We start from the raw sequence: 57,671 nt of genomic DNA, 5'->3' as shown, positions 1-57,671 counted from the left end.
CTGGGAGCTTGCGGATAAGTGCGTTGCGTCGTGCCATTCGTTGTACACCTGCGGCGAGGACAATGGTTATCACTGCTGGCAAGCCTTCGGGAATAAACGACACGGCTACTGCAACGCCAGTAAATAATATGTCATAGAGGCTAAATGCTTGAAGCAATCCGGCGGCAATGATAATTACAGCGATGACGATGCCCAAAATTCCGAGGTGTGTCCCGAGAACTGCAAGGTGCTTTTGAACTGGCGTCAATTCCCTCGGCTCGGCTGCTATGTTTAAAGCAATTTGGCCGATTTCGGTATTTACGCCAGTGGCGGTAATAATTGCTTTGCCTCGACCATAGACGACTGTTGTTCCTAAATAAACCATATTCCTTCGGTCTGCTAAAGGTGTATCTGGAGGAAGTGGTTCAACACTTTTGTCAACCACAAATGATTCGCCGGTTAGGTTTGACTCGTCCACCTTAAAGTTCATTGCTTCGAAAAGCCGGGCGTCGGCTGGCACGCGCTCACCCGTAGTGAGAAGTATCACATCACCAGGCACAAGTTCACTAGTGGGAATGTTCATCTCTTCTTCATCGCGCAGTACGGTTGCTTGAGGTGCACCCAACTTTTTTAAAGCTTCAAGTGCACGTTCAGCCCTGTATTCCTGAAAAAAGCCAATAAATGCGTTTAGAAGTAGGACTGCCATTATCACTCCGCCATCAATAGGATGGTTTGTGATAAATGAGAACGAGGCTGCGATAAGCAAAATGTAAATTAGAGGGCTTCGAAATTGGCCTAAAAAGATTGTAAAATGTGAAGGCCGGGGAGCTTCAGGGAGCTCATTTTGACCAAATTCTGCTAACCTTGCCTGTGCCTCAGCAGTTGATAGACCGTCTGGAGAGCTGTTTAGGTGTTCGAATACCTCACTAACGGTCATTGCGTGCCAGTTTTTTATTCCTATTCCCCCAGTTCTATCCTCTGTTTTGCTCATTAGACATCCTATGTAGAACTTGCAGGCGATGTTTAACCTGCTAGGCAGTCTCTAGTTCTCAAATAAGCGCTTTTGACCCACGAAGCGTTCGGCTATTTTGAGGATTAACTTCCTCTTCTTCTCTGAGATGACTCTTCCTGAGAGAATTATAGAGAATTATATTGTTACCGTCAACTGGGATTTCGATGTTTCCGCCGCCAAGCTTTGGCTCAGTTATCAAATAGTCTCTTATGGTTAATGTAGTTGACTCTTACTCGGCAGTTATAGTAATGGGTCGCTTGATTTCGGGTTCATGGGCGCTTGGTACCACAATTGAGGTAACCTTTGGTGGCTTTGAATCATCTTTTTGCACTATTTAATCCTCCCAGGCTTGATGTCATCGATATTTATATTCCCTGTTTAGTTTGTGTGCAGTCGCAGAAATGAACTTGAGCACCAAAAATAAAGCTTTTTTGCTAATCGGCTGTCTGACTAAAGGTTCACGAAATCTTCACTTTTTGTTCTTTTATTCTCCCATATGCTGAGGTCTTGTAATAATGGGAAGGCTTTGGCGAACGTTCCAATTTGCGAATGCTGAGAAAATTAGTGAACATTCATTCCTAAACCCTGTTATTTAGAGGTAATTATATGCTTACTGCAATTCAGCGCAGGGCTATCCCCCTGCTTTTTAGGTTGACGGATGAGGAGATTGCCGAGAAGTTGAGAATAAGCAAAAGGATGCTTGATGAGTGGAAAAGGAGCCCTGATTTTGCCAACGCCATATGCGATTATGTCAAAGAAAATCGCCGTACGGCACTTCGGTTACTTTCTGAGCGTTATGTAGAGGCTGCCCGTGAACTCGAAAGCCTCATCAAGTCGGAAGATGAAAAAATAAAATACAAAGCAATTATCGACCTCCTCAAGGCAAGCAATCTTTTAAAGGACGCGGATGTCCATGAGAATGATTCAATCGAACAAATTCTCCGGCAGATTGAGGCTAAAGAATCAGGTGAGGATGATGACTCCGGCGAAGAGGATTAAACTTGCGGATTTGCTTTGGGGTTGGAAGCCCCATCCCACGCAAAAGGAGTGGTTATTGGACAATCATCAAGTAAAGGTGGCGGCATGTGGGAGACGTTGGGGAAAGACCGAAGCTGCAGCAATTGATGTCGCAACATATGCTATTTCGAACAACGGCTCAATCCAAATGATAGTTGCTCCCACTTATGACCAGAGCAAGCTGATTTCGCGGACGGTCGAGCGGCTTCTCCTTTCCCATTCTGAAACCCGAAAGTATACCAAGATTACTCGAACACCTTATACTGAAATTTGTCTACGAAACAGCAGAATCATGGCTCGGACAGCTGATGAGGATGGAAGGAATCTCCGAGGCCATTCAGCCGACCGCGTTGTGGTGGATGAAGCTGCGTTTGTGCGTGATGAAGTAGTCGAAGAGGTTATTAGGCCAATGCTAGCCGATCGAAATGGCCAATTATCGCTGATATCAACGCCTTTCGGTAAAAATCATTTTTATCGTGCTTTCATCCGAGGAAATAATCACCAGTCAACAATAGCAGAGTCTGACTGCAAACATCCGATTTCCAATGCCAGATATTCGTATCGTTCGTTCCGTTTCCCATCGTGGGCAAACCCATACATCAGCAGACAGTATATAGAAAACCAGCGAGAAATATTGACTGAGCGGCAGTTTAAAGTTGAATATGAAGCAGAGTTTATTGACGACCAAAATTCAGTATTCGCCTGGGAGGACATTCAAAAGGCTGTTTGCACTGAGCAAATCAACTTTGAAACGACGGCCTTTGTGGCAGGTATTGATTGGGCACGTTACTCAGACTACACCGCGGTGGTTGTGTTGGCTGTAGGCTACCAATCGCCAGTAGATGGCGTTGGGCATGGCGACCACCGATTCCACGTAGTTGCCCTAGACCATTTCAACCGCATGGAATGGAAGTTGCAGGTTAAGCGAATTGCAAACATACTTTGCCGGTTTGGAGTTCGAGGAATTGCTGTGGACCAGTCTTCTATTGGCGACCCGCTTTTGGAAAACCTCGGGCATGTGCTTTGGGAAGAACATGGGCTAGACGCAGAGCTTGAGGGCGTAATCTTTACGAATAAGACCAAGCGTGAATTGATTGATAACTTAGCTGTCCGCCTTGCCCATAATGAGCTTCGGTTTCCGTATATTAAACATCTCGTCCAAGAGCTCCAGTTTTATGAATATGAGCTAAAGGAATCGGGGAACGTGAGAACTAGCGCACGGAGGGGATATACTGACGACTGCGTCTGCGCCCTAGCGCTTGCACTGCGCATTGCACCGAGATATTTGTTTGGTGGTAACTTTTTAACCACAGGTCGGATAAGAGATTCAGTGAAAGGGTGGTATTAGGTAGTCTGATGGTTTTCCCTATGGACGTATACCCTTGGGACGCGCTTGCTGACAGAGCATATGACTTCGTCTGCAATCGTGCCCTGAAGGTCGGCAATTTCTTCGATGGAAATAAACTCGTTTCCCTGCCGTCCATAGAGGACAACTTCGTCGCCCGTCGAAACTCCGGGGACGTCGGTTACGTCAAGCATCACTTGGTCCATGCAAACTCTTCCGATGACTGGTACTCTTATTCCATGAACCAGGGCTGGTGCTCGGTTTGAAAGCAACCGGTTGTATCCATCTGCATAGCCAATGGGAATTGTGGCAACCAGAGTGCGCCTCTTAGCAATAAAAGTTCGGCCATAGCCCACCGATTTACCAGGGGGGAGCTCCTTTAGGAAAACAATTTTGGTCTTTAGGGTCATCGCTTGCCGAAGCTCAACGTCGCGGACAAGGTGCTTTGTGTCGTGAAGCCCATATAGCATTATTCCTGGCCGCACCATGTCGAGGTATGACTCGGGTAAGTTTAAAATTGCTGCGCTGTTTGCCATATGTCGAAGAGGGATATGGATGCCTGCTTTGCGAATTTCGTCTGTGAGCCGTCGGAATTCCTCAATCTGGATATGAGAAAAACTTAAATCTGGGTCGCCAGAAGACGGAAAGTGTGTAAAAATTCCTTCGATTTCCAAGCCGGGCATTCCTGAGAGTTGGATTGAGAACTCCACTGCTTCAGCTAGACTAATGCCCAGGCGCCCCATGCCTGTGTCAACTTTGATATGGACCTTCATCCGTTTGCCTGCTTCTACAGCGCATTTTGAGAGCTCAGTGGCAAATGCAAGATCGCACACCATTGTGCTCACATTGTGTGCAATAATCTCCGGAATTCCGTCTGGGAGAACGCACTGAAGGATTAGTATTGGTGTATTAATACCCGCGTTCCGAAGTTCAAGTGCTTCCTCAAGTGTGGCTACTCCTAGCATTTCGGCGCCAGCGTTGAGGACTGCTTGGCTTACGGGGATTGCACCGTGCCCATAGCCGTCAGCCTTCACAGCTGGACATATCTTTACTTCTGGTCCAACTAGATTTCGAACTTGTCGAAAATTAAACGCAATTGCTTCTAAATCAATTTCGGCAACTGTAGGTCGAAACATTATAAAATCCTTATGAAAAGTAACTTTTCATAGTCATTTTGCTAATAATGTGGCTGTGACATCTGCGTATATGCGCGCTGCAAGGCATACCTGCTCCAGATCAACATATTCGTTTGCCGAATGTGCTTGTTCAAGCTCGCCTGGCCCAAATACAACCGCATCAACCCCGATGCCTGTTTGGAATGATTCTGCGTCTGTCCATCCGCGCCAGCCGACAATCTCGGGTGCACGCCCGAGAATCTTCTCACCCGCAGAAGCAAGTGCACGCACAAGGTTTGAATCATGCGGTGTGTTAAGCGGTTCGCCCTGTTTTGCAATATTATAGACTGCCTTCCCTTCCCAATCGTCGAAGTACTGCCTTATGCGATTAAGAAGTTCCTTAATGGTCATTGGTGGCACTAACCGAATGTCTACTGCCGCCTCACATCGGTTGGGTACGCGGTTTGGTCGGTCGCCTCCTTTTATTATCCCTAAGTTCATTGTTCCTGGCCCAATTAGCGGATGGGATGGGTATTCTATCGCTACTTTGCGAAGTCCGGAAATAAGCTCAAACATTCGGTCAATCGCATTGACGCCCTGCATTGGGATTGAACCATGGGTGGATTTTCCATAGGTGGTGATCTCCAAAATAAGCAAGCCACAATGGGTTGGCACCATTTGGAGGTTGGTTGGCTCGCCTGTGATTACCATATCGCACTTATAACCATTCTCGATTGCCGACCGAACGCCTTGTGCATCGCCTTCTTCGTCCACGGAAATAAACAGGTCAAGTGTGCCGTTAAGTTTGACATCCGATTCGGAGATTGCCCGAATTGCGGCAACCATGGCGGCAATTGATGCTTTATCATCTGCACTACCCAGCCCATACATGCGTCCGTTCTTAATCTTTGCTTTGGGTACTGACTCCCCACTAGGAGGAACTGTGTCAGAATGAGCGTTCAGGCAAAGTATGGGGCTTCCATTTCCAATTCGTACTAGAAGGTTAAAGCGGTTTTGCTTTACCATTAAGCGGTGCGGGGTAAATCCCAAACGCTTGAGCTCATCTTCAAGAAAAAGCATGATCTCCTTTTCATTCGGAAAGACGCTTGGTATGTTCACAAGCTTAGTATGCAGGTTGATTAAGTACTTATCGTCAATGCGCATATTTTATTAATTGAGCTGAGTGCAAAAGATGGTGCGGTGGAAAATTCTCAAACTTCCGCTGCCTGATTTTTCGTGTACTACTCGCTTACTACTGGATTCCTTAAAATTCCAATCTTTTCTATCTCGACTTCCATAATATCTCCGGGAAGCACTGGCTTCATCCCTTCCGGGGTGCCTGTTGAAATAACGTCGCCAGGGAATAGCGTATGATATTGGGATATCCAGTGAATAAGGTATGGTATCTTGAACATCAAGCTGCGTGTGTTGTCTTTCTGACGAACTTCGCCATTCACACGAGTCTCAATGTCGAGCTCGACGGGCTCGTGAATCTCGTCTGGAAGCACAATCCAAGGTCCGAGAGGGCAGAAGGTATCAATCCCTTTCGACCTAAGCCATGGGCTTGAAATGCTTAAATCATGCTTTTGTAAATCACGAGCTGTTACGTCGTTCATCATCGTGTAGCCAGCAATATACGATTCTGCCTCGCTTTCGGGAATGCTTGAGCCTTCCTTGCCGATGATTACCGCAAGCTCGCCTTCGGGGTCGACACGAGTAAGGAATTTTTTATAAATAACCGGCTCATCTGGACCAATTACCGCAGAGTTTGCCTTCGCGAATATAATTGGTTCGGTCGGTATCGCCATGCCGCTTTCGAGAGCATGCGCCATATAATTTCGTCCCAGGGCGATAATCTTCGAAGGTCTTTTGATTGGCGCAAGAAGCTTGTATTGCTTCACGGTGAAGCGCTCCATCATTCCGTGTTTTTTGGAGAAATCAAGAACGTTTTGGAATGTCTCGACGGAAAATAATCCTTTTTCCATTAGCTCCATTGGTGAATGAACGGGGCATTCGCACACTTGCTTTTCGAAAAGCTGATATGCCTGGAAGGCACCAGTGAAATTGAATACTTCGCCGTTGAGTACAATTCCAATATTTTCTGGTCCAAGGTCTGGTGCAGCAAAGCGAGCGATTTTCATATCTATTACTCCTAATAAGTTGGTTGCAGAGGTATGTTACCACTGCCTTCGAATATGGGTCAAGAGGATGAAAAAATTGGAGATGGGACTATATGAAAGTAGGTCAAAGTATTTATTTTGCAAGCGATGATTCTTCATCTCCTCCTAAAGGATTGCCATCTCTGGTTGTCGAACACATAGGCCAGATATCCATAGGATTGCACTCGAACTAGAAGTCAAGGATTCTGCCAATGCACATTTCTTCAGACATTGTAGGCTCTCGTGTTGACATTGCGCCTTTTGGCATAATTAGCTATTGGACTGGCTCAGATAGGTTTACAATTGAAAGACATGACGCTCCGAGTGATGGAACGGCATGGCTTCCAGTTGATGTACCAGAGCATGGTGGACCGCATATTGGGTTGGAATGGGAATGCCCTCGCCGTTTTTCAATGGTTGAAGTCAGATATGCCAAACAGCGAGCTCCTTCGCCAGGCATGGTCAAGCTCCAATATTGGAATCATACCTGGCCTGAACAATGGGCGGGAGGCTGGACTGCTGTCGAAGATGCATATAATGGCAAATGGGCAACAGCCCACGATAATGTTGAAGTAGAAGGAAATGTTTGGAGACATACCTTCGACCCACTTGACATTGTTGAGCTTCCGCATGCGGAGGACTTTTCAGTAAAGTTCCGCCAATCGCTCAAGCTCCGTCTGCTTTTTCATGATACTAGTCCACGTATTGAGCATATCAGCGTCTTTTCAGATTCAATCTGGCGGAAGGCGACACTACGTGTGGAATTTGGGATAAACAACGGGGGTATTACCTTTGCAGACCATGTGGAGGTTTACAATGGCTATCTGCTTTCGGTGGATGAGTCGAATCCGAAGGCAATTGTCATTGAGGTTTTGTTTGCCGATGTGGGTGCTGGTTTTATTGAGAAGGCAGCTCCTCTGCATCCCGATGCGACAGTGGTAACCGTTAAGTGTAGGGAACGGAGTTTCTCATTCCAAGTAACCGATGCACTCAGCACCGGCGTATATATCACCGATTTTGGGGTATTTGTTGGTGAGGAGGGCTCAGGAGGATTTAAGCAATGGCGTCGAGAAGGGGTGGTCTCAATCTACGACCGGGTCGCTACTGAGCCGGAGCAAACATACGAGCGTGCCAGCGCAGAGATACCTCAGCTTTGGAAAACTCGCCAGGGCCCATATGGCCGTTACTGTCCAATTGGATGCGATGCTAACCGTCAGGAGTTCGCAGTTCGATATAATGGTGACATCTTTGCGGACAAGAGTTTGTTGAAACTGGTCGGTAGGGACGCTGCAAGGCTCCTTTGGCCAGGAAAAGCAATTTGGTTCAGATTCCCTTCTGGTGAACCACCTGACTTCCGTGAGCGCGAAGATGCAACCAGCCAGTCGCCGCTGAGGGGCTATCTGCCAATTTACTTGAGCCAATGGGGGAGCGGAGACATCCAGTATAAGCAAACAACATTTGCCGCTCTTTTGTACGAAAGCCCTTGGCAGGAGGAAAGGAAACGAGGAGACGAGCCGGTTGTTGCATTGTCTAGAGTTGCCATTCGCAATGTGGGAACTCGGCGCCAGGCTAGTCGTTTATGGCTAGTGATAGAGAACCCAGAGTTGCTTGTTTTCGATAAAGGTTTTGTTTATGCCATGGGCCGGGCAAGGGATGCTAATTCGCATGACCCAAGTAAACCAAAAAAGTGGATTGTTGAGCCATACGATTTGCCTCGGATGAGGGCTTTTATAGATACAAGGTGCAAAGGGGCGGTGGCTCCATCGTGTTGTTCATATTCTCCATGGGATGTTGTTGGCATCAACAATGCAATTGCCTATGACATTGAGCTCGAACCAAACCAGGAACATGAGATTGAATTTCGTATCCCATTTATAACGTTTACTGGCAATGAAGGCGTGGAGGCAGTCGGGGCTCTTGATTATGAACTTAAACTCGCAGAGACAATCGAGTACTGGGAGGCTCAGATAAACTCGGGCGCCGCTTTCTGTGTGCCAGAGCAGTTACTAAATGATTTCAACCGCGCCAATCTATGCCATATTGCTATCACAGCAGATAAGGATGTTGATACAGGACTTTATATGTTGGGCGCAGGAACTTGGGACTATCAGGTATTTGGCACTGAGACGGTTGACCAAGTTAGATCCCTTGACTTAAGGGGTTACCATGAACGTGCGCGCAAATATATCATGCCTTTTGTTGAGCTGCAAGGTAGCCGCCGAATGGACGGACGGTTTAAATCGCAAGAAGGCGCACTTCATGGATTGCGAGTAAGTGAGGATTATGACTACCAGGTAGGTGATTACAGCCTTGACCACGGGACGATTCTTTGGATGCTGGGCGAACATTATCGCCTTACTAGAGATAAGGTATGGGTGTCAAAGATTGCGCAAAATATGGTTGATGCTTGCGATTATGTGGTCAGAGAACGACAAGCTTCAATGCGCACAGCACCTGACGGTTCGAAAGTGTGGGAATATGGACTTCTGCCGCCATGCCACCTAGATGACAACCCTGAGTGGAAGTATTGGTACATAGTGAATGCCCTCTGCTACAAAGGGATGAAAAGTACAGCAGATGTGCTAAAAGAAATTGGCCACCATGAGGCTGAGCGAATTTCCTGCGAAGCGATGGCATATGGCGAGGATATCCGGCGGGCTATAGCGGTTTCGATAGAGCGTTCTCCCGTCGTGAAGCTTTTGGACGGCAGTTGGATTCCACATTTGCCGGTGCGTGCCTACCTGCGGGGGCGTGATGTCGGCTGGATTCGAGATTCGCTCTATGGCCCGATTTTCAATATCGACTGCGGCTTGATTGAGCCAGATTCCATTGAGGCAACTTGGATTCTCAAGGATTACGAAGATAATGTCTTTGTCTCACGGTCGTTAGGTAGGGATGTCGACCTTGAACGTTTCTGGTTCAGCCATGGAGGAATTACCATCCAGTCAAACTTACTACCGAATCCGCTTGTTTACCTTGTTCGCGGGCAAGTCGAGCATGCGCTTCGGGCCTTCTATAATAGTTTTGCGGCTAATCTCTATGCTGATGTGCGTTGTTTTACCGAGCATCCTGTCGTAGCTTATGGCTGGGGAGCAGGGCCATTTTATAAGACGCCTGACGAGTCAGCGTTCCTTACCTGGTTTAGGTACCTTTTGCTAATGGAGAGTGTGGATGCGCTTTTGCTGTGTCCTGGAACCCCTAGGAAATGGTTGGACGACGGGAAAGAGATTGAAATTACTGAAGCTCCTACATACTTTGGACCCGTAAGCTACCGTGTGGTATCTGAAGCCTCAAAAGGCCGCATATTTGTTGAGATTACTCCGCCCCGCAGGAATCCGCCGGCAAGTCTGAAACTTAAACTGCGCCATCCAAGCAAACTGCCGATTAAATCTGTCAAAATTAATGGAATGCCATGGTCAGACTTTGATATGGCAACCGAGATAATTTCGATTCCAATGCCTCTGAAAGAGGCACTGGAGGTAATCGCTGAGTACTAAGCCGGAAAAATGCGAGACCCGAGTCTCATATAGGCGGTTTCGTTAGGCATTGATGTTAGCCGGCTATTTTCTTAACTAAGTGGTAAAAAGTGCGTACTCCCACACCGGTTGCACCTGGAGCTCGGTACGATTCTGCTTCTGCTCCTGGAACGTCTGAGGTTCCGGCAATGTCAAGATGGACCCATGGCGTATCCTCGGCAAACTCCTTCAGGAAAAGGGCGCCAGTGATTGCACCGCCAAACCTGCCGCCAGCGTTTTCAATATCAGCGATATCACTCTTGAGTTGCCGCATGTAATCCTTTTCGAGTGGAAGTTCCCACATTTTTTCGCCTGCAGACTTTGAAGCATCGAGAACACACTCAATCAGCTTGCGGTTGTTTCCAAAGAGACCCGTGATTTCAATCCCAAGGGCTATCACACATGAACCGGTCAGCGTGGCGATATCCACCAGGTAGTCTGCGCCCAGCTGTCTTGCGTAAGTAATTGCATCTGCTAGAAGCATTCGCCCTTCGGCATCGGTTGTGATAATCTCCACGGTTTTGCCACTCATGCAAGTAATCACATCGCCAGGCTTGTATGCTTTCCCGTCGGGAAGATTCTCTGATGCAGGGACAACACCCAAAACGTTGATTGCTGGCTTAAGCTGAGCAATAGCCTTCATGGCACCAAGCACTGCGGCACCGCCGGCCATGTCGAACTTCATGTCACGCATGTTTTCGCTTGGTTTTATGGAAATGCCGCCGCTGTCGAAGGTCAGCCCTTTGCCAATAAATGCGATTGTCGGCTTGTCGTCGCCAGCTCGATATCGCATGACAATTAACCTCGGCGGTTGTGTGCTACCTTGAGCGACTGCAAGGATTGCTCCCATGCCTAGATTATTCATGCGGTTCTCGTCTAGAATGTCTATCTCCAAACCATATTCTTGTGCTATCTCCTGTGCCTTCTCGGCTAGTTTAGTTGGCGTCATCTTGTTCGCTGGTTCGTTTGCCAGGTCACGTGCGTAGTTGGTTGCTTCGGCGAGAATTTGTCCCTCGGCTGCAGCTGCCTCGAACTCGGAAGCCTTCTGGGGGTCTCGTTCGACTAATGTAAAGGTCTCAATCCTTTGAGATTTTTCTTTCTTGTAAAGATCGGGTTCATACATGCCAAGGATTGTAGCCTCTATGGTGGCCCGCGCAGCTTCGGCGGGATTGAGTCCGCCAACACCTGCTCCATGGACTATTGTGGTGACGCTCTGCACGCTTTTGCCTTTCAAGAAACGGATTGCGGCGCCAGCAGCTTTGCGGACGGCATACAAGTCGAATTCATCGCTCTTCCCAAGGCCAACCACCAGAACCCGCTTCGGTGCAATCTTTCCATGCGTATGAATGAGCGTAGTCTCACAAATTTTGCCTTTTATTTCACCTGCGGCGATCAGCTCGCTGATAGCTCCATCAAGTGCACGGTCTACCGCCCCAGTCGCACCGCCGGGAGCGGTGATGCCCTCAAAAAGGTTTACTATTAATGCGTCGCTAGGTGTTTCCGTAATAGATCCTTGTACGACTCTAACTTCCACGCATCTATCCTCCTAGAGAGTCTGTTCATATTTTGGCTTAAAACTTTATTGATTTGTAGCTTTTCTTTTTGTTTTGCCATGCGTTTTTTAGTTGCTCCACGCCCTTTCCATAAGGGCTCAGCAAGCTCAGAATCCCATTTCGCCAGCAAATTACTAAGTTCCTTTACTCTCTCTTGGTTCTTTGAATTGAGATTATTCTTCTCTCCGATATCTTCTTCCAAGTTATAAAGTTCAGTGTAGCCATCCTCCAATTTCACAAGCTTCCAATTGTCTTTTCGAATTGCTAGTTGAGCACCAAATCGCCAGTATAAAACATCATGTGGATTAGCTTTTGATTTGCCTGTCAGGAACGGAAGCAGGTTAACACCGTCGAACTTAGCTCCTTTAGTGTCGGCGCCTGCTACCGCACATGCGGTTGGTGCAATATCTAGCGATATGACTGGCTTGTCGTAAACCTTACCTGCGGGAATTACGCCTTTCCACTGAACCAAATAGGGCACGCGAATTCCTCCTTCATAGACTTGGCCTTTATACCCCCTTAGCGGGTCGTTTCTCGAAGTGGTATTTAGTGTTGGCCCGCCGTTATCGCTTATGAAGAAGATCAGCGTATTTTCCTCAATCTTATTCTTTCGAAGAGCGTTGAGAACCTTTCCAACTGCATCGTCCATCGCAGAAAGCATTGCAGCAAATGTCCGACGTTTTTTATCGGTGATTGAGGAGAAACGGCTAAGGTATTTTTCGGGTGCCTGCAGAGGTGAATGTACTGCGTTGAACGCTAGATAGAGGAAAAATTTTTCTTTGCTATGTCTATTAATAAACGAAACTGCCTCGCGGGCAAACGCATCGGTTAGGTATTCTTTTTCTTCCACTGGTTCTTTTCCGCGCATGATGCGGTTCCGAGCCTCTTTGCCCTCGCCGAAGTATTGGTGAGCACCACCAAGGAATCCAAAAAACTCGTCGAATCCTCTGTTTAGCGGCCAATAAGGTTCATTGTAGCCGAGGTGCCATTTTCCGACGATTCCTGTTTTATAGCCAGCAGTCTTGAGCCGTGCAGCCAAAGTGGTTTCAGTAAGAGGAAGCCCAAATTGGGTGTCTGCTAAGTTGGCTGGACCTGGATTAAACTCATGCCCGAATCTTTGTTGATACCTTCCTGTGAGTAGCCCTGCCCTAGTGGGACTGCAGACCGGACATGAGACATATCCATTGGTGAAGCGGACTCCATTTTTCGCAATGGAGTCAATATTTGGCGTAGGGATATCTTTGCATCCCTGACATCCCAATTCAGCATAGCCCTGGTCGTCAGAGACAATTACAATTATGTTTGGTTTATTGTCTCCCAAAGCCGAGTTTGGAAGCCAGCTTGGTAGAGCTAGTGCTGCCGCGCCTATGCCTGTGATTTTCAAAAATTCGCGTCTATTCATTGCGTTTTCCGTCATAACTGTTTGTCCTCCTTGGCTTTCTAAGACCTTTCTCAGGATAGCCAAAAATGGCTACCAATGCAATAGACGCTCAAATTCTACATCAGTTCGCTTGCGCCAAATCCTTGACCGAGCTATGCGTGAAGTGGGATAATCAGGAAAAGTAAAGGAGGCTGAGCAATGAAAATTGGGGTTAGTTCATACAGCTGGGCGCGCTATCTTAGAGAGGGCAAGCTGGATATTTTTGGCGTCATTAAAGAAACTGCCGCAATGGGGTTTGATGGCATTGAGTTCTCAGGGCTTAATGCGCCGGAGGGAACTACTGACCTTGGGAATTTTGCAAGAAAAATCAAAGAAGCTTGCGCTGAGGCAGGACTTCCTATTATAAGCTACACAATTGGCGCGGATTTCTTGAACGCAGAAGGCGGTTGGGAAGCAGAGGTCGAGCGGTTAAAGGGCGAAGTAGATATTGCCGCTGTTCTTGGCGCGCCCCGCATGCGACATGATGCTACGCGAGGACCTGCGCCTGAGCGTTTAAGCACATGGGACTTTTTCCAGGTGCTTCCAATTCTTGAGAGAGGTTGCAGAGCCGTTACCGAATACGCGGCAGATAAGGGTATCAAGACAATGGTTGAGAACCATGGACGGTTTGTGCAGGATAGCGATCGGTGTGAGGCACTAATGATTGCTGTTAATCATCCTAACTTTGGTGCGCTTGTAGATATCGGCAACTTTATTTGCGCGGATGATGACCCCGTGCGTGCAGTAACTCGGATGTCTCCCTATGCATTCCATGTTCACGCCAAGGATTTTCATAGAAAGCCTGGATATGAGGACCCTGGCCGAGGATGGGGACGCTCACGAGGAGGCGATCTATATCGAGGTGCAATAATTGGCCATGGAAATATAGATGTCCGTGGGTGTATTGCTGCTCTTAAATCGGCTGGATACGATGGCTACCTTTCGATTGAATTTGAGGGGATGGAAGATAATCACCTTGCCCTAGAAATTGGCCTTGAGAACTTGCGAAGATACGTCGCCTCCGTCGAACAACCTTAATCCGGCTTGTCATTGACGTGCGCATTTTATTCGGGAGTAAAAATTTGCTTGATAAGGTTTACTTTGAGTGATATTATGGGCATATGCTCATAAAGGAGAAAGCAAATGCCTAGGCCAAGAATTTACAGATGTGTTCGAGCGCTTCCGGTTGTAGACCATTTCCATCCTTGCGGGAGACCGCCAAGTGGCCAGGTAATTCTCGGAGTGGAGGAGCTTGAGGCCCTCAGGCTTGCAGATCTTGAAGGCAAGACACACGAAGAAGCCGCTGGTGCTATGAGAGTCTCCCGCCAGACGTTCGGGCGCATTGTTGAATCGGCCAGAGCAAAAGTTGCAGATGCACTTGTGAGCGGGAAAAGTATTGTAATCCGAGGGGGCGTGTACGAAATGGCAAAGCGCGAGTTTAAATGTGTAGACTGCGGTTATGTATGGGAAGTTCCTTTTGGAACGCCAAGGCCTGATGAGTGTCCAAAGTGCAATAGTGTGAATATTCACAGAGTTGGTGCACCGCAAATGGCAAGGCGCGATCCAGCGTGGTGCTGCTGCCACATGGAGGAGTCAAATCAGCAGTAAAGCACGCCGCGGGCAAAAACTGTAAGCTTTTCTAGGGTTCTGAATAGCACGGGATTATCTTCAATACGCAGCCTGGCAAATTAAGTGGTATATAGATAATACGGTGTTTGGTAGCAAAGTATGCTGGGAAAGCTATATACCAGGAGATATTTTGCTCGCCAGGCATGACGTCATTTATCCGACCTGGCAGCGGCGATAGCTTCCCTTAGGTCAATCGCACCAGTATATAGCGCCTTGCCAACAACGACGCCCTCGATGCCAATGGATTCGAGGCTTTTAAGTTGCTTAATGTCGGCAATGTTTGAGACTCCGCCGGATGCAATGACGGGTATGCTAACCGCTCGAGCCATTTCTTCCATTGCAGTTATATTTACGCCCTCAAGCATCCCGTCGCGCTTGATGTCGGTATAAATAATCCGCCGTGCGCCCAGCGATTCCATATGCCTAGCGAATTCAACAGCTTTTAGGTTTGTGCTACCCTGCCATCCATGAGTAGCGACATAGCCATTGCGGGCATCCAAGCCTAGGATTGCACGTTCTCCAAGTTTACGAAACATTTCCTCTGCAAGGCTGCTGTCAAGCGCCGCGGTAGTGCCGATTATAATGCGGTCAAGACCGAGGTCAAGCATTTCGCGCGCAATTTCGAAAGTTCGAATACCGCCACCTAGTTGAACTGGAATTTTCAGAGTTCGAACAATGCGGGCTACAACCTCGACATTTTGCGGACTGCCGGTTCTTGCGCCGTCTAAATCAACAACATGCACGCGCTCGGCCCCAAGAGATGCCCAGTGCTCAGCCATCGCTATTGGGTCATCCGCAAAAACTGTCTCACGGTTGAAATCTCCTTGAAGAAGCCTTACGCACTTTCCATTTCGTATGTCAACGGCAGGAATAATAATCATTATAAGCTCCAAATGATGGGTACAAGTAGTGATTAGCCTTTGTCCTTCAAGTGAATCTATAACATGCCTTTTGTTGAAGGCACTCCATGGATTCGCTCGCTGATTCGTGTCGCGGCTTCAAGTGCTTTGGCAAAAGACTTAAAAACTGCCTCGGCTGTGTGGTGTGGGTCTTCACCGGAAAGCTTGCGAATGTGCAAAGTTATGCCGGCATTGCGAGCGACTGACTCAAAAAATTCGGGAATTAAGATTGAATCCATCGTGCCGATTTTTTCTTGTTCAATAACAACATCATAACATAAAAGGCCGCGCCCGCTTAGGTCAATTGATGTTAGCACTAGCGCTTCATCCATCGGCACGATTGCCCAGCCATATCTTGCTATTCCAACCTTATCGCCGAGCGCCTTGTCTATGGCTTTCCCAATAAGGATACCGACATCTTCGATTGTGTGGTGCGGGTCAATTTCTAGGTCGCCCTTTGCTTGTACTTGCAAATCAAATAAGCCATGTTTTGCCAGTGCTGTAAGCATGTGGTCAAAAAATCCTACCCCTGTGTGGATGTTTGATTCTCCATTACCATCAAGGTCTAGGCTTACTTTGATCTCGGTTTCTTTTGTCTTCCGTTCTAACTCTGCTTTTCGGCTGGGCATGTTGCACCTCCTATAGTAACATGCTTAATGCCAAGAGGGCGGCGTTCACATTATCCGCTACCATATCGGCCCTTTGGCTGATGAAAACTTTATGCAAATTTGGATCATTCAAGCCCGTCAGCACTGCACAAAATGCTATTTCATAACCCAAATCTTTATAGTTGCGAACGGTAGCCAAGTCGTCTGGGGTGTCGCCTACGTACATTGGAAGTCTGCAGCTTGTGCGTTCGACTGCAAGCCTGAGTACTTCTGGATTGGGCTTCCAAAGGTGGTCATCCTCCGTTACGAGCACTGCGGGCGGAAACAAATCAGACAAGCCCATCAGTCGAAGTCCCGTGATAGTTTCGCCAAGCGTACGCCCAGTAGCAATCCCAAGCTTTAACCCATTTGGCACTAACTGTTTATTTAGAATGCACCGGTCGCGGTGAATCAATCCCAATCCTTCGACTATAGTTGCCTTGTACCCATATACCTCTGGACAGAGATCACCAGAGTAGGTTTCCTGGAATACCTTTTCAAGCAGCTGTCTGTCAGACCAAGCCGAAAGGACATCCCATTCCTCTTGCGAGGCAAGTTTTTGTAGTGCTTTTCGAGCATTTTCCAATCCGCCGCCGAGTTTTGCCACACATTCGGTGAAATCCATAATTATTGGCGGCTTGCTTCTTAGTTCGGACCCCTTGGTGCTCGAATATCGTACGCTTTTTAGTAGGTAAAGCAATACCCACGCTGTGGCAAGATCCCAGTCGCTGTTGAAACCGCGAGCGAGTTTAAAGGCGTCCACATCTTCTGGAGTAATCATGCCTTCGCAGTCGGTCCAACCAAGCATGCCGAAGTAAATCTCAGCGACTCTTCCGTGCGCTAGCTGGATAGATTCTCTCACATCTATGAGCACTCCGTCTACGTCGAAAATAATCCCATCTATACTTGATAAATATTTCGCTGAGTCATGATGGATTAGTGTTTCTCCAGCCTCTGTTTCAATTATTTTATAATCTCCAGTCACCTTGCTTATTCTGTCGTCAACCACCAGTTTCAATAATCACCTCTGATTGAGAATCACTGTCAGTTGTTTTTAAGTCTTTGTCGAATGGCATTTGCGTGTGCATCAAGGCCCTCTGCCTCGGCAAGTTCAACAGCGGTTGGTCCTTCGGCTTCCAAGCTTTCTTTAGAATACATGATTACGCTCGAAACCTTGATAAAATCGGCTACGGTTAGCGGTGAAGAGAAGCGAGCTGTTCCGCTTGTGGGCAGTACGTGGCTTGGTCCGGCAATGTAATCTCCAATTGGCTCGGTAGAGTATTCACCAAGGAATATCGCCCCAGCGTTCTTGATTGATTTTAGGTATTGGCGGGCATCTTTAACCATAAGTTCTAGGTGTTCGGGAGCAACTCTATTTGCAATCTCGATTGCTTTTTCGATATCTGGAACTATGATTATTAAGCCGTTTTCCTCGATGCTTTTTCGTGCCGTTTCACTTCTAGAAAGCAAGTTTAGTTGTTTTTCAAGTTCGGCTTTGACTTCATTTGCAATGAGAGCCGAAGTGGTGACTAGAATAGCCCGGGCATCGGTTTGGTGCTCTGCTTGCGAAAGCATGTCCGCCGCTGCGTAGCACGGGTTGGCGGTTTCGTCTGCAATCACAAGCACTTCACTTGGTCCAGCTAGCATGTCAATGCCCACTTCGCCGAAGACAAAGCGCTTTGCCATTGTTGCATATATGTTTCCAGGCCCGACAATCACGTCCACCTTGGGAACGGTTTGTGTGCCATATGCAAGCGCTGCGACCGCTTGCGCACCGCCCATTCTGAATATGCCATCAACTCCTGCCTCGACCGCTGCCGCAGCAACGGCGGGGTGGATTGTTCCATCCTTTCTTGGTGGAGTGGCGACGTAGACCTCCCGTACGCCGGCAACTTTTGCTGGGATTGCCGACATCAAAAGCGAGCTGGGGAGAGGCGCGGCGAAGGCGGGAACGTGAATGCCAGCTCTTTCTACAGGGTTTACTATTTGCCCAAGGAGAATCCCAGGCCGCTCGCTATCGAACCAAGTGGTCTGAACTTGCTTGAGGTGAAATCGCTCTATATTTTCTTTTGCAACCCTGATTGCAGAAATAAGTTTGCTTGGAACCTGAGCAGCTAAGTTATTGACCTCACTTTGTGGAATGGCAATCGCATTTGCATTTGGCCAGTCAAACTTTCTCGTGTACTCTAGTACTGCTTCGTCGCCCCTAGCTTTTACATCGGCGATTATTGCGCGAACGGTGGCTTCAACATCAGGGTTTTCCTGAAGAAGCGGTTTATCTAGGATTGTTGATAATTCTTCCGGTTTGCATTTTTCAGTGTTTAATACTCGCATGCGCAGATTATACCAGACGCCATATAAGATAGCAACTTGGTTTGATTGCTTGACTACTGGCATTAAAGTAGATAATATGGGTGAAATCACGAGACAACTTTAGGGGTGAATAGTCATGTCCAACCAGGAATCACAATATCCTCCGCCAAGGCCGGAAAGAAAAATGAGCTGCCTGAAGATAGGCGCTATTTCGTGTTTGGTACTTGTTTTTGTAATAATAGTTGGAAGTTATTGGCTGTATAGGGTTATTGCAAGCAATCCTGCTTTCAAGAAGGGGATAGAGGAAGCAAAAGCAATGGCACAATGTACAGTACAGCTTCAAGAGCTTCACAGGGCGTTAGAGAGATATTATGCAAAGAATGGCAAATATCCTTCTTCGCTGGGCAAACTCTATCCAGACTATTTGGAGGACAAAAAGATTCTTTTCTGCCCATCGGACAAAGCGCATTCGGGCGAGAGCAGTTACATCTATTACCCGCCATCGCCAAAAACACCAGATAGCGCCGTCGTGTTGGAATGTCGCCATCATATCCTGATTGAAGGTCAGCCGCCGCAGGTGATAAGACTTCGCAAGGATGGCCGCATCGAGGGCGCGGGATATCGACCTCCTAGGGCACCAAGCCCTGCGAAGACTCGGTAACAAACTTGGCGTCAACTAATGTAAAGTTTGCTTTTGCTGGAAAAACCTGGGCTTGGCATGCTTTGCTGTTCCAACGCTAAAAACATGCACGGCATCCTTGACAAAATAGCTTGTCGGTTGGTATACTGGCTAAGCTTGGAGTTTAGGAAAGTGGATAGCAATAAGGCTATCCACTTCCTTATTTTGTGAACACCGAAGAGGGACGGGAAATGGCAAATACGGTTGTCGTGGGCGCCCAATGGGGCGACGAAGCAAAAGGCAAGGTTGTGGATGTCCTTGCTACGGATGCTGATTATGTTATTCGCTACAATGGCGGAAACAATGCCGGCCACACCGTTGTCATAGGGTCTGAGGTTTATAAATTTCACCTTATTCCTTGCGGTATACTTCGGAGTAATATTGTTTCTATCATAGGTGATGGCGAGGTTGTTGACCCAGGTGTATTGGTAAGTGAGATTGATGAGCTCGAGCGGCGAGGGATATCTACGCAAAACTTAAAAGTCAGCATGAATGCCCATGTCATTATGCCGTACCATGTTCTTCTTGATCGCCTTGAAGAAGAGCGAAAAGGCAGAAATGCACTAGGTACCACAGCTCGCGGCATAGGACCAGCATATGCGGATAAAGCGTCGAGAATAGGCATTCGCATGGCCGAATTCGTAGACCCCCGGCGTTTTCGCAGCCGATTATCTGAAAACCTCAAGCTGAAAAATGCGATTATTACCAAAATTTACGAAGCAGAGGGCTTCCCTTTGGATGCAATCCTCGAAGAGTATCTTGTTTACGCAGACCGCATTAGGCCTTACGTAACTGATACGAATTACCTTGTAGCAGAGGCGGCGCAAAAAGGAGCGAGGTTATTATTCGAGGGGGCTCAGGGTACCCTCCTGGATATAGACTATGGCACATATCCTTTCGTTACATCATCCCACACTGTCGCAGGTGCAGCGTCGCTTGGTACTGGGGTTGGGCCGCGCGCATTCGATAGGATAGTTGGTGTTGCTAAGGCGTATACAACACGTGTTGGCGCTGGCGTTTTCCCTACAGAATTGCTCGATTCAACAGGTGAATATATTCGGGAGCGGGGAAACGAATACGGCACGACCACAGGCAGACCAAGAAGGTGCGGCTGGTGTGACACCGTGGCAATCAGATACTCAGCAATGGTAAACGGCTTTACCGATCTTGCGATTACTCTTTTGGATGTGCTGACCGGCCTTGAAACTTTGAAGATTTGCCGTGCCTATCTTTGCGATGGCTCTGAGACTAATCGGCTTCCCAGCGACTGGGAATCTATACGCGAATGTGTGCCAGTCTATGATGAACTTCCCGGCTGGACAGAGGATATCTCAAGAATCACTCATTTTGATGACCTTCCGACAAACGCGAAGGGGTACATTCAACATATCGAGCGATTAGTCGGCGTTCCGGTTAGCCTCATCAGCGTTGGTCCCAGCCGAGAGCAGACAATTGAGTTGTAGACAAATTGTGCCTTGTCGCATACTGACTCCATTGGAACCAATTGCCTAAAGCCAGCCCTAGGGCATGCGGCGATCCTTCAATTCTCAGCAAGTAGGTATTTTGAAGATGTCAGATGCAAGGTGCAGTTTTAAATAGCTTGGCGCCGAATTTTCAACCAGCTATGCGAACGCCTTCATCGAGGACGGCTAGGTAGTTTTCAACCGGCATGTAGTCGGTTAAAGAATTGCCAGTGCCAAGAGCCCAGTAGCCATCATAGAAGCATTCCTCTATCATTCGCCTGGCATATGCGCGAAGGTCTTCCTCTGAGCTTCGGCAGATGACGTCTACATCTAGCCCCCCCAGGGGAGTAACCTTTCTTCCATACTTTCGCTTGAACTCCTGGACAGGCATAATGGCGTCTTCGAACGAGTGCTTGGCATCTATCCGACAATATTCAATGAGGTCTTCGTAAACTTCCGCTAAATTGCCGCAAGAATGAAGTATAAACGGCTTGCCAGCTTTATGCGCTTCTTCGACCATTTGCTTATAGATGGGAAATACAAAGCGGCGGAGATCGGCTGGGCTAAGGAACGTTGATGTTTTGAAACCAAGATCATCGCCTTGACGGAGTGCGCCTATTGCATCCAAAGTAGCAAGCTGGCGGACGGCGCTAATATGGAGTCGTCCTATCCTTTGGAAAACCATCGCGACAAGTTCAGGATTATCCGCAAGCGCATACGATAACCCGATTGTGCCCATCATCCTAGATACCCATTCATAGGGGCCTGCGCAGACCCCGCCGACAATTTTAACCCCATCTGGCAGTAAGCTGGCCACTGTTTCGAAATATTTGAACTCAATCGGGTGTGATTCTTCAGGCCATGGGTATTTCTCATAGTCTTCAAGTGTACGTATGACCACTTGTGCCTCGCTTCCATGCGACAGCCCACCGCCTGTGGAGGGTAGGGGGCAATTAAGGCTGATTTCCATTGGGATGCAGTCGAAGCCCATTCCAAGCCAGAAATCAACATAAGTGCGCCAGTACTCTGTGTCATCGATGTTCATTTTGTCGAACGGTTTTCCAGTTCGCCTGGTAATGAACCCTGGGCTAGCGATGTGCTCGTAGAATGGCAGGTGATTGGGTTTCCCTTGCCTGTGGAGGACTTTTAGGAATTGTTCAAAGTCTGGCGTCCGTTTCATAAACAATTCCGCCTTCCCATAAAAACATATCCTTATATTACTTTATTATATGCAAAATGGCGATTCAAATGAACAAATTTCCAAAATCCCCGTCTAAAGCGTTTGGAATTTGCTGAGTACATTCCAAACTACATAATCCAATGAAAGGAGGATAAAACTAATGGTTAGAAAAGTAGTTGCAGTAGCTTTGGTTCTGGTTCTGGCGTTTGCGTTGATGGCATATGCCCAGAATCAGCCGCAGGTCAAGCCGGCAAAACAGAAGCCGGTTGTAGGCGGATTTGCTGGTCCGCAGGGTCTTATAGGGCGGAGACCCATAGATAAAACTTATTGGTTCTATCGCAATGTCTATCTTCAGAGATATCTGCTACCGCCTGGAAGAGGCGAGCTTGAAAAGCTTGCTGTTACTATAGGGTTGACCGCGGAGCAGAAGCAGAAAATTCTTGAGCTCTGCAAGCAGTTTATGGAAAAGGTTAGACCCTTACTTGAACAGAAAGCAGCCGGAACGAAAGAAGTGTTAGACATACTGCAGAGTCCATCGCCGAACAAGGGCGCGCTAAATGCAGCTGCGAATAAGGTCTCTCAGGCAGAAAGCGCTATTCTAGATGCTGAGTTTGATTTCTGGTTGGCGTTTAGGGGCATACTGAATGCTCAGCAACAGCAAGGCTTCGCGCAGTTTTTACAGCAGAAAGTGCAGAGAGAGATAGGAGGTCCGCGCCCGCCAGCGCCAGGTGCGCCTCAGCCTCCTGCAAAGCCCTAGTTTGAATTAAAGCATCAATTTTTAATTTTCTAGTCCAGGACGAGGGTGAAAGTTAATCTTCGTCCTGGACTCATTTTTTATCCTAGTGTATTATTGAAGTCAACGTTAGCAATATAAGCTCAAAAGGGGGAATAACTGTGTTGCCAAAAAGGTTTGCTTTATTTGTGATTGTATTGGTCTCTATCGCGGCTCTTGTTATCATCGCTTCTTCTGTTCTTGCTCAGGTTAGAAATAAATCGGGAGTTCAGTCTGCTCCGCCTATTCTGCCTCTCGACCGTTCGGTTATCCAAGGTGGGCCGTGCCCTGTTAGGGTATTCTCACTTCCTTCTCTGCAGTCTCTCCAGAGGCTCGGTGAGGAACTCAACCTCGACGAAGACCAATTGCGAAAAGCCGAAGAGCTTTTCAGGTCTGCACAACAGAAAATCCAGCAAATCACCCAATCTGGAACTCAGATGTCTGCTTTGGTGAGTGAGTTGAAGGCTGATTCGACCGATGCGACAAGAGTAAAAACGTTAGCAGCAGCAATTGCAAAGCAAGAGGAGACAATTCTGTTAATCGAAGTTGATGCATGGGTTGCGTTCGAAAAGCTCCTCAAGCCAGAGCAGAATTCGAAGTTTTGGGAAAATTTCTCTCGAAGGCTTCCCAGTGCACGGACTCAGACTCAAATTCCTAACGAGCCGGCTTCATTGCCTCCGATTCCTGGTCAGTAAGTTCAAGCAATCTGCAATAGAATCTGATATAATTTTAACCATTGGCAAGCTTGAAAGGAGAGGGGCAATCCGTGTTCAACTTCAGCAGGGGCCAACTTGTTGCTGCGTATTTAATCGTGGGACTTGCACTTTTGGGTACAGGCATTCTTGTGGCAAGGTCGAGAACGTTTAGTTCAAACGAAGGAATTAAGTTTATCGAAGCTGGGTCGAAAACAGCAGAACCCAGCGAGAATATTAAGCCCGAACTCCCTGTTAGCGCCAAAATATGCGTTCATGTCGCTGGTAATGTAAAGAAACCAGGCGTTTATTTCCTGAAACTAGACAGCAGAGTTAATGATGCAATCAAAGCAGCAGGCGGTCCTATTGGGAAAGCGGACCTTGATAGCATAAACCTCGCCGAGAAGCTTCAGGATGGCCAGCAGTTGTATCTTGCGGCGAAAGGCGAGATTCCTGCCCCAAAGATTTCCATTGTCCGCAGTGGTAAAGTTACAAAACAAAGTACTTCAGTCGGCAGCGAGGCTGAAAGGGCTGAAAAGAAGGGTCCACAAAAACTAACAACACCTGGGGAGGGAACCGTTAATCTCAACAATGCAGGTTTTGAGGAACTTCAACGCCTCCCAGGCATCGGTCCAGCTATGGCACAGAGAATCTTAGATTATCGGGCTGAGCATGGGCGTTTCCAATCAATTGATGAACTTAATGAGGTCAGCGGAATAGGCCCTAAAAAACTTGAGAAGCTTCGGCCTTTCGTGTCTTTGTGAGGCCGCATGAGCCTACATAAACGCCCACTTTTTATTTTTACGATTACTTATATCGCAGGCATTATTTGCGCTGTCCAAGCGCATATGATTCGCTCAGCCGGTTTCTGGATTTGTGTATGCATCTTGTTGCTGGGGTTTTCTTTCATTAAAGGACCTTTCCCTCGCTATGCACTTATTCTAGGATTATTGTTATTTACTGTCGGATTCATTCGAACCTCTCTTTATCTAAGAATCCCCAATAATGATGTATCGTTGTTTGCTAATGGCAGGCTAGTTCATGTTGCGGGCAGGATAGTTTCTGACCCGGAACCACGTGGAGACAGAGTGCGCTTTATCTTGGAAGCAAGCAGGATAAAGACTTACGCAGGCGAGTTTCCAGTTCGTGGGAGAATCATGGTGACCGTTTACCATACTAAATATATGCCTAAGCCTCAACAGGTGCCCTTCTTTGGTCATATGGTTACCATATACGGTAGGTTGCGCCACCCGTTTCCGCCTTCGAATCCAGGGGCTGTTGACTACCGTAGCTATCTGGCAAGATTGCGTGTTTATTCCACCCTTTCGACTTATTACGATAACATCGCCATCAACAAACAAAATACCGGTGGTTTGGCGGTGGTTATAGCGCGGTTCAAAGATGCGTTAATGTCCAAAACAACTGAAATGTTTCCCCAAGTACAAGGACAACTGCTGCTTGGGATACTGCTTGGCAACTATTCGCTCTTGCCGCTGGATATACAGACGGTGTTTATGCGTAGCGGAACTATGCATCTTTTTGCCCCATCCGGATACAATTGCGTGGTTATTATCACAATCTTAGGTTGGATAGTGCTTCAGCTCACGATACCTAGGTTTTGGCGGCATTTAATCTTGATAGCTTCAGTTTGGGTTTTTACTCTTCTCGTGGGAGCAAGTCCATCGATTGTGAGAGCGGCGGTTATGGTAACAGCCCATTTATCATCATATTTATTTTGGAGATCAACCGACCTGCCGAATGCTGTAATGCTAGCTTGTTTAATCGTGACGGGTTTGAATCCGCTGAGCCTCTATCATGTAGATTTTCAACTTTCATTTGTTGCGGTGATTGCGATTATACTCGTTATGCCGTTACTTGAGCCGATGGGAGAGAGTGTCCTCGGTAGCCCAAAAACCCGTAATGTCAGCCGCGGGGCTTTCTTGGACAGGGTTATAGTCTTGGGTGCGAAAAGCATTGGTGGGGCGGTTTTTCTGTCTATAGCTGCCACTTTAGGAACTATGCCGATTACAGCTTATTATTTCAATTATTTTTCTCTTGTTTCTCTTATTGCGAATGCCTTTATTGCACTTTTAGTTTTAATACTAACCGCTAGTAGTATAGCAGCGCTTTTAATTGGCTTTCTAATTCCACCACTTGGTCACATTGCGGCGGTTTTTCCTAGCTGGATAGCGGCGGTCATGCTGGGGGTAGCTGGTGAATTGGGTGGACAATCATGGTCGTCGGTTTCGGTAAGTTCGCCACCTCTGTTGATAATTGTACTGTATTATGCTGTGCTGTTAGGAGTCCTCGAAAATGCACACAAGAATATTTTATGCCTACAGAAGAGCTATAACCTTACTTAGTCTGGCAATTGTTATCCTTGTAATTTGGTTACTTACACTGTCGCCGAGAGAAAAGGTGCTAGAGGTAACTTTTCTAGATGTTGGCCAGGGTGATTGTATTTTTGTTCGGACTCCCAGTGGGCATACAATGCTGGTAGATGGCGGAGGGCAAGCTGATACGCCTGAGGACGAAACTATTGGCCTTCGGGTGGTCACTCCTTTTATTCGAAGCATTGGGCTCAACCGGGTTGACATAGTAGTGCTTACACATCCCCATGATGATCATTTGCAGGGATTAATCAGGGTTCTAAAGGATTTTGAAATTGGAATGGTACTTGACCTCGCAGTACCTCATCCGTCTCAGGCATATACGGCTTTTCTAGATGTAATCAGCTCACAGAAAATTGATTATCGTAAAGCGTTGCGAGGACAAATGATAGACTTTGGCGATGATGTGCGAGCAGAAATTCTTAATCCGCCAAAACTACATTTTAAAGGAACTGGAGACGATCTAAACAATAACTCAATTGTTCTGCGTCTTACATACGGCCACCAAAGCGTCCTTCTTGCTGGTGACGCAGGCATTGAGGCTGAGAAAAGCATGATATCAGCTGGTTTGCCGCTAAGAAGTACAGTACTTAAGGTTGCACACCATGGAAGCGAGAATGCAACTAGCGAGGAATGGGTTCGGGCAGTTTCGCCAAAAGTAGCTGTGATAAGTGTAGGTCGAAACAATCCGTTCGGCCATCCATCAGGCAATGTGCTACGCCGTCTTGAGGTGGCAGGAGCTAAAGTTTACAGGACAAATCATGGCGGTGCTATACGCCTAAAAATAACGCCTAATGAATGCAAAGTTAATTCCTTCATAAAAGATCCTAGGCAATAAAAGGTATGCTTTTTGTACTAATACTGCATTAGAAATTCGTCCCAACTCGTATTTTGCGCAAAAGCAATTTGTGAATATTTTGCAGAAAAAGCTCCTGGGTCGGAAATATAAATTGAAATGCCATGTGCATTTGCTACCTGATTGCCTGCGTGTCTCTCTGCGATAATTGAATTTTCAACAGCATTTGTTACTTCTTTTGCAATCGACCGGACCTGTTCAGTAGTTGCTTGAGTGCTCAGTAGGTGAGCAAAATTATAGAGATCCTTATAATCGTTGTAATACATTCTCTCCCTATCGAAATATTGCACGGTTTGTTGCACACTCCTGACGACCGAGCGCTCATTGTTCAAGTTCTCCAGAATGGCGCTTCCAAGGCGGTCAGTTGCATTGGCCAATTCTTTAATTGCAGAAAGCTCAATAGCTGAGGCAGTAATAGGACCTGAGGTGCGATTGATATAATAGTCAACGAAATTGTTCACAATTAAAACGCTGAATTCGTAAGGCGTCATTCCAGGCTTCGATTGCAAAGCAGAGAGGAGCAAATGGTAAGGTTGACCAGCAGCTGGTATATTATCTTCTGATGCAATCATGATGTCGGCATTGTCATCGATTGCATAGGCAACCTCTAGCATACCCATAAGACATGCATCGAACAATACAATATCCAATCTAGGACCTGCAACAAGTGCCAAGTGAAGCTGTTCGAGGTTCATTTCCCTCATAGACGATTGGTCGTAATTGATGGCTTTGATTGAAGATTCTGGGGTTAACATTGTGGCGCGGGTTTGCCAGCCTCTTCCATGATTCCATAGCACTAGCACAAAATGATCTGCTGGATAGTTTTCTGAACCCCAGCGGATAAAATTTCTAAGGACGGATTCTGACGACATATCAAGCTCGCCCATGTCATCCAAAAGTATGGAACCAATGTGCGACGTGTCGGAATCTCGGGTGACATAGTATCGGCGTGTAGTTGTCCAATTGCCATCGCTTGAATCAAATCCAGATGAGCGGTCAATCTGAACGACGATGGCAACATTTTTATTCGAGCCAATTGCTTCTAGTTCATTAAGGTCTTGGAGAGCGTACTTTTCAAGGTCATTATCTGCACACATGTAAACTAGAAATGTCCATTTTTCGGTAATATTGCTGGTTCCACAGCCACTGCTTCCGCCGCAACCTGTAGCGATGATTGCAATTAAGAAGGTGAGAAAGGTTGCGGAGATTAGCTTATTTCGTGGCATAGATTCCTCACTTTCTTTTCTTTGCGCCAATTATTCTAAGTGGTGAAAATGACTTCCCATACTGATTATGTCTGGATTGTGATTGAGATGAGTCTAGCATTGCTTATAAGGGCTGTCAACCGCAAGAGATTTGCCCGTACAAATGCTTGTTTTAACCTCTAGACACTCGATTTGTAGCATTAAAATGACAATAATTTGTGATAGGAGACGATTTGACGGCCGGCTTGCAGAGGGGAAACACATGCAACTGATAAAGCTTGAAGATATCGTGGCGAATGCCAAACAACCTCGAAGGACTTTTTATGACCACAGTCTGGAGGAGCTTGCCAAGTCCATTAAGGAACGAGGTGTGCTGGAGCCAATTGTGGTTCGCCCGAAGGACGGAAAGTATGAGATAATTATGGGCGAGCGGAGATATAGAGCTAGTAAGATTGCAGGCTTAACAGAGATACCCGCCATTGTCCGCGAAGTAAGTGATGAGGATGCATCCACGGATGCTTTGCTTGAAAACTTTCAGCGTGAAGACTTAAACCCTATTGATCGTGCACATGCAATTGAATCGCTTCTTAGTTTTATGACTTGGGAGAAATGTGCTAAAACGCTTGGAGTAAGCGAGAGCACACTTCGTCGCCACCTTGAATTGCTCGAGCTACCAGAAGCTGTCCAGCGTGAATTGGTTGCTTCGTGGGATAAGAATTCTTGCAGTGGCTTTACGGAAGCGCATGCGCGGGTCTTGCGCGCTCTTAACTCCGACCCTGTTACTCAGCAGCGGCTAGTTGAAAAAATAAAAAACGAGGGCCTATCGGTCAATGAAACTCAGCGCTTGATAGATGCAATAAGCAACGTCCCTGAGAAAAAAGAGGCATTCCTTCGCGTGCCACTTAGGGTTACAGAGGAAATCTTAAAGCAAATTGGGAAAGCCCATCGGAAAGCCAAACCCTTTAAACCACAGACTGCAGAACAACATTTGGCAAGTTTAGAGAAAACAGCTAATCAGCTTTGCTCATTGCTGGATGAACGATTGTTTGAATTTCTAAAAGTGGAGACAATGAATCAGTTGCTTAGTAGCTGTGCTACATGTTTGGATGAATTAGAGAAGTTTGTGAATAGGCTAAGAATTACACTTCAAAAACGACAGGATGGCTTTAAAGAAGTTTATATTCATTGTCCACTTTGCGGCAGAATCGAATTAATAGGGAGTCTCAAATGTAGCGTTTGTTGGAGTGTTTTGCGCCGATGCATTGATTGTGGGAATTATGATAAAACCTATCAGCGGTGTTCGATAACTCAAGATTATGTTTATTTATCTGAAGCAGAGTCACCTCGGGAGGATTCAAAGTCGTATAAATGTAGCAACTACAAGCCGCGGTTTGAGGTAAAAAAGGCGGCATAATTCTGATTTAAAATTGCAAGCAATCGTTAGGGTGTTCCTATAAAAAAGGACACCCTTTTTGCTTATAAATGGCTAAGCGTTAAATACCACCCACACATATTAAGCCGAAACGTTCACTGATTGTTTGACAAATTCTTCTGAAAAAGTATGTTCCCTTTCAAGAAAGCATATGGGTGTTTAGAGGTATAAAAGCCTTTACAGTGTAAAGGTTATATAAAGCATAATCGAATTGCCCCTTGACAAAGCTTCTAACTTTATATATACTACTAAGGCAATTTATCCGAAGACCGGCGGTGTGCCGGCTTCCGCGGTAGGAGAAAGGAGGTACTAATGAGTAGCAACGAAGGCGCCCGCGACTACGTTGGCATACGACGCAGTTTGGGCGGGGGTTCGCTAGGCGAGTTGGAAGCCCAGATAATGGATATTGTTTGGAATCTTGAACCTCCTATTACTTCAAGCCAGGTCTTCAAGATAATGTATCCGCGCCGTGAGCTCTCGTATTCTACTATTATGCTTACTATGGCGAAGCTCTCCAGAAAGGGCATTTTGACTCAGACAAGAACGGGAACCAAAAAGACCGACCCATTCGTCTATAGCCCAAATATCAGCCGTGAGGAAATGGGGGTCAAGCTCATGGATGAAGTTGCGCGGAAGGTTCTGGGCAAGCCACTAAATGAGGCGCTTCAAAGCCTCTGTGGTGGTGCGGTTAGTTTCGAACGCCTAGCAAAGCTAATAGAAAATGCTGAGAGTAAAATCAGCAAGATGACCAAAGGATAACTTTAAATTACCGTCAAATGGAAAAGGCCACCGCTTAACTTGCCCGGGGTAATCTTTAATAAGACCGGGCTATTTCCATTTTAAGGGCACATTTCATTTGATTTTGCAGGTTAAAGGTCGTAGCGCGTTTAAACTTCATATAGTGGATATTGAGAAAAAATCATAAATCCAAGCACTTGATTATTTTACTATCACCGTTATTCTGTTGAAAAGGAGATGGAAAAGTCTTGAGTACTGAAAAGCTGGCGATTGAAGGCGGAACCCCTGTACGAACAACTCCACTGCCCAATGTTGGCAATAAATCGGGCCGAGATATGGGCAGGGAAGAGATCGCAAATCTTACGGAGGTGATAAATTCCGGTAGTCTCTTCCGCTATGGAGGCAAGTTTGTTGCTCAATTTGAAAAAGTATTTGCCGAGATGTTGGGAGTAAGACACGGCATTGCTTCTACTTCTGGCACGGCAGCAATCCACATCGCAGTCGCTAGTATTAATCCCAACCCTGGCGATGAAATCATAACATCCCCAATAACTGACATGGGGACGCTGATTGGAATTTTATTTCAAAACGCCATTCCTGTTTTTGCTGACCTTGATCCAGAAACATACACCCTCCTACCAGATAGCGTTGAGGCATGTATTACAAGCAAAACGAAGGCTATTATACCTGTTCATTTGTTCGGCCAAATGTGCGATATGGATCCCATTTTGGAAATAGCAAAGAAGCATGGCTTGAAGGTAATAGAAGATTGCTGCCAGGCTTACTTGGCTGAGTACAAAGGGCATCTAGCGGGAACTATGGGCGACATTGGCTGCTTCAGCCTTCAACAGTCGAAGCACATGACTGCTGGCGACGGCGGAATTACCATTACAAATGATGATAATCTTGCTAATCGTGCAAGGCTCTTTATGGATAAGGGTTGGCCACGCGAACCGGGTGCGCGAGACTACATGTTTCTTGGCATTAACTACCGCATGAATGAGCTATCTGGAGCGGTGGCTTGCGCTCAGGTGGAGAAAGTAAAAGGCATAGTTGAGCGAAGGCGCAAAGTTGCGGAAGGAATAACTCAACTTATTGCTGATGCCCCTGGCGTTAATCCTCCTGTTGTTCGCGAAGGATGCAAGCATTCGTGGTGGTTATACCCTATCACCATTAATGAGAAGATTCTTAACGTTACTCCTCAGGAGTTTTGCAAAGCTTTGACGGCAGAAGGTGTGCCAGCTGGCGTGGGGTATATCGGCAAGCTGATATACATGTCGCCGGTTTTCCAAGAACGCATGACCTATGGGACATCTGGATGCCCATTCACGTGCCCAAACGCAAACCCAAGGCAATATCGTGAGGAAGACTGCCCGAATACCGTCGAAATTCTTAGGAGGATTATCACCCTGGGTTGCAACGAGTTTTTTAGCGAGCAAGATATTCAAGATGTTGGCCACGCAATCAACAAAGTTGCCAGGTACTATGCTGGGAGGAAGTCATGAATTTCTCGGTTGTGGATATAAACACCCATTTTGGGTTCCTGCCATATCGCGATACTGATGTATCACTAGGTACACTTCTAAACTCTCTTCGAAAATTCGGTGTGTCTGCTGCCTTAACCTATTCGCTTAAAGGGGTTAGTTATGATGTAGAGGAGGGAAACGACGAAACTTATGCGGTGGCACAAGCACATCCTGAGCTTGTGCCAGTTGCAACCGTTGATCCCCGCAGGCATATTGGCGTCATTGAGGAAATCGAGAAGCGAAAGAAGCAGGGGTTTGTGGCTCTCCGAGTTTTCCCCGAAGCCCAGGGTTGGAGAATTTCGTCGGCAATGTTCCGTCCAATTCTTCGAACACTAGAAAGCCTCCAGATGCCCCTGATTGTGAGTGGCGCGGGAAGTGGAACCCCTACTGAAATTCTTCAAGCGGTCCAAGGGACGACTATCCCTGTGATAATGTGTGGCATTGGTTACTTCAACCTTGCAGAGGCGCTGGCTGTTTGTGCCGAACATCCTCAACTTTACATCGAAGCTCAGATTATAGACACACCCGATGCCCTCAAGGTCGGCGTTGAAGCTATTGGCGCAGAGCGATTTTTGTTTGGGTCGAACCATCCTTCGTGTTCGATGAGAGCTTCGCTAAACGCTGTCAACGAGGCATATCTTACAGATTTACAGAAAGCGTTAGTTTTCGCTGAAAATGCTCGGAGGCTCTTCCCTGATCTTCCTACGAGAAGTGGGATTAGCCTTAACCTTGATAAGCCATTCGAAGGCACGCCTATTATTGACGTTCACGCCCACTATGGCAAGTGGCCGTTCCCAATGAAAGGTACTGGCGTAGATTTCACCCTTGACCTAATGCGCAGGCGTGGAATTTCGAAAGTCATTCTTTCATCAAGCTATGCTATTGTCTATGACTTCGTTGAGGGTAACGCGCAGATGGAAAAGGCAATTGAGGGTCATCCAGAGCTTCTAGGCTATATTACTGTAAACCCAAACTATTTCGATGCATCATGCCGTGAATTGGAAAAATACGCTAAGAAACCCAATTTTGTCGGCGCAAAGATTCATCCTGCTTATTGCCGCATCAGTATCAACTCTCCTAAAACCAAAGCAATGGTGCGCAAAATCCAGGAATTTGGCCTGCCCCTCCTCATTCATACTTATGGGGCGGGGATGCCAAGTCAGGCAGAAGAGCTTGCACAACACTGTCCTGACCAGCCGATTATTATGGGTCATGGAGGTGCAGATGCGTGGCGCGAAGCAGCCGAGGCTGCCCGACGTACGGAAAACCTTTATATGGAGTTTTGCAGTAGCGTACTTGAGCACGACAAAGTCCGACGTTCTATAGACATTGCAGGCGTAGACAAAATCCTCTTTGGTAGCGACATCGACCTCATCCACCCGGGCTTTATTGCAGGAATCTATGAAGAAGCTGGTTTGACACTCGAGGAGAAAGAGAAGATACTTTATAAGAATGCAACCCGGGTGTTCAACATTACACTCTAATATCAAATTCTCTTTCACAATTAGTGCTAAGGCTAAGCATTTGATATGCATATCAAATGCTTAGCCTTGGCAATCTATCGTAGAGGCAGTCTGATAATCCATGGCTGAAAAAAAAGTGCTAAGTCTGCCTGTCTTGCTGCCGCCGGCATATGAAGAATGTGACCGGTGCGTGGGCAGGTTGCGCGATTCCCTTTTGCAAATAGAAGGCATTTTGTCCGTTGAGGTGGACAGGGAAAACTCAACTCTCACCCTTGCTTATGACCCTCATCTTGCAAGGATGGAAGATGTCGAGCGGAGGGCGAAGCACATAGGAGTGGAAATTGGAGAGCGATTTGAGCACCTGACGCTTACGCTTGTTGGCCTTGACTGTCCTGATTGTGCCATAAAACTGGAGAAAAATATTGGCCGCATGAATGGCGTTCTATGGGCTTCAACGAACTTTGCTGCATCCAAACTATCTGTGGAGTATGAGCCTCGGATTGTGAATGCGTCAGACGTCGCCAAAAAAATCCGTCAGCTAGGTTACGATGTTCGGGAAGCAGAGGCTGAGCTTGCTGGACAGCCTCAGCGTGAGCAACGCGAGATTATTGCACCGGAGCAAGTAATTTTCACAAAACACGTTGCAATAACATTTATTGCGGGGCTTCTGTTGGTAGTTGCAATTGCTCTTTCCACAGCTAATCAGCTCATTCTCGCTCGGATTTTATATGCAGCTTCTGTGGTGGTAGGAGGATACTATGCGGCTCGGGGTGCCTTCTACAGCCTGCGGTCCTTCGTATTGGACATGAACTTTCTAATGACACTTGCGGCAATCGGCGCAATTGTCATTGGCGAATGGTTTGATGCCGCAATGGTGATGTTTCTTTTCTCGCTTGGAAATACGCTAGAGGCTCGAACTATTGAACGAGCGCGTGATTCGATTCGTTCATTAATTAATCTTTTCCCAACCAAGGCGACTGTCAAGCGAAATGGTGGTGAGGAGCAAGTAGATATAAGCTTAGTTAAGGCGGGGGACGTTCTAATCATACGGCCTGGTGAGAGAATACCGACCGATTGCGAGGTAATCTCGGGTAGATCCACGGTAGATCAGTCGCCTATTACTGGCGAGTCTACTCCAGTGGAGAAGACTATTGGAGACTTGGTGTTTGCCGGTACAATTAACCAAAGAGGTTCATTGGAAGCTCGTGCTGTTGCCACCGCCGAAGACAATACGCTGGCAAGAATCCTGCATCTAGTTGAAGAGGCTCAGGCAGAAAAAGCGCCAACTCAGCGATTTGCAGAATTGTTTGGCAGGTATTATACACCGGTAGTTGTTGGGCTGGCGGTTGTTATTGCTCTGGTTCCACCGCTCCTTTATAACGCAATGTTTCGAGATTGGCTCTACAGAGCGTTAACTCTTCTTGTTGTGGCTTGTCCTTGTGCGCTTGTTATTTCTACTCCTGTGGCAATAGTCTCGGCGATTGGAAATGCTGCAAAAAAAGGCATCTTAATCAAAGGCGGAACGCATTTGGAGACTGCCGGTGGAATCCGAGTGGTGGCATTTGATAAAACCGGCACGCTAACTACCGGAGAGGCTAAGGTGACTGACATTATTCCAGCGGGCAACTTCACACGCGAACAAGTGTTGTCTCTTGCAGCGGGTGTAGAGTCAAGGTCGGAGCATCCGTTGGCACAGGCGATCTTGCATGAGGCTCGTAAGGAGAATATAAAGCCCCATGAGGTTACGGATTTCGAAGCGCTGACCGGAATGGGCGCTGCGGCAAAGTTAAACGGCGATGTGTGCATTGTTGGTAATACGCGATTAATGGATCAATTCGGCATAGAGTATACTGAATATACGGATAAAGTCAGGACTTTTCAACAAGATGGCAAGACTGTTGTAATGATTGCCTATAATCGAACGCTTGCGGGAATTATTGCTTTGTCGGATACTGTGCGAGAATCGGCTAGGCGAGCGTTCGAGGACTTGAGAAGCGCAGGGGTTGAGCGTATTTTGATGATTACTGGCGACAATGAGGCTACCGCGCGGGCAGTGGCGAGGGACTTGGGGGTAGACGAGTACTACGCAGAGCTTCTGCCTCAGGACAAAGTTGATATTGTTCGTTTGCTAGTTGAAAGGTTTCATAAAGTTGCAGTCGTTGGCGATGGTGTGAACGATGCACCAGCGATGGCAGTAGCAAGTCTCGGTGTCGCAATGGGTGCGGCAGGGTCGCCGATTGCTTTGGAAACCGCTGACATTGCTTTGATGTCCGACGATTTAAGTCGTCTTCCTTTTGCAATGCGCTTGAGTAGGCGAACACTTGCTACTATAAAAGAAAACATAGCATTTTCTTTGTTGATAATTGTTGTTCTCGTTTGTACGGCACTCTTAGGGTGGTTGAAACTTTCGCTCGGAGTCTTTGGCCATGAGGGAAGTGCGCTGCTAGTCATTGCAAACGGCATGCGCTTATTGAGATTTCGATAAACCAATGCATGATCAATCGTTATTAGACCCTAGTCATACAATTGCCTTGCGGGCGGTAGTTGCAATGTCTGCTGCGTCGGTAGGTGGTTTGGTAGGCATTGCCTGGAACCGAGTCAGCCATAAAGTGTTGTGTGGAATGGTTAGCCTTGCTGCTGGTGCACTTCTTGGGGTTACCGTGTTGCATATCATACCTGAGACGGTTGAAATTCTTGGCGCCTGGCCTTCGCTAGCGAGTCTTGTTGCAGGTTATCTCTTATTCGCAGCTATTGGAAAGTATATATATTTTGTATGCCCAGCTTGCGCTGCGTCGGCAAGCGAACATGAAACCGGATATTTGAGGCTGGGGATACTCCTAATGATTTCAATGAGTATCCACAGCACTGTTGATGGCCTGGCAATTAGCGCTGGTTCAAGGACATTTTCTGTAGTGGGAATAATGATTCTGCTGGCGGTCTCGTACCATAAGGTCCCCGAAGGGCTTGCACTTGTGAGTGTGGCACGGCTTTCAGGTTATGGGCGGGCAAAGGCAATTTTTATAACACTTCTTATTGAACTTACAACCGTTTTCGGGGCGTTCATCGGGCTATTACTTTTCTTTGAAGTACAGCAAACGCTCTTAGGCGTTATTCTTGGCTTCGTGGCTGGGAGCTTCCTTTATACGGTCGGGTTTGCTCTCATCAAGGAGATGTTTGCGCATGAAAAGATATCAATTTTTATATACCTTGGCTTAGGTTTTGCTTCGATGGTTGTTTTGAGCGAAGTGGTATCAAGTCTCGGCGTCCATGTTCACTGACCTAGCGGTTTGGTGATTGTATAACAACTTTGCTCAGTTTATCAAGGCGCCGTTGAGAATCTAAAGCAATCTCCCTAATTTCGGACTCGCGCTGAAAATCTCGCTTTCCACTTGCTTCTAGGATATCGCCGACTTCCTTTAACGATTTTTCAAAGCGTTCTATTCTATCTAGCGAAAGTTTGTATTCTTGAGCGGCCCTCACTAGGTTGCCTTCTTTTTCAAGTTGTTTTGCAATGGCATGATGAGCGAACACATATGCAGTTTCAACAAACTCTGGCATTGCTCTAATTTGCTCGCATGGGCTGTTTTCAATTTCTATCATTCGATGGTAGGCCTTTAAAGCTTCGTCTGGACGACCCATGCGTTCGCAAAGTTTTGCTTTGGCATAAAGAACCTGAACGGCATTTTGGTCCCATGCTAGCGCTTTATGATATGCATTCAACGCCTCTTTGTCTTTGCCGGCAAACTCATATAGCTTTCCAAGTTGATAATAACTTTTAGCTGATGTTGGTGTTCGCTTGGTAGCAAGCAATAAGAAATGTTCTGCTTTTAGAAGGTCGCTTGCATCATGCCGAATACTCGCGCGGGCGGCATATGCTTGCCCAAGTACACTCATGTGCTCACTGTCAAGGTAGTCAAGCCGCACGGCGGTTCGGTAGGCGCAAATTGCTTCGTCGAGATTGCCGTTTCTCACCAAAGAATTTCCTCTAAGCTCAAATTGATGTGCCGTGATGGCGAGTAGCGATAAAATAATGCCGCAGATAGTGAGACAAAATAAGAAAACTACTACAGCTTTGCGTGTTTTGTGTCCTGAGGAAGTATAAGAAGGTTCTGATGCCAACGAAAATCCGATGCCAAGTATCGCTGCAAATGAGAAACCAATTGCTGAGATATACCAATCAGAATCAACAAGATTCCTTGCGACTGATGCGGCAACACCGCCCAGAATGCCACAAAGCATTAATTGCTTGTGCGGTAGCCAATCATCACAGGTCGATTCATCCCTCTGCTGTTGTCTTAACCCAGCAGTCATTAGAGAGAGGTAAACAGTTCCAATAAGTAGCACTAAAACGATGGGAGCAGACATGCCAGATTCAGAGGCGAGCTGGAGATAGCTATTATGTGCCATCTTCGTAAATCCAACATGTGCATATTTGGGATATATCAGCTCAAATGTTCCAAGTCCCGTACCGGTAATTGGGTGCGCCTTTATAATTCGAATTGTGCCTTTCCATGTTTCAATGCGAAATGCGCCTGAATAGGACTCCGACCGCAGTGTAGAGACGCGGCTAGTTAGGGGTTTTGAGAAGAAAGTCAGGACCAAAAGCGACGGTAGAATGAGCGCTACGAGCTTTGCGGCTTGGGTTTTTTGGAAAGATCTGCCGGCTAGCGCGAATAATAGGCAAAAAACAACGCCGCCGATTGCGCAGAGCGTGCCGAGTCTCGAACCTGTAAGCAATATCGCTCCTAAAATGCCAAGAAACCCAACCCCTGCCGCTAGAGAGATACCTTTTTGGTTTGGTGAAAGATACCAGGTCAGTATTATTGGCAAGACCATGGACATGAAGCCAGCTAGGAAATCTGGGTTGAAAAAAGTTGCAAAAGTTCGCCAATCTGACTTTGCGGACAAAAGGTATTCTCTCACGCCGAGTGTTGACACAATAAATGCGGATGCCAAAAGAGATGCAAGTATTCCGAGCGCCATTCGCTGGTCGGGAAGGCTTGCAGTAGCTGTAAATATCAGTAAATATGCCATCAAGTTCAGGACCGAAAAAAGGGTTTTGTGAATAGATACTGTGTTTGCAAATGAAAGCAGTCCTAGAGCAAATAAGATAATAGAGAGCCAAAGCACAGAGCCTTTTCTTATTTCTGCAGAATTCTTTAACACCCTTGCCAAAAGTATCATACCTGTAAAAAGGGCAAGTATTCTCAGTATTCCTGTGCCAAATGGGTCGAGTTTGCCCCCAATTAAGGGAGCAAGAAATGCAATTATGGCAAGAATCCACACTTGGCAAATCAGCAGATAGTCTTGCTGTTCAGTCTTTGGCATTGGCTTGAGGCTCACTGCTTTGCTCCTTTTTCATAGCTTCCCTTCTACCTCTGAGAGTCAGAAGCCTTAAGAATGTCTGGATGTAGTTGTTAGCTATGAATAGAGTAGCTCGTGCGAAAATTCCAATCGGGATAATCACTCGAATTGGGAGCGACCACCTATCGGCATAGTGTTTCTTGTAGAATGCATACATGCTTTGATGAAATGTTAAGATCATCTTATTTGGCGCTTGGTCACTGCTTTTCGCTAGGAAATGGATTATTTTAGCCTCAGAAAAGTAGATTGCCTTCCATCCTTTTTGTTTTGCCCTATATGCAATATCCACATCCTCGCAATACATAAAAAAGCGCTCGTCAAGCAAGCCAATCTCGTCCAACATTTCTCGTCGAAGCATAAGCGCTGCACCCGAAAGCCAGTCAACTTCGCGCGGAGAGCTGTGGTCCCAATCTGCCATTAGGTATTGCTTAACATACTGGTTATTTGGAAATAGCCTTCCTAGGAAAGTGTTTCGGAATAACGCAGCTAGCGGGGTGGGGAAGCGCCTTGCTGAGCTTTGGAGGGACCCGTCAGCGTTTAGTATCTTTGGGCCAAGCAAGCCTGCTCTGGGATTTGAATCGGCGAATCTTACTAATGCAGAAAGTGCGCCAGGCTGGACTTCAGAATCAGGGTTAAGAAGCAAGATATATCGTCCATTGCTTGCTTTAATTCCAATATTGGCAGCGCGTGAGAAACCTAAGTTGCTGGTGTTTTTAATCAGTTTCGCTTGAGGAAATTCACGCTCCACCATTTCTTGGCTACCGTCGGCAGATGCATTATCAACTACGATAACCTCCATGGCTGAAATTCTATCGAGCTCAACAGATGCAAGACATTTCCGCAAATAAGAGCAAGTATTCCAATTTACTATGACAACTGACAAGTCAATCTGCATTCTATTTCTTCTCGCTTCCAAGGGAGCGCATCCTAGCTACAAAAAACGAGTTTACAGTGATTGCTAGCATTATGAACCAATACACAACTATAGGCAGTTTATTTCTATAATGCTTTTCATAGAAGCGTTTTAGCGCCCTATGTGATTCTACTGCCATTTGGGCTGGTGCTTGACTTGTGCTTGCACCACCGTGGTGAATAACCTCGGCTAGCGGAGTGAAATATATCTTCCACCCTTTTTCTTTCGCGCGGTAGCACCAGTCAACTTCGTTGAAAAATATCGGGAATTGATTATCAAACTCGCCTACATCCTTAATTGCCTGGCGAGAAAGAAGGAGGCAGGAGCCCATTGGCTGGTCTACTTCAGCCTCATGCGAATAGTCAAAATATCTCATTCGGTAGGAACCGAAAAGTTTGCTTCTGGGAAATAATTTGCTTATGCCGGTGTATTCAAATAACAGACCAAGAGGCTTGGGGAAAGACCTACATGAACGCTGGACTTTTCCATTTGGGTGAACTAGTCGGCACCCCACAGCTGCTGCTTCAGGGTGGGCTTGTCCGAATTCTAGAAGATTATCGAGTGCTCCGTTTTTAACTTCGACATCTGGATTAAGAAGGAGTATGAATTCACCCTGTGCCGATTCAATCGCCTGATTGTTTCCTTGAGCATAGCCTACGTTCTCCGAGTTGGCTAGCAAAGTGACTGTGGGAAACTTTTCTCTGACCATTTGTGCGCTTCCATCAGTTGAAGCATTATCTACTACCAATATCTCAAACTTAGCGTGTGGCGGGTAGGTGTAGAGCGATTTTAAACAGCGCTCTAGATAGTCTCTTGTGTTCCAATTCACAATAACAATTGACAAATCCATAGAAGATAACTATTTAAAGAAACGTTGAAAATGCGCCAAAAGTTCCGAGAGGCTTCGAACGATGAGGTCGGGTTTTTCCTTGTCAAAGAAGTCGTCAGGTCGGTCTGGGCGGAGAAAGCCAACTGTAAGCGTGCCGGCTGCTTTGCCCCCTTGGATATCCATCCAATGGTCGCCAATCATCACAGCTTCTGAGGGTTTGGCGCGGAGGGCATTGAGTGCTTGGAGCAGATGGTCCGGATGCGGTTTGGCGTTCTTGACGTCATCGCGTGTGAGCAAGACGTCCACTGATATACCAGCTTTGGCAAGGGATATCTCTACCGCTCGCCGAGAGTTTCGCGTGACAATTCCAACACCAATGCGCTCTTTCTGCAAAAATTGAATAAGTTCTCGAGCTCCAGGTATTTCCTTGGCTTCGTCTATTCGTGCAAGTTCCATCTCCTCAAGCTTTTTAAATGCTTCGGAGCGAATGGCTTCTGCTGGGGCATACGAATGGGCAATGACATAATCTACAATAGCAAGCAGGTCTAGACCAGAAACCTCATGCTCCGAGATTCCATGCCTACTGGCTAGGGCAATGAGCTCGCGACGCATGCGAGCGAAATCTATGTTTGTCTCGATAAGTGTGCCGTCTAAATCAAAAAGCGCGGCACGTATGCCATTAAACAAATTAGTCATTTGATTCATTATATGGTTTGTTTTGCGTTAAGGTCAATTCAGTGATTGGCTGGCGTTAGCAAATGCTTGATGGAGCTTTATGATTGCTGATTTAATATAATGCGTTGTTGTTCACTGGAGTAGGCTCGATGGAACAATAAAGGGAACTCTTCCCATTGAGTTCCCTTTATGTTTTTAAGTTGGACTTGGTATTGCAATAAAACTCTGTTGTAAGCTTTTGCTTTTATATTTCCTCTATTTCATAATTAGTGCTTCCCAAGCCCCGGCGCTCGCAGGCATAAACCTGAACATAGGGGTCAACGCCGTGTATCTTCTTAAACAAGTGGCCTTCGATATTGCGCAAAATCAGCCAAGGGATAATTGTATTAGGTAGCAAATTGCGATAATCAATGCTGTCCAGAGTTGCTTTCTCGACTGCCACTATGTCATTCGAGGCAAAAATTCCTATGTCAGGAACCAGACTTGGCGTTGTCATTCCTGCGCAATCGCACAATGGTGTTATATCTATTGCAAAGTTAATAAATGTAGCGTTTCCGTTAGGGAACCTATTTAGGACAATTTCGGTTGCAATTGCCATGACCTCTTGAAAATCATGGGCGATTTCTTCGCGGATGCTTAGGGCACCTTGGGGACATATTTCGTTGCATTCCAAGCAAAAGTTGCATTCATGGAATCCCACGTGTAGCTTCTTGTCGTCAGCAAAACGCATGCATTTTACTTTGCAGTTTTCTACACATAAGTTACATCCGTCGATGTAATGAGTACACTTACTAGCATCCCAGTAGGTCTCGGCATGTTGGACCATATGCATACAATGGCGTGATTTTGCCACCATTGAGCCGAGCGCAATGTTCTTAATGCTTCCGCCGTATCCGCTGTTCCCATGGCCTTTTGCGTGGGCAAGGCAAACTAAGAAATCAGAATCCCATATCTCGCCTGCAATTTGGAATTCCTCCAAATTTTTATAATTGATCTTGTGGGTGTAAACGTACTTATCATTCAAACCAGCCTCTGGAATAATCGGGCAGCCAAGCACTTCAGGTGTGTACCCTCTTTCAGCAGCAGTGAGCACCCAATGGAGGTTGTCTGTAATAAACGGCTTACCGCCTGCAGCTTTTATGAAAGAGATGACACGGCGCACAAATACCGGATGGATAGTCGAGTAGCCTACGTTTCCACCCAGGTGCATTTTTACGCAGACTTTTTTGTCTTTGAGCTTTTCGGCGAAGTCGAGACGCTCCAGGATTATATCAAGCTTACCCGGCAATGTTTGCTTCCAGGTAAGCTCGCTCATACGTGCAGAAGCAAAGAGGACCTTGCTCATAGCTCTTTAGTTATAGTACCTTGTTTGCTGCTTTCATTAGCCTCGATTTGCGGCGTGCAGCAGCGTTTTTGTGAATTATACCCTTCTCTGCGGCTTTATCGATAACGCTTGCAGCCGCTGAGATTGCTTGCTGGATCGCCTCTTTGTCGCCGGACTCAATGGAAGCTCTAGCTTTCTTTACAAAGGTTTTGATTTTTGACTTCTCTGCGACATTGCGAAGATGCCGCTCACGGGATTTCTTTACGTCTTTAATTACCGATTTGATGTTCGGCAAATGATGTCACCCCCAAATTTCAATAAAGAATCAGGTTCAAGGCATACTCACGCCGTTTGGGCGCGAAGGTTCTCGACTGAGACAATGGATTATAACAGGTTACCCAGCAGAAAGCAAGTCATAGGGTTGCACTGCTTTTCCAATTCAGGTACTATTTTGCCATACAATTTCGAAAGGAGCTATGATAGCAAACGAGATGCCCAAATCGGTTCGAGTTTTACCCTACCTGCTTTTCATAGCCTCGGGTGCTTGGGGCTTAGTGTATGAGGTTACCTGGGCAAGATACCTTTCGTTGTTTCTTGGCAACACGACGCTAGCACACATGTGCGTGTTGGCTGGATTCATGAGCGGTCTTGCACTAGGTAGCTTTGTTATTGGGGCGGCGACACGGCAGTTTCGTCGTCCGCTTGCAGTGTATGGGTGGCTTGAGATAGCAATTGGTCTCTATGCAATCATATTTCCTTTAATAATCCATCCTATTCAGTCTTTTGCGCTTGTGGCGACGGCCAGAACCGACTTTGGCAGTCCAATTGCGCTGGCAGTGAAGCTTGCAGCGTCAATTGGTGTGCTGATTTTGCCAACGTTTCTCATGGGCGGCACATTTCCTGTGTTGATGAAGCACTTTCAGCCCGAATCTGAGCAAAAGGATGATAAGGCTGAGTGGCTTTACCTAGCAAACTGTGTCGGTGCGGTCGGTGGAACGCTTCTTGCAGGCTTTATGCTGATACCGGCACTTGGCATGCGCATGACCATGACGACCATTGGAGCAGTAAATATTGCTTTGGGGTTAATTGCTGTGATGCTCGGCATGTTGCGTGACGTTACTTCGTGTTCTGCTAGAGAACTCGCAAAAAGTGGAAGTGCGGCAAGGCATCCGCTTGTTATTCCCATCTGCATTGCAGCCGCTTTGTCAGGGGCGACTGCGATGATCTACGAACTGGTTTGGATATGTATGTTTGGCATTACACTTGGCAGCTCCACCTACTCATTTACGCTTATGTTGGCGGCATTCATCACAGGTTTGGCACTAGGAAGCCTTGCAGTGGGACTTTGCCGTCCTCTTAGTTTGCAGGCACTTTTAGCATTTGCTTTTGCCGAAATAGCTATTGCTTTCTCAGTGGCTGCAAGTATTCCTTATTATGAAAGATTGCCGTACGTCTTTTGGCGATGGTCCTTCCTTTTATTCCCGACCGAACAAACTTTAGGAATGTTTAACCTGTTGAAATATTCGCTGTGTTTTATTGTAATGTTGGTGCCGACGTTCTTTTTTGGGATGACACTTCCGTTGGCAATAAAAGCGGTCGCGCGAAGGGATGAGGACATTGGTAGAGATAGCGGACTAGTTTACGGTGCGAATACAGTCGGCACTCTTGCTGGGTCATTCTTGGCAGGCATTGTCCTTATTCCTATGCTTGGCCTTCGTGAATCTCTCCAAGTTGCTGTTGCGCTTAATATGATTGTGGGCGCACTTTTACTTGTGGTTTCTAAGTTGCCTCGCAAATGGGTCTTCACTGTTGGCGCATCAGTAGCAATTACAGTGCTCCTTTTCTCGTTGCCCCAATGGCATCCAGCAAGTTTTAGCCGGGGTACATTTCGAGTGAGAATGCTTCCTCCACCCGAAACTTGGCGTGCCTTCCGCTCTTTACTGTCGGAGATAAAGGTTTTTTATGTGGGTGAAGACGGAAGCGCCAGAGTTGCGGTTATTTCTGCTGAAAATTTGAAAGGACGATATGACAAACTACTTACAATCAATGGTAAGCCTGATGGTACATCATGGGGAGATATGCCGACCCAGGTGCTGCTTGGTCAAATCCCTATGTTCTTCAAACCAGATGCAAGAAATGTTTTGGTTATCGGTCTAGGCACGGGTGCTACTGCCGGGAGCGTTCTTACACATCCGAATACCCTTGTGGATTGTGTTGAGATATCACCTGCTGTTGCGAGGGCTTTGCAGTATTTTGACGATGTAAACTGGATGGTAAGGAAAAATCCAAGGTTCAACTTAATCATCGAGGATGCAAGGACGGTAGCCGCGGTTACGCAGAAAAAATACGATGTTGTAATTAGCGAACCGAGCAATCCTTGGATGGCGGGAGTAGGCAACCTCTTCACGCTTGAGTTTTTCCAGTCACTCGATAGAATTCTTAACCCTGGAGGCGTACTAGCACAATGGTTTCATAGCTATGAGATGTCAGATGAACTTGTAGCAATAATTATTCGCACCGTGCGGCAGGTTTTTCCCTATGTGTATATCTTCGAAACCCAAGCGAACGATTACATACTTTTGGCTTCACGCGATCCGATATCACCCGACTTTGAGGCAATGGAAAAGCGGATAGCGCTTGATTCCGTCAAACGAGATCTCCAAAGGATTTCAATAACTTCTTTAATAGCCCTTCTCTCGCGGCAAACGATGTCAGCGGAGACCGCGGAAGAGGTGGCTGGCGTGGGCATGGTGAATTGTGATGACTTGCCTGTGCTAGAATACCAAGCGCCGCGCTCATATTATATTGGTGAAGTCGCCGAATGCATGAACAGCAATGACGAGCGAAAATGGGGTAATGAGAACTTGTTCAGCGTGCAGTATATGCGCTTTCGTAAACTTAGTAAAGAAGATTATCGGTCGCTAATTACGGCATGCCTTGATTCGCGCATGAAACACCCGGCTTTACTTCTTGCGCTGCTAAAACATTATTTAATGGAATGGCCGAATGATCCTGAAATACTTATTGAATATGCGAAAGCATTGAGCTCGACCGAGCCATTAGCAGCTTTACGAGCGGCACATTCTGCGGTTCAAATCAAACCAAACGTACAATCGTTGGAGTTAGAGGCAGACATCCTTTTGGCAGAGGTCATGCGTCGGCAATCGGTATTTACGCCGCAGGACTTCGCTCCTATACTTGACCTTCTCGATCGCGCAATCAACCTTGATCCAAAAAACAAACGCCTGCAGGAAAAGCGGCGGGAGGTTGTTGAGATGATGCAGTAGAGTTTATCTTAATCCAAGGACCCGCTTTAAAAACGGGGTGAAGCCTTTAGCAATAAGATAGAAGCCGAGAGAATTCGGATGAACCCCGTCCACTAGTCCAAAACTAGTTTTCTTGGAGATCATCTTCCGACCATCGAAGAAGTGTATATTCTGGTCGCCTTCGCAGTTCATTTTCTTAACGAACTCTTCGCCTGTCTTTCGTTGTTCGACGTGAAGTGAGTCGTCAATATCATCTCGACAGTAATAGAATGGTCCGGTGACAATAATTGGCACGAGTTTATGCGATTTTCGAAGTTCGCCAACGAAAAGCGGCAAATTTTCTCGATAATTCAACCCCTTATTCGCCCAATGGTCAACGACTATGCAGGCGCATTCGATCTCGCCGATAGCCCTTGCCACTTCAATATCTCCATGACCATTGCCAGAGAACCCAAGATTCACAAAATCCACATTGAGCCAGCGGGAGATAAAGTCTTGGTAAGTTGTTCCCGGGGTCGAGGCGCAACCGCCTTGTGTAATGCTAGTTCCATAGAAAATGATTGGTTTCTTGATTGCAAAGGGCTTGTGTTCTTTGATGGCAGAACCCTCGTCTAGCCCGATTTGCCTAAGCTCAACGGGTTTGTATAGCGGCATGTGGATTACTATGTCCCGAAGCTTTGGGGACTTTTGAATGTTCCACTGCGCTTCAATATTTCCGGCAGCATCAGGGGAAACGCTCCCCATGAAAAAGCCGTCTACATAAATATCGAAGCCGCTCTGCCCGATTCGGGTAATGTGGTTCATAACTGCATTATCCGAGACCTTTGCACGAAGGCCAACTTGACATGAGTCAGTCTTGAAGAGAATTCTGCCGCCTGCAGGGCATTGTGCAAGCTCCCAAACGGCCGGACGAAAAGTGTCCTTCAGTCGCTCAGGGAGGCGTCTCAAAACCGGCCGGTCTTCTTCAAACCATGGGAGCCCATGTACGTTGAAGCCGTCATTGGGGAAATCTATCCAGTCCATACCCTAAAATTAAACATATTGGCTGTTTTTCCTACCCAAGACTTCCCGAAAAGCGAAAAAGTTTGGTAATATTCGTTAGGTTCTTTAGGCAAACGGAAAGACTGCAATTTTTTAAAAAACTGGTAAATTTACTGGCTTGACGCCAAGCTCTTTCTGGGATATTATTCCAATAAGCTGGGTTATTGTATTTAATAGCGGCGTTGGCGGTTGTTATTAAAGCTGGCGTCAAACATTCCGGTTGCGCTTTAGTTAGAGGTAAAGAAAGGAGAGAGATGGGATGAAGAGGTTGCATATTTTTCTGGCGGTTTTTGCCGTTTCCCTCTGCTTTTTACTTCCTGCACAAGCCCAAACCGACGGACAGATTGTGCTTAAGCATGGCTCAGGCGGTTATTACGGCACTACTGACACATGGATTGACTATTCTAATCCAAGCACGAACTATGGTTCGTCAACTGAGATGAATGTCAAGATGTTCTCAAGTAGCCCAAGGAATAGCGGCCTCATTAAATTTGACCTTACTGGCCAGCTCCCCAATAATCCTTGGCTGCGTATAACTAGTGCTACGCTTTCGCTATATCTCGTCCGCTTGGAAGAATTCGGGTCTGGCGATTGGATGTACATTGGCCCGTATATGATAAGAGATTACAAAGATTGGGTTGAAAATCAGGCGAACTGGAATGTTTTCAAAGGGTCAACTTATTGGGCTACGGCTGGATGCGAGAATACAACTTGGGATAGGTATCCGAATCCAGACTCGCTAGTTTATTTCTATTACGGCATGGCCGCCGGTATTTACTACAACTGGAATGTTACTAACAGCGTAAAGAAGTGGGTGGAAGAAGGCAAGCCAAATAATGGTTGGTTGATGCGCGCTTACAGCCATGATGGCGGTGGCGATGTTGTAGTGTTTGCAACCAAGGAGGGTTCACTGGGCGTCCGACCAAAATTAACAATCAACTACACAATCATTCCGGAGCCAGCAAGCATTTTGGCGCTCAGCATGGGAGTATTAACCCTGATAGGCGCGGCCCGGCGAAGAAAATAGACCGAAGCAGCAACCTTCCTCGCTCCTTTATAGCGCCAATCTTAAATAGCAGGAGTTAAAAAACTCCGCCTCGTAGCGCTTTGCGAGGCGGAGTTTTACTGCAATTACTGGATTTTCACTGGCTCCTGAGTCGCATAAGTTTTGCGTTGTCTTCTCCTCCGTTTGCCAGATAAAGCAGTGGGATTGGCCGGTCTACTCCTTCGATAAACTTCGGACGAGCCGACCAATTTGCCTGCGATAATACGTTGTTCAGGTCCATCCAGTATTCAAGTCTTGCAGGCGATAATCCCTGAATCATATGGAAATGGTTTGCTGGCGGATAATGTTTATATTCATACATGCTTGCATACTTTGGCACCACGAACGTGTGCGGCCACGTTGGTGTTGTGCACTCACCTAGTGCCTTTGCAAGCTTTTCGGGCACTTCTGCTGTTGTCGCCTCATCCCAGCTCATGCTGAATATGCCTGACAGACTGCTGTACATAAGCCGTCCTGCAATGCCATCAAGCCCGCCCGGCGAGACGAACGTTACAGAATTACCCAAGCCTGGGAAATATCCTTCGTCAGCAAGCGGCATCGAAACCTTTGACATTATCTCTTCTATGCTTGCGCCAGGCTTTGCGGCCCAATCAAGCGAAGCACTACCAGAATTGTCGCCATCTACTAGGCCCTTCTGTGCCCAAAGTTCGTCTTCAGGAAGACTCACTCCTATTTTTTGTGCAAGAGCCTCAAGTTCCCATTGCTCCCAAACCTTGCGGAAGTCCATAAACAGCGGTGGATTTCCACCAGTTAATGCGCTCATGAAAAGCATGGTGAGAAGCCCCTGGACGTCGGCCTCGGTTGCGAATGGAATGGGTACCTTTCGCCCATTGTGGTCGAATGTCGAATTGAAAAACGACTCCATTGCGTCGGCAACTGGCAGAGGTATGCCTCGTTTGTCTGAGCCCCACTCAAGTTGACTCATAAATCCACCGCCAACAGCGTTCAAATCTTCCATCAAGTCACGCGTAATGAGATATAGCGCTAGGCTCTGGTTGAACCGCTCGGAGTCGGCTTCGTTTCTTATTTCCAGCCGACTGCCAAGGTGTTTGTCTATAAACGCACGGAATGCCTTGAGTTCTTCAGCGTCATAGGCTTTTTTCTGGAGCATATCTGCAAGTAGCTTCATGTCAAGCCGTGTTATCTCGATGCCAAACTGTCGGCGTGTAGGAAGAATATGCGCCAGAGCGGTTTCCATCCCCATTGAGTCGTGGCCAAAGATTACAACCCTGCTGCCTTTTAGCGCTTGCGTCGTAACAGCTGCAAACGCCCAGTCTACTAAGGCTTGAGCGGTTTCTTCCGTCATCACCGGTTCAATGCCTGTATCTGGCCATGTGCCCACATTTAGGTGTGAAAGCCTTCCATATTGCGCCAAAGCACCATTTACTGCGTGAGCGAAAACAACACCCGGCTTCGGACCGCTGTTCCCGCAGGTGAAGTTTATCGGCGTGTCAGTGGGGAACTGCTGAATAAGTGAGATTACGCTCAATTGAGGAAATGCCCAAGTATCTGGCGTGCAAACCAACACCTTCACTCCGGCGTCTTGGAACTGCTTTGCCACTATGTCCGCTTGGGCTTCACCATCAACAAGTATGGGGGCATAAACAACCTTCGCCGGGGAGCCGTTGGGCAGTTTGACCCTATCGGCTAGAATGTCCGCTGTCATTTTTACAATGTTCCTGCATCTTTGTCGGCTTTCAGCATCTATTCGAGGATCGCCAGCACAGAATACTCCAATTACTGGCGTATTTTTCTCCAATTTGCGAACGTCATCAGGCAATCCAATCGCTTTTCCCATGTTGCAGTCCTCCAAATATTATGTTTCGATTGGTATTCTAGCAGATGATAATACGTCAGACAAGCGTCATTTCGTATATTGAAATTATCAACAACCTAGCTAATGAACAGAACATATGTTAATGGAGAATCGTCAAAAGAAGAAAGGTGGCCAATCCATCACATGCTAGGGCAACAAATAGCTTAGCAGGAGGTTAAAATGAGGAATTTGCGCCAAATTGTTATTTTACTTGCAATTACCATGCTGATGTGCGTAATCCTTGCAGAGGCAGGCGCATCAATTGTCTCTGAGGGCATGGTAATTACAGTACAGGAATGGACCCTCTACATCCGAACTCCCGACAATAAGCCGCTTTCGTTTAATCCTTATTACGTTTTCAATGGGACTACCTGGGTTCCGTCCGGCCCAGCAAAGACGGTATTTCCGTGCCTCGAGTCTGGAGAAAGAGTGCGTGTTACCTGGACCATGGATGTCGAAGGCAAGAGGAGAGTCGACGCTATCCAGATAATAAGTGCTCTTGAGGGTACCACAAGTGGAGTAGTTGTATCATCATCGCGAACCCAGCTTGTAATCCGGCCAAAAGATGAGCCAGGGACGGTAACTATGAACCCGAGATTCGTATTGATTGAAGGCAAATGGGTTCCTGACCCGGTAATTTCCAACAAGCTGGCAGCATTGACGCCCAAGACTAAGGTAACAGTGCGTTGGTTCTGGGATAGAGAAGGCAGAAAGCGAATAGCTGCTTTGGATATCGGCTGGCCGCCTGAACGATAGTGCACGTTTTTCAGATTGAAATTTGAGTATTAGTAATTGCTTGCTGTTTTGAAAGCCGCACGCTTATACAAATTAAAGTGCGGCTTTTTGTTTCATTGACAGTTTGTCCTCATCATGGTAGAATTTTTTCGCCATCAGAATACGGCGGAGCGATGTCCGAGCTTGGTTGAAGGAGCACGACTGGAAATCGTGTAGCGGGACACAAATCCCGCTCGTGGGTTCGAATCCCACTCGCTCCGCCAGTTTTTTCAATTATCTCGACCCAAGCTTTATTTTAGCAAAGGCTGTTTTTTTTCTTGCTTGCTTTATTTGATAGCCCTATATTGAGAGTAGATTCAATTTTTGCAATAATCCCGAAAGCTATTTTAAGGCAGGGGATAAAGAAGAAAACCATGAATAAAAACCTAGCAAAACTTAGAAAATTTACCTGCAGGAAGTTTTAAGTCAGAAACAGATTTTATGAGTTGGCTCTTCATGAAAGAAAATCTTGATTTATTAGGCGAAGAGATTGGCGCAGATATTAAGCTTGTTCAAACCGAGGCGGTTGTACGAATAGACGATATTGTTCCAAAAGGTTTTTCCAAAATACATTAGAGAGTTTAAAAATAACCTGCCGCTGAGTTCGGCTGAACCTAGCATTTGCAAGAAGAGACTTAGAAAAACTGTCACCAAGCGAACGACATGAGGGCAAAAAAAACATCAATTTTCGGATGAGAAAACGCAACTTTAAAGTTTCGTCTGTGATTGGCGCTACGTGAGTAAGTTGAAAGTGCAATAAAGAGAAATGGCGGGCTTTTGCAAGGAAGCTCGCCATTTCTCTTTATATACTTTTTGGAGTAAGCCTATAAGCCGGGTTCTGTCGAGGATGATCATCTCTCTGGGGCGCGGGTTGCCCCGAGCCTCAAGCGGCCATTACCCGAAGGGTCAGCGGGCAGCTTCTTCCCCTTCCTATTCGGCCTTGCTCCCGATGGGGTTTACCAAGCCTCCGCATCACTGCGGAGCTGGTGGTCTCTTACACCACCGTTTCAGCTTTGCTCCACCCGAAGGTGGGGCGTTTTCTTTTCTGTGGCACTTTCCGTGGGATCGCTCCCCCTCGCTATTAGCGAGCATCGTGCCCTGCGGAGCCCGGACTTTCCTCCCCGATTACTCGAGGCGATCATCCAGCTTACTCCGAGATTATTTTACCACATTTGCGTGGATTATCAATGACTAGCGCTTGGTTTGCAGATAGTCGTTAGTCCCGGGCCGTCAATTTTACAGTTTTGTCAACCTCAGTTGCAAGCATTGGAATAACAGCGCGGAATTTCCAGTCACCCAGAGGGTCATTTAATGCCGCAGGCATCCGAAATTCAGCTGTGCCGGTTAGCAAGATTTCCCGCGTGTGTCGAAAACTTCGGCGGCCATCTGGGCGAATGGCTTCGATAAAAATGGGAATTGGACATCCACTTGGTTCAGCGAGCCTTATAATAAACTCGCCATTTGCTACTTGAACGTCGAATTCGGGTCTTCCTGGTTTTTTCGGATATAGACAAAGTATTGCGCCTTGTCGCTGGGTGAGCTGAACAGGGATTGTTATATTCTCGCCAGCTTTTTGGAATTTAAATGCTTTGCCTGTGGCTAGGTCGCATATATATCCCACTTTAAGACTTGGATTCACGCTAATTTTTGCAGTTGCGGTTTCCGGCCGGTGATTTACCACAACAACTGCCGAGGCATTCTTGCCAATCAGGAGACTAGCTTCAAATTCGTCATCCGAGCATTTTGCCCATGGGAGAATCCCATAATTAGTGAAGACTTCCCGAGCCCAAGATTCGAGCATATCCACAGTTTTCACATCATCATGTTCTACTGCTAGGCGGTAGGTATTATCCAAACCCTCAGGAACTTTTATTATATAGCCCTTTCCAACCTGAATTGTTTCCGCACGCCATGGTTCAGCAGACGGCATCTCGCCGACAAGTGCCTTTAATTGAGTGAGGGGTGCTCCTTCGGGGGTGATTGATGGACAGTGGTCGAGCATAAGGATTCCGCCGGACCTGATGAATTCAATTAGAGTCGATTCCACTTTTTGCGGTAATATATCGGTTTGAAGAAGTATGACTGCTTGGTAAGGTTCGAATCCACGGTCGAGGGCAATTTCTTCATGGAGGATGTCGCACTCGCCGAACTCGCGGCGGAATAATTCTAAGCCGAACGTTGGGTAATAAGCTCCATTTATGATCCATTGGCGATATGGAAAGTAGAGAGCTATGTGGGCTTTAGCGCGCTCAGTTGACAGCAAAAATGGTGTGGTTTTCGCAATTGCGCGAAGGTCTGCCCCGCCATCCTCCCAGCGTTCGGGTCGAGCCATATTCCCTGCGCCAAAAACGCCGTAGATAAATGTATTCAAATAGTGGCAGCCTTCACCGACAGCAGTATATGCTAGCTCGCCGGTTGCCTCCTTTGGGTTTTGTTGAAAGGGCCAGTTCCTATCGTCCAGCTCAACATAGAAGCCCATTGGCTTTCCATAAAACTGCACAACACAACGTTGGAAAGCAAATCCGTAGTGTACCTTTGCAAAGCGGCGTTTATGCGATTGTGGATACCAGTATGGGTATATGTCGAAGTCGAGATAGTCTGCCGTGCCACCCCAGCGGAAGACATCCTCAAACCTTCGCTGAGGCGATTCGCTTCCAAATCCTGGCTCCATGAAAGTATGAAGTAATCCCCAGGGCTTTTCTTGCTTTTGACAGATGTTATACGAGAGTTGGAATTGGCGGCGTGCATAATCCCCAACAAAAATCCAGTGTTTCAGCCGATTTTCGCCGCACAAAGGCGCTTCCTGTTCGGCGTCGGGCGCATTAAAACCACATTTCTCAAGATATTCTCTGCCGCTGTCGAAATCAAGATTAAGATTCGCATAGTTTGCGACAGGCTCATCAATATGCTTCACAGCGAATAATCGGGGGACAAGGTCTGCCACTTCTGTCCAAGGTTTTAGCAATTCCGCAGCTTTACTTTCGGCATTCGGGGATCGCACGTCAAAGGGCGGACGGGTTTTGTGAGCAAATATCGGTAAGTGTGAGTAGTCGTACATAACAGCCATTCCCTGCTGTTGGGCATAAAATTCAAGTAAGCCTGCCATTTCTGCAGCAAATCCCTGCGGCTCGCGCGCTATCGCATCGAGAACCGGGATGGCGATAGTGTTGATTCCATGGGAGGCGACATCCTCTACCATCCACTTCAGCGTCTTAGGCCCAAGCCAGTGGCCACCTTGCTGGACTGGGACTCGGGCAATGATAGGATAAAAGCAATTCATATCAAGAGGTGAGGCTATGGCAATCGGCACATTTGTTGATGTCTCTTTTGATTGAACGGATAAGGTATACTCGCCATCGGCAAGGTCGGGAAGTATATCTCGGATTTTCAATGAACCAGTTGCGTCAAGTGTGCCAGCCGCTCGCCATACTACTCTCGTGCGAATATCTCTAAGCGACGCCTGAACATTTGCCCCTGCAGGTCCATGAACATTAAACTCGAAGGTGCCTAGCGGCTTGAACACACGCTTGTGGTATCGGAATTCAACTCTAATAGACGGTTGAAAAATAGTCGTCTCCTTCTCATGTTCAGCCCTAAGGTTTGTCAAATGAGAAATTAAGGATGAAATAACTTTTGTATATTCTTGAGACCAATATAAAGATTTGCCTCGGTCAATGCTCGGATCGGGCCAGCAAGTAACTAGCGCAACTTTTCCATTACCAAATGGACGAACGATAATAACAGGTCTGCCTCCTGCATCCTCAAGGATCACTTGCGAGTCAGGCTTTAAAGTAACCTCTTGCAACGGCCCGGGATATCCTAGTTTATTCTCTTCAGCAGGTATTATTTTTGAAGCAATTATAGGCAATTCACTCCTATCATTTGTATGTTTCTCAGGAAGTGCTGGGAGAATGTCTTTCGCCAAGGGGCGGCCGTCGAGGCTGGCATTGACGCTGTTAGGCCCAGCGAAGATTAAGAGGGAACCACCACTGTGAACGTAGTCAGCCAAGTTGGCAAGCTCTCGGTCAGATAGGACGTAGGTATCTGTGTCTACCATCACCACTAGTGATAGTTGGCTGAGGTTGGGCGGCCAGTTGTCTAGTGGCATGTGAGGACCCCTAAATGCATGGGTTGAAAGTCTAGCAGTTGGAAAATGGATTCTGAAAATTTCCTCGGCTTGGTAATATTCACCAGCACGGTTCAAGCATAACGCAATTGTCGGCGGCTGCGTTGGCTTGAGGTTCATCTTTTTCGGCTTGTAGTTCTCGACAATGTCTTCGCCATACCGAAACGTTAAGTCGGCTAGTTGTAGCTCAAAGGTTGAATTCCCAGGGGGTTTCTCAATGCTTAGCGATAGTTGTGATAGTCGGCGCAGTCCATAGAAACGCCAAACATTCACGAGCGAGTCTGGCTGATTGATGTCCGCCTCGAATTCGGTCCACTCATTGGAAGTTTGCTTGACCTTCGGAAAGAAGGAAAACGGAGCATCGGGGGATTTGAGGCATAACCGGAGTTTTAGATTTTCAGGAGAGATGTTTCCTGTTGCCCTGAGCTTGAATGATATCCATCTGGGACGCATGAGGTTAATATCTCGGCTCAGGCGATTGGTAGTAGCATCCCTAAAATCCATTGGGATATGCAGGATGCCATCTGCTCGGATAATACCTTTGCCTATTTCTTTCTCATCAACTAGGTACGACAGCGACCACGCCGACGAATCTTTTAAATCATCTTTCCACATAGCTTCTCCTGTTTGTGTAATCGTTAGAATTAATAAGAGTGAAACAAGCGAGCTAGCGAGTGTGTTTTTCATAATCTCCCCGCCTTACGCATGGCGCAAACCTCATTTAGATTTCTCCTTGCTACTGCATAGTTAGGGTTGAGCCGGATAGCTTCCCTAAACTCATGCTCTGCTTCATCAAACTTGCCCATTTCAGCCAGGGCAACGCCCAGATTATTGTGGGCCTCTGGTAAATCAGGGTTTAGGCTGAGTGCTCGCATGTGATATTCCATCGCTTCGTCTATTCTTCCAAAATCTATGAGTATGGCTCCAAAATTTGTATATGCCTCTGCAAAGTATGGATTCAGCTCCAGTGACTTTGCATATTCTTCAGCCGCTTCATGGATTCTTCCCTGCGCAGCATATACTCGCCCTAAATTGTAGTGGGCGCGTGCGCTTTTCGGTTTCAAGTGGAGTGCTTTCGCCAAGTGGTCCAGTGCTTCATTGTACTTACCTTTTTGAATGAGGGCTGCTGCGATTGAATTGTGTGCCTCAGGGCAATTGGGGTTAATTTGTAAAGCGGCAGTATAGTGTGATATCGCCTTATCAATTTCTCCTTTTTCTGCAAGGACAACGCCCAAGTTAACGTGGGCCGACCATGCGTGTGGATTTCTTGAAATCGTATTGCTCCAAAGGGTTTCTTCGTCTTTATAAATCCTCTGTTGATTCCAGCTTAGGCAGGCAAGGATGAGAACGACTGCAATAGCAGAGAATGTGCTTGGTTTGACCATTCCATGGCGTTCTATAATTCGGCAAATCCCAGCCACAACAAGGGCGACAATTCCCAGCATCGCTGAATACTGCCAGTGGTCGGCAACCAAGGAATAGCGCATAAAGTAGATATTCACAAAACCGAGCACGGGGAAAAGCATTAGCACAAAGTATCCAAGCGCCGCAAAAAATGGTCGTCCCCAGGACTGCCTAAATAACCAAAATATTGCAAAGCAACCTAGCAAGGTTGCGAGAGGTATCCAGGCAACTATTGATGATGGGTTGATTTCCCATCGCGGATAGACAAAGAGAAGGTTTGTTGGGAGAAGGTCTTTGTAAAGGTAGAACCAGACTACCCAGCCGGTGCCGGCGAGCCTTGCAAAGAAGCTATCGGTACGAACGATATCTTCACCAATGTTCCGGTGGGTTTGGACGTAAGCTGTTAGCAAGCCGGAGATTATGGAAGCCGCAATAAACGGGAGCATGCACACTATATCATGCCGCCCAATCTTGCCTCGCTTCCACCAAGTGATTAGCAGAAGAACAGCAGGGAGCATCATAACTGAAATTTTGCTCAAGAGTGCGAGGATGAATAGTAATAACGTTAGGCAGTACCAGAAGCGTTGGTTTTCTGTTTCAAATCTGAGATAAGCAAGTATGCTGGCGAGCATAAGCAGCATCGGTAGGATGGTACGCTGTTGATATACCCAACCAGCGGTTTCTACGTTTACTGGATGCACGGCAAAAATGACTGCAGTAAGCCAGCCGCCAGGAATTCTAAGCTTTTGCAACGTCAACCACGTGAGAACGGCAGTACAAGCATGAAGAAATATGCTGAAAATATGCCAGCAAACATTGTTAGCTCCCCAAAGTTTCCATTCAATCCAGAAAAGGGTATGCACGAAAGGAAAATAGTCCGGCGACTGCATAGTACACCAGTACCGGTAAAGCGCGTCTTTAGTGTTTATAATGGGGCTCTTAATAATCCATGCGATATCATCCCATATGAAGCCATTATTGATTGAGGGGACGTAAATGAGGAATGTAATTGCGACAATTGCCATGCCGGCATAGAATTGGTTGCTTGCATGACTTTGCCTTTGTCTTGCTTTCTTGTTAGCCATTTTACAACACTAGATTAGAGTTTTCATTACGGCGGCATCTTCTGCGTCAGAGCCTTGAGAAATTGGGGGTGTGGCTTGCCGCCATACTTTTTAGCAAGCGCAATTTCCTTCCACGCTCCAGCGTAGTCGCCCTTCAAATAAAGCATGACTGCTAAGTTGTTATAGGCGTCAGCAAAATCGGGCTTGATTTGGATTGCCTTTCGATACTCATCTATCGCTTCGTCAATCAGGTTTCGTGCTCCGAGAACACCAGCAAGATTGTAATGAGCGTCAGCATTGTCGGGCTGTAGGATAATTGATTTCTGATAATGTTGCATTGCCTCTGTAAGTTTTCCCTTCATGGTCAGGAGTCTAGCCAAATTGTAATGTGCCGCCTCATTGCTGGCATTGAGTGCGAGCGCTGTGCGATAGTGTTGTTCTGCTTCATCAAGTTTGCCTATTTCTGCAAGAACGTTAGCCAAATTTGTATGTGCTCGGTCGTCGTTTGGGTTATCATTAAGAATGTTAATATATTGAATGGCTGCACCCTCGAAATTTCCTTGAGCTGCTAGGGCACTTCCCAGGTTGTTTCTAGCCTTTACATGATGTGGGTTGATCTCCAGCGCTTTCATATAGTTTTCAATTGCCTCTGCTAGATTCCCCATCGCGGCAAAAGCAATGCCCATATTGTAGTATGTATCCGGGTCGTTTGGCCTAAGATTAAGAGCTTTCCTATAATGGGGTAATGCTTCTTGTGGGCGGCCCAACTGTGTGAGGGCGGCGCCCATCCCAATATGAGCTTCGGGGCTCTCATATATCCCCAGGGCTTTTGTATGGTATTCCAGTGATTTTTCTGCATCCCCACGTTCAAGAAGAACAGAAGCAAGATTGTTGTATGCCATCCAGGAAGTAGGGTTTTTTGCCAGGTTGTCGCGCCAAAGTGTTTCAGCATCTTTATATGCATGTCCCTGGCGCCATGTTAGAACTGCAAGCACAACAAGAATCGCCGC

45 protein-coding genes, 1 tRNA gene and 1 other RNA gene (1 of these 47 running past the window's edge) are annotated in these 57,671 nt (G+C 46.8%); 22 read left to right on the top strand and 25 right to left on the bottom strand.

Annotated elements, in window-relative coordinates; translation table 11 throughout:
- On the bottom strand, positions 1–970 hold the 5' portion of the coding sequence (locus tag K6T99_04575; protein ID MCL6519082.1) for an HAD-IC family P-type ATPase. Its footprint begins 1,784 nt before the window's first position; 970 of the gene's 2,754 nt are visible here — the first part of the coding sequence; its start codon is at positions 968–970; the stop codon falls past the left edge of the window.
- Positions 971–1,028: 58 nt separating this feature from the next.
- Positions 1,029–1,190, bottom strand: coding sequence for a hypothetical protein (locus K6T99_04570; protein MCL6519081.1), 162 nt, complete (start codon positions 1,188–1,190; stop codon positions 1,029–1,031).
- Positions 1,191–1,597: 407 nt separating this feature from the next.
- On the opposite strand from K6T99_04570, the gene K6T99_04565 reads away from it, so the two are divergent.
- A complete protein-coding gene (locus tag K6T99_04565) occupies positions 1,598–1,990 on the top strand; it encodes a hypothetical protein (protein MCL6519080.1) in 393 nt (130 codons plus the stop codon).
- A gap of 55 nt (positions 1,991–2,045) precedes the next feature.
- A complete protein-coding gene (locus K6T99_04560; protein ID MCL6519079.1) occupies positions 2,046–3,356 on the top strand; it encodes a terminase family protein in 1,311 nt (436 codons plus the stop codon).
- Here K6T99_04560 and alr read toward each other — a convergent pair.
- The 3 genes from alr to K6T99_04545 all read right to left on the bottom strand — a co-directional run bounded on the left by alr (position 3,353) and on the right by K6T99_04545 (position 6,453).
- A complete protein-coding gene (gene alr / locus K6T99_04555; protein ID MCL6519078.1) occupies positions 3,353–4,489 on the bottom strand; it encodes an alanine racemase in 1,137 nt (378 codons plus the stop codon). The genes K6T99_04560 and alr overlap by 4 nt on opposite strands.
- A gap of 33 nt (positions 4,490–4,522) precedes the next feature.
- On the bottom strand, positions 4,523–5,632 hold the full coding sequence (locus K6T99_04550; GenBank protein MCL6519077.1) for a M20 family metallopeptidase: 1,110 nt from the start codon (positions 5,630–5,632) through the stop codon (positions 4,523–4,525).
- A 77-nt stretch (positions 5,633–5,709) separates the two neighbouring features.
- Positions 5,710–6,453 carry a fumarylacetoacetate hydrolase family protein gene (locus K6T99_04545; GenBank protein ID MCL6519076.1) on the bottom strand — a complete coding sequence of 248 codons (744 nt, stop codon included), beginning with the start codon at positions 6,451–6,453 and terminating at the stop codon, positions 5,710–5,712.
- A gap of 386 nt (positions 6,454–6,839) precedes the next feature.
- Between K6T99_04545 and K6T99_04540 the strand changes: the two genes are divergently transcribed.
- On the top strand, positions 6,840–10,124 hold the full coding sequence (locus tag K6T99_04540; GenBank protein MCL6519075.1) for a hypothetical protein: 3,285 nt from the start codon (positions 6,840–6,842) through the stop codon (positions 10,122–10,124).
- Between the two features lie 55 nt (positions 10,125–10,179).
- On the opposite strand, the gene K6T99_04535 is transcribed toward K6T99_04540, so the two are convergent.
- On the bottom strand, positions 10,180–11,676 hold the full coding sequence (locus K6T99_04535) for a leucyl aminopeptidase (protein ID MCL6519074.1): 1,497 nt from the start codon (positions 11,674–11,676) through the stop codon (positions 10,180–10,182).
- Positions 11,622–13,097, bottom strand: a complete 1,476-nt coding sequence (locus K6T99_04530) for a sulfatase-like hydrolase/transferase (GenBank protein ID MCL6519073.1) — start codon at positions 13,095–13,097, stop codon at positions 11,622–11,624. Before K6T99_04530 ends, K6T99_04535 begins: the two co-directional genes overlap by 55 nt.
- Before the next feature lie 177 nt (positions 13,098–13,274).
- Between K6T99_04530 and K6T99_04525 the strand changes: the two genes are divergently transcribed.
- Positions 13,275–14,153, top strand: a complete 879-nt coding sequence (locus K6T99_04525; protein MCL6519072.1) for a sugar phosphate isomerase/epimerase — start codon at positions 13,275–13,277, stop codon at positions 14,151–14,153.
- A gap of 105 nt (positions 14,154–14,258) precedes the next feature.
- On the top strand, positions 14,259–14,723 hold the full coding sequence (locus K6T99_04520; GenBank protein MCL6519071.1) for a DUF134 domain-containing protein: 465 nt from the start codon (positions 14,259–14,261) through the stop codon (positions 14,721–14,723).
- Between the two features lie 170 nt (positions 14,724–14,893).
- Here K6T99_04520 and hisA read toward each other — a convergent pair whose 3' ends face one another.
- The 4 genes from hisA to hisD are packed head-to-tail and all read right to left on the bottom strand — an operon-like array spanning position 14,894 to position 18,624.
- On the bottom strand, positions 14,894–15,625 hold the full coding sequence (gene hisA, locus K6T99_04515; GenBank protein ID MCL6519070.1) for a 1-(5-phosphoribosyl)-5-[(5-phosphoribosylamino)methylideneamino]imidazole-4-carboxamide isomerase: 732 nt from the start codon (positions 15,623–15,625) through the stop codon (positions 14,894–14,896).
- Between the two features lie 56 nt (positions 15,626–15,681).
- Positions 15,682–16,272: an imidazoleglycerol-phosphate dehydratase HisB gene (gene hisB / locus K6T99_04510; GenBank protein ID MCL6519069.1), complete on the bottom strand. Its 591-nt coding sequence runs from the start codon at positions 16,270–16,272 to the stop codon at positions 15,682–15,684.
- A 10-nt stretch (positions 16,273–16,282) separates the two neighbouring features.
- Positions 16,283–17,308, bottom strand: a complete 1,026-nt coding sequence (locus tag K6T99_04505) for an HAD hydrolase-like protein (protein ID MCL6519068.1) — start codon at positions 17,306–17,308, stop codon at positions 16,283–16,285.
- Positions 17,309–17,334: 26 nt separating this feature from the next.
- Complete coding sequence (gene hisD, locus K6T99_04500) at positions 17,335–18,624, bottom strand: histidinol dehydrogenase (protein MCL6519067.1); 1,290 nt, start codon at positions 18,622–18,624, stop codon at positions 17,335–17,337.
- Positions 18,625–18,787: 163 nt separating this feature from the next.
- Here hisD and K6T99_04495 point away from each other — a divergent pair, with 163 nt between their 5' ends.
- Together K6T99_04495 and K6T99_04490 are read left to right on the top strand one after the other, a co-directional pair.
- Entirely contained in the window at positions 18,788–19,264 is a 477-nt protein-coding gene (locus K6T99_04495) for a hypothetical protein (protein MCL6519066.1), read from the top strand.
- Between the two features lie 209 nt (positions 19,265–19,473).
- The gene (locus K6T99_04490; GenBank protein ID MCL6519065.1) at positions 19,474–20,745 is read left to right on the top strand and encodes an adenylosuccinate synthase; all 1,272 of its coding nucleotides are present in this window, start codon (positions 19,474–19,476) and stop codon (positions 20,743–20,745) included.
- Between the two features lie 151 nt (positions 20,746–20,896).
- Here the strand turns inward: K6T99_04490 and K6T99_04485 are convergent, their stop codons facing one another.
- Positions 20,897–21,925: a hypothetical protein gene (locus K6T99_04485; protein MCL6519064.1), complete on the bottom strand. Its 1,029-nt coding sequence runs from the start codon at positions 21,923–21,925 to the stop codon at positions 20,897–20,899.
- A gap of 160 nt (positions 21,926–22,085) precedes the next feature.
- Between K6T99_04485 and K6T99_04480 the strand changes: the two genes are divergently transcribed.
- From K6T99_04480 to K6T99_04460, 5 genes are all read left to right on the top strand, one after another.
- Positions 22,086–22,682, top strand: a complete 597-nt coding sequence (locus K6T99_04480) for a periplasmic heavy metal sensor (GenBank protein MCL6519063.1) — start codon at positions 22,086–22,088, stop codon at positions 22,680–22,682.
- A gap of 137 nt (positions 22,683–22,819) precedes the next feature.
- Positions 22,820–23,392 carry a hypothetical protein gene (locus K6T99_04475; protein MCL6519062.1) on the top strand — a complete coding sequence of 191 codons (573 nt, stop codon included), beginning with the start codon at positions 22,820–22,822 and terminating at the stop codon, positions 23,390–23,392.
- A gap of 71 nt (positions 23,393–23,463) precedes the next feature.
- A complete protein-coding gene (locus K6T99_04470) occupies positions 23,464–24,153 on the top strand; it encodes a helix-hairpin-helix domain-containing protein (GenBank protein MCL6519061.1) in 690 nt (229 codons plus the stop codon).
- A 6-nt stretch (positions 24,154–24,159) separates the two neighbouring features.
- Positions 24,160–25,752 (top strand): ComEC family competence protein, encoded by a 1,593-nt coding sequence (locus K6T99_04465; GenBank protein ID MCL6519060.1) that lies wholly within the window; start codon positions 24,160–24,162, stop codon positions 25,750–25,752.
- Positions 25,703–26,617, top strand: a complete 915-nt coding sequence (locus K6T99_04460; protein MCL6519059.1) for an MBL fold metallo-hydrolase — start codon at positions 25,703–25,705, stop codon at positions 26,615–26,617. The genes K6T99_04465 and K6T99_04460 overlap by 50 nt, the downstream gene beginning before the upstream one ends.
- Positions 26,618–26,634: 17 nt before the next feature.
- Here the strand turns inward: K6T99_04460 and K6T99_04455 are convergent, their stop codons facing one another.
- Positions 26,635–27,861 (bottom strand): hypothetical protein, encoded by a 1,227-nt coding sequence (locus K6T99_04455; GenBank protein MCL6519058.1) that lies wholly within the window; start codon positions 27,859–27,861, stop codon positions 26,635–26,637.
- Positions 27,862–28,045: 184 nt separating this feature from the next.
- Here K6T99_04455 and K6T99_04450 point away from each other — a divergent pair, with 184 nt between their 5' ends.
- The 6 genes from K6T99_04450 to K6T99_04425 all read left to right on the top strand — a co-directional run bounded on the left by K6T99_04450 (position 28,046) and on the right by K6T99_04425 (position 36,277).
- Complete coding sequence (locus K6T99_04450; protein ID MCL6519057.1) at positions 28,046–29,254, top strand: ParB/RepB/Spo0J family partition protein; 1,209 nt, start codon at positions 28,046–28,048, stop codon at positions 29,252–29,254.
- Between the two features lie 330 nt (positions 29,255–29,584).
- Positions 29,585–30,031 carry a BlaI/MecI/CopY family transcriptional regulator gene (locus K6T99_04445; GenBank protein MCL6519056.1) on the top strand — a complete coding sequence of 149 codons (447 nt, stop codon included), beginning with the start codon at positions 29,585–29,587 and terminating at the stop codon, positions 30,029–30,031.
- A 314-nt stretch (positions 30,032–30,345) separates the two neighbouring features.
- Positions 30,346–31,515: a DegT/DnrJ/EryC1/StrS family aminotransferase gene (locus K6T99_04440; GenBank protein MCL6519055.1), complete on the top strand. Its 1,170-nt coding sequence runs from the start codon at positions 30,346–30,348 to the stop codon at positions 31,513–31,515.
- Positions 31,512–33,020: an amidohydrolase family protein gene (locus K6T99_04435; GenBank protein MCL6519054.1), complete on the top strand. Its 1,509-nt coding sequence runs from the start codon at positions 31,512–31,514 to the stop codon at positions 33,018–33,020. The genes K6T99_04440 and K6T99_04435 overlap by 4 nt, the downstream gene beginning before the upstream one ends.
- A gap of 100 nt (positions 33,021–33,120) precedes the next feature.
- Entirely contained in the window at positions 33,121–35,484 is a 2,364-nt protein-coding gene (gene cadA / locus K6T99_04430) for a cadmium-translocating P-type ATPase (protein ID MCL6519053.1), read from the top strand.
- Between the two features lie 64 nt (positions 35,485–35,548).
- Positions 35,549–36,277: a ZIP family metal transporter gene (locus K6T99_04425; protein ID MCL6519052.1), complete on the top strand. Its 729-nt coding sequence runs from the start codon at positions 35,549–35,551 to the stop codon at positions 36,275–36,277.
- Between the two features lies 1 nt (position 36,278).
- Here K6T99_04425 and K6T99_04420 read toward each other — a convergent pair whose 3' ends face one another.
- From K6T99_04420 to rpsT, 6 genes are all read right to left on the bottom strand, one after another.
- Positions 36,279–38,342 (bottom strand): O-antigen ligase family protein, encoded by a 2,064-nt coding sequence (locus tag K6T99_04420; protein ID MCL6519051.1) that lies wholly within the window; start codon positions 38,340–38,342, stop codon positions 36,279–36,281.
- Complete coding sequence (locus tag K6T99_04415; GenBank protein ID MCL6519050.1) at positions 38,314–39,258, bottom strand: glycosyltransferase family 2 protein; 945 nt, start codon at positions 39,256–39,258, stop codon at positions 38,314–38,316. The genes K6T99_04420 and K6T99_04415 overlap by 29 nt, the downstream gene beginning before the upstream one ends.
- 1 nt (position 39,259) lies before the next feature.
- Positions 39,260–40,126, bottom strand: coding sequence for a glycosyltransferase family 2 protein (locus tag K6T99_04410; protein MCL6519049.1), 867 nt, complete (start codon positions 40,124–40,126; stop codon positions 39,260–39,262).
- 9 nt (positions 40,127–40,135) lie between these two features.
- A complete protein-coding gene (locus K6T99_04405; GenBank protein ID MCL6519048.1) occupies positions 40,136–40,801 on the bottom strand; it encodes an HAD-IA family hydrolase in 666 nt (221 codons plus the stop codon).
- Positions 40,802–41,024: 223 nt separating this feature from the next.
- Positions 41,025–42,125: a DUF362 domain-containing protein gene (locus tag K6T99_04400; protein MCL6519047.1), complete on the bottom strand. Its 1,101-nt coding sequence runs from the start codon at positions 42,123–42,125 to the stop codon at positions 41,025–41,027.
- Between the two features lie 10 nt (positions 42,126–42,135).
- Positions 42,136–42,399 carry a 30S ribosomal protein S20 gene (rpsT, locus tag K6T99_04395; protein MCL6519046.1) on the bottom strand — a complete coding sequence of 88 codons (264 nt, stop codon included), beginning with the start codon at positions 42,397–42,399 and terminating at the stop codon, positions 42,136–42,138.
- A 181-nt stretch (positions 42,400–42,580) separates the two neighbouring features.
- On the opposite strand from rpsT, the gene K6T99_04390 reads away from it, so the two are divergent.
- On the top strand, positions 42,581–45,391 hold the full coding sequence (locus tag K6T99_04390) for a fused MFS/spermidine synthase (GenBank protein MCL6519045.1): 2,811 nt from the start codon (positions 42,581–42,583) through the stop codon (positions 45,389–45,391).
- 3 nt (positions 45,392–45,394) lie between these two features.
- Here the strand turns inward: K6T99_04390 and K6T99_04385 are convergent, their stop codons facing one another.
- Complete coding sequence (locus K6T99_04385; GenBank protein ID MCL6519044.1) at positions 45,395–46,393, bottom strand: SGNH/GDSL hydrolase family protein; 999 nt, start codon at positions 46,391–46,393, stop codon at positions 45,395–45,397.
- A gap of 277 nt (positions 46,394–46,670) precedes the next feature.
- On the opposite strand from K6T99_04385, the gene K6T99_04380 reads away from it, so the two are divergent.
- Complete coding sequence (locus K6T99_04380) at positions 46,671–47,438, top strand: DNRLRE domain-containing protein (protein ID MCL6519043.1); 768 nt, start codon at positions 46,671–46,673, stop codon at positions 47,436–47,438.
- 115 nt (positions 47,439–47,553) lie between these two features.
- On the opposite strand, the gene K6T99_04375 is transcribed toward K6T99_04380, so the two are convergent.
- A complete protein-coding gene (locus K6T99_04375; protein ID MCL6519042.1) occupies positions 47,554–49,275 on the bottom strand; it encodes a hypothetical protein in 1,722 nt (573 codons plus the stop codon).
- Positions 49,276–49,473: 198 nt separating this feature from the next.
- Between K6T99_04375 and K6T99_04370 the strand changes: the two genes are divergently transcribed.
- Positions 49,474–50,049: a hypothetical protein gene (locus tag K6T99_04370; protein ID MCL6519041.1), complete on the top strand. Its 576-nt coding sequence runs from the start codon at positions 49,474–49,476 to the stop codon at positions 50,047–50,049.
- Between the two features lie 146 nt (positions 50,050–50,195).
- Positions 50,196–50,291, top strand: a tRNA-Ser gene (locus K6T99_04365).
- A gap of 587 nt (positions 50,292–50,878) precedes the next feature.
- On the opposite strand, the gene rnpB is transcribed toward K6T99_04365, so the two are convergent.
- From rnpB to K6T99_04345, 4 genes are all read right to left on the bottom strand, one after another.
- An RNA gene (gene rnpB, locus K6T99_04360) (RNase P RNA component class A) lies at positions 50,879–51,221 on the bottom strand.
- 62 nt (positions 51,222–51,283) lie between these two features.
- Positions 51,284–54,880 (bottom strand): hypothetical protein, encoded by a 3,597-nt coding sequence (locus K6T99_04355; GenBank protein MCL6519040.1) that lies wholly within the window; start codon positions 54,878–54,880, stop codon positions 51,284–51,286.
- A complete protein-coding gene (locus K6T99_04350; protein MCL6519039.1) occupies positions 54,877–56,682 on the bottom strand; it encodes a tetratricopeptide repeat protein in 1,806 nt (601 codons plus the stop codon). The genes K6T99_04355 and K6T99_04350 overlap by 4 nt, the downstream gene beginning before the upstream one ends.
- A 26-nt stretch (positions 56,683–56,708) precedes the next feature.
- On the bottom strand, positions 56,709–57,671 hold a 963-nt coding region (locus K6T99_04345), incomplete at its 5' end, for a tetratricopeptide repeat protein (protein MCL6519038.1).

Source organism: Armatimonadota bacterium (assembly GCA_023511795.1).
In the GTDB taxonomy this organism is placed as follows: Bacteria; Armatimonadota; UBA5829; order DTJY01; family DTJY01; genus JAIMAU01.
Note: the sequence above shows the minus strand (reverse complement) of the source record. Positions and strands in the feature narration are given on the sequence as shown.

What these genes read in the sequence shown, in the direction of transcription:
- K6T99_04565 (MCL6519080.1), top strand. Translation starts at nt 1,598, where the DNA reads ATGCTTACTGCAATTCAGCGCAGGGCTATCCCCCTGCTTTTTAGGTTG.
- alr (MCL6519078.1), bottom strand. Translation starts at nt 4,489, where the DNA reads ATGTTTCGACCTACAGTTGCCGAAATTGATTTAGAAGCAATTGCGTTT.
- K6T99_04550 (MCL6519077.1), bottom strand. Translation starts at nt 5,632, where the DNA reads ATGCGCATTGACGATAAGTACTTAATCAACCTGCATACTAAGCTTGTG.
- K6T99_04545 (MCL6519076.1), bottom strand. Translation starts at nt 6,453, where the DNA reads ATGGAAAAAGGATTATTTTCCGTCGAGACATTCCAAAACGTTCTTGAT.
- K6T99_04540 (MCL6519075.1), top strand. Translation starts at nt 6,840, where the DNA reads ATGCACATTTCTTCAGACATTGTAGGCTCTCGTGTTGACATTGCGCCT.
- K6T99_04530 (MCL6519073.1), bottom strand. Translation starts at nt 13,097, where the DNA reads ATGAATAGACGCGAATTTTTGAAAATCACAGGCATAGGCGCGGCAGCA.
- K6T99_04525 (MCL6519072.1), top strand. Translation starts at nt 13,275, where the DNA reads ATGAAAATTGGGGTTAGTTCATACAGCTGGGCGCGCTATCTTAGAGAG.
- K6T99_04520 (MCL6519071.1), top strand. Translation starts at nt 14,259, where the DNA reads ATGCCTAGGCCAAGAATTTACAGATGTGTTCGAGCGCTTCCGGTTGTA.
- hisA (MCL6519070.1), bottom strand. Translation starts at nt 15,625, where the DNA reads ATGATTATTATTCCTGCCGTTGACATACGAAATGGAAAGTGCGTAAGG.
- hisB (MCL6519069.1), bottom strand. Translation starts at nt 16,272, where the DNA reads ATGCCCAGCCGAAAAGCAGAGTTAGAACGGAAGACAAAAGAAACCGAG.
- hisD (MCL6519067.1), bottom strand. Translation starts at nt 18,624, where the DNA reads ATGCGAGTATTAAACACTGAAAAATGCAAACCGGAAGAATTATCAACA.
- K6T99_04495 (MCL6519066.1), top strand. Translation starts at nt 18,788, where the DNA reads ATGAGCTGCCTGAAGATAGGCGCTATTTCGTGTTTGGTACTTGTTTTT.
- K6T99_04490 (MCL6519065.1), top strand. Translation starts at nt 19,474, where the DNA reads ATGGCAAATACGGTTGTCGTGGGCGCCCAATGGGGCGACGAAGCAAAA.
- K6T99_04485 (MCL6519064.1), bottom strand. Translation starts at nt 21,925, where the DNA reads ATGAAACGGACGCCAGACTTTGAACAATTCCTAAAAGTCCTCCACAGG.
- K6T99_04480 (MCL6519063.1), top strand. Translation starts at nt 22,086, where the DNA reads ATGGTTAGAAAAGTAGTTGCAGTAGCTTTGGTTCTGGTTCTGGCGTTT.
- K6T99_04465 (MCL6519060.1), top strand. Translation starts at nt 24,160, where the DNA reads ATGAGCCTACATAAACGCCCACTTTTTATTTTTACGATTACTTATATC.
- K6T99_04460 (MCL6519059.1), top strand. Translation starts at nt 25,703, where the DNA reads ATGCACACAAGAATATTTTATGCCTACAGAAGAGCTATAACCTTACTT.
- K6T99_04455 (MCL6519058.1), bottom strand. Translation starts at nt 27,861, where the DNA reads ATGCCACGAAATAAGCTAATCTCCGCAACCTTTCTCACCTTCTTAATT.
- K6T99_04450 (MCL6519057.1), top strand. Translation starts at nt 28,046, where the DNA reads ATGACAATAATTTGTGATAGGAGACGATTTGACGGCCGGCTTGCAGAG.
- K6T99_04445 (MCL6519056.1), top strand. Translation starts at nt 29,585, where the DNA reads ATGAGTAGCAACGAAGGCGCCCGCGACTACGTTGGCATACGACGCAGT.
- K6T99_04440 (MCL6519055.1), top strand. Translation starts at nt 30,346, where the DNA reads ATGGGCAGGGAAGAGATCGCAAATCTTACGGAGGTGATAAATTCCGGT.
- K6T99_04435 (MCL6519054.1), top strand. Translation starts at nt 31,512, where the DNA reads ATGAATTTCTCGGTTGTGGATATAAACACCCATTTTGGGTTCCTGCCA.
- cadA (MCL6519053.1), top strand. Translation starts at nt 33,121, where the DNA reads ATGGCTGAAAAAAAAGTGCTAAGTCTGCCTGTCTTGCTGCCGCCGGCA.
- K6T99_04425 (MCL6519052.1), top strand. Translation starts at nt 35,549, where the DNA reads ATGTCTGCTGCGTCGGTAGGTGGTTTGGTAGGCATTGCCTGGAACCGA.
- K6T99_04415 (MCL6519050.1), bottom strand. Translation starts at nt 39,258, where the DNA reads ATGCAGATTGACTTGTCAGTTGTCATAGTAAATTGGAATACTTGCTCT.
- K6T99_04410 (MCL6519049.1), bottom strand. Translation starts at nt 40,126, where the DNA reads ATGGATTTGTCAATTGTTATTGTGAATTGGAACACAAGAGACTATCTA.
- K6T99_04405 (MCL6519048.1), bottom strand. Translation starts at nt 40,801, where the DNA reads ATGACTAATTTGTTTAATGGCATACGTGCCGCGCTTTTTGATTTAGAC.
- K6T99_04400 (MCL6519047.1), bottom strand. Translation starts at nt 42,125, where the DNA reads ATGAGCAAGGTCCTCTTTGCTTCTGCACGTATGAGCGAGCTTACCTGG.
- K6T99_04390 (MCL6519045.1), top strand. Translation starts at nt 42,581, where the DNA reads ATGATAGCAAACGAGATGCCCAAATCGGTTCGAGTTTTACCCTACCTG.
- K6T99_04385 (MCL6519044.1), bottom strand. Translation starts at nt 46,393, where the DNA reads ATGGACTGGATAGATTTCCCCAATGACGGCTTCAACGTACATGGGCTC.
- K6T99_04380 (MCL6519043.1), top strand. Translation starts at nt 46,671, where the DNA reads ATGAAGAGGTTGCATATTTTTCTGGCGGTTTTTGCCGTTTCCCTCTGC.
- K6T99_04375 (MCL6519042.1), bottom strand. Translation starts at nt 49,275, where the DNA reads ATGGGAAAAGCGATTGGATTGCCTGATGACGTTCGCAAATTGGAGAAA.
- K6T99_04370 (MCL6519041.1), top strand. Translation starts at nt 49,474, where the DNA reads ATGAGGAATTTGCGCCAAATTGTTATTTTACTTGCAATTACCATGCTG.
- K6T99_04355 (MCL6519040.1), bottom strand. Translation starts at nt 54,880, where the DNA reads ATGAAAAACACACTCGCTAGCTCGCTTGTTTCACTCTTATTAATTCTA.
- K6T99_04350 (MCL6519039.1), bottom strand. Translation starts at nt 56,682, where the DNA reads ATGGCTAACAAGAAAGCAAGACAAAGGCAAAGTCATGCAAGCAACCAA.